This is a genomic window from Rhodoligotrophos defluvii (genome assembly GCF_005281615.1).
Classification (GTDB): domain Bacteria; phylum Pseudomonadota; class Alphaproteobacteria; order Rhizobiales; family Im1; genus Rhodoligotrophos; species Rhodoligotrophos defluvii.
The window spans coordinates 1-54,995 of the sequence record NZ_SZZM01000002.1 but is presented as its reverse complement, the minus strand read 5'-3'; the positions used below and the strand labels follow the sequence as shown (position 1 = coordinate 54,995).

55 protein-coding genes, 1 tRNA gene, 1 other RNA gene and 1 riboswitch (1 of these 58 running past the window's edge) are annotated in these 54,995 nt (G+C 64.4%); of the genes, 26 read left to right on the top strand and 31 right to left on the bottom strand.

Annotated elements, in window-relative coordinates; translation table 11 throughout:
• Positions 1-36: a transfer-messenger RNA gene (ssrA, locus tag E4P09_RS09415) on the bottom strand (it extends 325 nt beyond the left edge of the window).
• A 47-nt stretch (positions 37-83) separates the two neighbouring features.
• Complete coding sequence (locus E4P09_RS09410; RefSeq protein WP_170984331.1) at positions 84-599, bottom strand: DUF4232 domain-containing protein; 516 nt, start codon at positions 597-599, stop codon at positions 84-86.
• Between the two features lie 121 nt (positions 600-720).
• Here E4P09_RS09410 and E4P09_RS09405 point away from each other — a divergent pair, with 121 nt between their 5' ends.
• The gene (locus E4P09_RS09405; protein ID WP_137389369.1) at positions 721-1,515 is read left to right on the top strand and encodes a thymidylate synthase; all 795 of its coding nucleotides are present in this window, start codon (positions 721-723) and stop codon (positions 1,513-1,515) included.
• Positions 1,516-1,795: 280 nt separating this feature from the next.
• Here the strand turns inward: E4P09_RS09405 and E4P09_RS09400 are convergent, their stop codons facing one another.
• Together E4P09_RS09400 and serB are read right to left on the bottom strand one after the other, a co-directional pair.
• Positions 1,796-2,221, bottom strand: coding sequence for an OsmC family protein (locus E4P09_RS09400; RefSeq protein WP_137389368.1), 426 nt, complete (start codon positions 2,219-2,221; stop codon positions 1,796-1,798).
• 36 nt (positions 2,222-2,257) lie between these two features.
• On the bottom strand, positions 2,258-3,157 hold the full coding sequence (serB, locus tag E4P09_RS09395) for a phosphoserine phosphatase SerB (RefSeq protein WP_137389367.1): 900 nt from the start codon (positions 3,155-3,157) through the stop codon (positions 2,258-2,260).
• A 30-nt stretch (positions 3,158-3,187) separates the two neighbouring features.
• Between serB and miaA the strand changes: the two genes are divergently transcribed.
• Positions 3,188-4,147 carry a tRNA (adenosine(37)-N6)-dimethylallyltransferase MiaA gene (gene miaA / locus E4P09_RS09390; protein WP_137389366.1) on the top strand — a complete coding sequence of 320 codons (960 nt, stop codon included), beginning with the start codon at positions 3,188-3,190 and terminating at the stop codon, positions 4,145-4,147.
• 101 nt (positions 4,148-4,248) lie between these two features.
• On the opposite strand, the gene E4P09_RS09385 is transcribed toward miaA, so the two are convergent.
• Positions 4,249-4,563, bottom strand: coding sequence for a HigA family addiction module antitoxin (locus tag E4P09_RS09385; RefSeq protein WP_137389365.1), 315 nt, complete (start codon positions 4,561-4,563; stop codon positions 4,249-4,251).
• A gap of 486 nt (positions 4,564-5,049) precedes the next feature.
• Here E4P09_RS09385 and E4P09_RS09380 point away from each other — a divergent pair, with 486 nt between their 5' ends.
• The 3 genes from E4P09_RS09380 to ilvC all read left to right on the top strand — a co-directional run bounded on the left by E4P09_RS09380 (position 5,050) and on the right by ilvC (position 8,562).
• Positions 5,050-6,816 carry an acetolactate synthase 3 large subunit gene (locus E4P09_RS09380; protein ID WP_137389364.1) on the top strand — a complete coding sequence of 589 codons (1,767 nt, stop codon included), beginning with the start codon at positions 5,050-5,052 and terminating at the stop codon, positions 6,814-6,816.
• Between the two features lie 46 nt (positions 6,817-6,862).
• Positions 6,863-7,384 (top strand): acetolactate synthase small subunit, encoded by a 522-nt coding sequence (gene ilvN, locus E4P09_RS09375; protein WP_137389363.1) that lies wholly within the window; start codon positions 6,863-6,865, stop codon positions 7,382-7,384.
• 158 nt (positions 7,385-7,542) lie between these two features.
• Positions 7,543-8,562 carry a ketol-acid reductoisomerase gene (gene ilvC, locus E4P09_RS09370; RefSeq protein ID WP_137389362.1) on the top strand — a complete coding sequence of 340 codons (1,020 nt, stop codon included), beginning with the start codon at positions 7,543-7,545 and terminating at the stop codon, positions 8,560-8,562.
• A gap of 29 nt (positions 8,563-8,591) precedes the next feature.
• Here the strand turns inward: ilvC and E4P09_RS09365 are convergent, their stop codons facing one another.
• Positions 8,592-9,857, bottom strand: a complete 1,266-nt coding sequence (locus E4P09_RS09365) for an adenylate/guanylate cyclase domain-containing protein (protein WP_137390237.1) — start codon at positions 9,855-9,857, stop codon at positions 8,592-8,594.
• Between the two features lie 58 nt (positions 9,858-9,915).
• Positions 9,916-10,224: a hypothetical protein gene (locus E4P09_RS09360; protein WP_137389361.1), complete on the bottom strand. Its 309-nt coding sequence runs from the start codon at positions 10,222-10,224 to the stop codon at positions 9,916-9,918.
• Between the two features lie 178 nt (positions 10,225-10,402).
• Between E4P09_RS09360 and E4P09_RS09355 the strand changes: the two genes are divergently transcribed.
• Complete coding sequence (locus E4P09_RS09355) at positions 10,403-10,825, top strand: DUF6766 family protein (RefSeq protein WP_137389360.1); 423 nt, start codon at positions 10,403-10,405, stop codon at positions 10,823-10,825.
• Positions 10,826-10,852: 27 nt separating this feature from the next.
• On the opposite strand, the gene E4P09_RS09350 is transcribed toward E4P09_RS09355, so the two are convergent.
• A complete protein-coding gene (locus E4P09_RS09350) occupies positions 10,853-11,212 on the bottom strand; it encodes a hypothetical protein (protein WP_137389359.1) in 360 nt (119 codons plus the stop codon).
• A gap of 200 nt (positions 11,213-11,412) precedes the next feature.
• Between E4P09_RS09350 and E4P09_RS09345 the strand changes: the two genes are divergently transcribed.
• Positions 11,413-12,228: a methyltransferase domain-containing protein gene (locus E4P09_RS09345; protein WP_137389358.1), complete on the top strand. Its 816-nt coding sequence runs from the start codon at positions 11,413-11,415 to the stop codon at positions 12,226-12,228.
• Here E4P09_RS09345 and E4P09_RS09340 read toward each other — a convergent pair whose 3' ends face one another.
• Positions 12,229-13,161: a succinylglutamate desuccinylase/aspartoacylase family protein gene (locus E4P09_RS09340; RefSeq protein ID WP_170984330.1), complete on the bottom strand. Its 933-nt coding sequence runs from the start codon at positions 13,159-13,161 to the stop codon at positions 12,229-12,231.
• Between the two features lie 117 nt (positions 13,162-13,278).
• On the opposite strand from E4P09_RS09340, the gene ehuB reads away from it, so the two are divergent.
• Genes ehuB through ehuD form a run of 3 tightly spaced genes read left to right on the top strand, consistent with a single transcriptional unit; the run spans position 13,279 to position 15,530 of the window.
• Complete coding sequence (ehuB, locus tag E4P09_RS09335) at positions 13,279-14,154, top strand: ectoine/hydroxyectoine ABC transporter substrate-binding protein EhuB (protein ID WP_137389356.1); 876 nt, start codon at positions 13,279-13,281, stop codon at positions 14,152-14,154.
• Positions 14,155-14,160: 6 nt separating this feature from the next.
• Entirely contained in the window at positions 14,161-14,829 is a 669-nt protein-coding gene (gene ehuC / locus E4P09_RS09330; protein ID WP_170984329.1) for an ectoine/hydroxyectoine ABC transporter permease subunit EhuC, read from the top strand.
• The gene (ehuD, locus tag E4P09_RS09325; RefSeq protein WP_137389355.1) at positions 14,826-15,530 is read left to right on the top strand and encodes an ectoine/hydroxyectoine ABC transporter permease subunit EhuD; all 705 of its coding nucleotides are present in this window, start codon (positions 14,826-14,828) and stop codon (positions 15,528-15,530) included. Before ehuC ends, ehuD begins: the two co-directional genes overlap by 4 nt.
• 151 nt (positions 15,531-15,681) lie before the next feature.
• On the opposite strand, the gene E4P09_RS09320 is transcribed toward ehuD, so the two are convergent.
• The 4 genes from E4P09_RS09320 to E4P09_RS09300 form a co-directional block, all read right to left on the bottom strand.
• Complete coding sequence (locus E4P09_RS09320) at positions 15,682-17,115, bottom strand: NAD-dependent succinate-semialdehyde dehydrogenase (protein ID WP_137389354.1); 1,434 nt, start codon at positions 17,113-17,115, stop codon at positions 15,682-15,684.
• A gap of 201 nt (positions 17,116-17,316) precedes the next feature.
• Positions 17,317-18,369 carry a DUF1176 domain-containing protein gene (locus E4P09_RS09315; RefSeq protein ID WP_170984328.1) on the bottom strand — a complete coding sequence of 351 codons (1,053 nt, stop codon included), beginning with the start codon at positions 18,367-18,369 and terminating at the stop codon, positions 17,317-17,319.
• Positions 18,370-18,436: 67 nt separating this feature from the next.
• A complete protein-coding gene (gene hrpB, locus E4P09_RS09310) occupies positions 18,437-20,968 on the bottom strand; it encodes an ATP-dependent helicase HrpB (protein WP_239025106.1) in 2,532 nt (843 codons plus the stop codon).
• 526 nt (positions 20,969-21,494) lie between these two features.
• Positions 21,495-22,013: a hypothetical protein gene (locus E4P09_RS09300; protein ID WP_137389352.1), complete on the bottom strand. Its 519-nt coding sequence runs from the start codon at positions 22,011-22,013 to the stop codon at positions 21,495-21,497.
• A gap of 161 nt (positions 22,014-22,174) precedes the next feature.
• Here E4P09_RS09300 and E4P09_RS25895 point away from each other — a divergent pair, with 161 nt between their 5' ends.
• Positions 22,175-22,351, top strand: a complete 177-nt coding sequence (locus E4P09_RS25895) for a hypothetical protein (RefSeq protein WP_170984327.1) — start codon at positions 22,175-22,177, stop codon at positions 22,349-22,351.
• A 30-nt stretch (positions 22,352-22,381) separates the two neighbouring features.
• On the opposite strand, the gene E4P09_RS09295 is transcribed toward E4P09_RS25895, so the two are convergent.
• Complete coding sequence (locus E4P09_RS09295) at positions 22,382-22,789, bottom strand: heme-copper oxidase family protein (RefSeq protein ID WP_137389351.1); 408 nt, start codon at positions 22,787-22,789, stop codon at positions 22,382-22,384.
• A gap of 236 nt (positions 22,790-23,025) precedes the next feature.
• Between E4P09_RS09295 and E4P09_RS09290 the strand changes: the two genes are divergently transcribed.
• The 3 genes from E4P09_RS09290 (at position 23,026) to E4P09_RS09275 (ending at position 24,690) form a co-directional block, all read left to right on the top strand.
• Positions 23,026-23,337 carry a hypothetical protein gene (locus E4P09_RS09290; RefSeq protein ID WP_137389350.1) on the top strand — a complete coding sequence of 104 codons (312 nt, stop codon included), beginning with the start codon at positions 23,026-23,028 and terminating at the stop codon, positions 23,335-23,337.
• Positions 23,338-23,357: 20 nt separating this feature from the next.
• Positions 23,358-23,696 (top strand): hypothetical protein, encoded by a 339-nt coding sequence (locus E4P09_RS09285; RefSeq protein WP_137389349.1) that lies wholly within the window; start codon positions 23,358-23,360, stop codon positions 23,694-23,696.
• A gap of 700 nt (positions 23,697-24,396) precedes the next feature.
• Entirely contained in the window at positions 24,397-24,690 is a 294-nt protein-coding gene (locus tag E4P09_RS09275) for a hypothetical protein (protein WP_137389347.1), read from the top strand.
• An 84-nt stretch (positions 24,691-24,774) separates the two neighbouring features.
• Here the strand turns inward: E4P09_RS09275 and E4P09_RS09270 are convergent, their stop codons facing one another.
• From E4P09_RS09270 to E4P09_RS09250, 5 genes are all read right to left on the bottom strand, one after another.
• Positions 24,775-25,974, bottom strand: a complete 1,200-nt coding sequence (locus tag E4P09_RS09270) for a cytochrome P450 (protein WP_137389346.1) — start codon at positions 25,972-25,974, stop codon at positions 24,775-24,777.
• Positions 25,975-26,058: 84 nt separating this feature from the next.
• The gene (locus E4P09_RS09265; RefSeq protein ID WP_137389345.1) at positions 26,059-27,237 is read right to left on the bottom strand and encodes a glycosyltransferase; all 1,179 of its coding nucleotides are present in this window, start codon (positions 27,235-27,237) and stop codon (positions 26,059-26,061) included.
• Positions 27,234-28,160 (bottom strand): sulfotransferase domain-containing protein, encoded by a 927-nt coding sequence (locus tag E4P09_RS09260; protein WP_137389344.1) that lies wholly within the window; start codon positions 28,158-28,160, stop codon positions 27,234-27,236. The genes E4P09_RS09265 and E4P09_RS09260 overlap by 4 nt, the downstream gene beginning before the upstream one ends.
• Positions 28,161-28,269: 109 nt before the next feature.
• Positions 28,270-28,938, bottom strand: coding sequence for a LuxR C-terminal-related transcriptional regulator (locus E4P09_RS09255; protein WP_137389343.1), 669 nt, complete (start codon positions 28,936-28,938; stop codon positions 28,270-28,272).
• Positions 28,938-30,587, bottom strand: a complete 1,650-nt coding sequence (locus tag E4P09_RS09250) for a sensor histidine kinase (RefSeq protein WP_137389342.1) — start codon at positions 30,585-30,587, stop codon at positions 28,938-28,940. The genes E4P09_RS09255 and E4P09_RS09250 overlap by 1 nt, the downstream gene beginning before the upstream one ends.
• A 423-nt stretch (positions 30,588-31,010) precedes the next feature.
• Here E4P09_RS09250 and E4P09_RS09245 point away from each other — a divergent pair.
• Positions 31,011-31,088 (top strand) — tRNA-Pro (locus E4P09_RS09245).
• A gap of 115 nt (positions 31,089-31,203) precedes the next feature.
• On the opposite strand, the gene E4P09_RS09240 is transcribed toward E4P09_RS09245, so the two are convergent.
• The 7 genes from E4P09_RS09240 to thiO all read right to left on the bottom strand — a co-directional run bounded on the left by E4P09_RS09240 (position 31,204) and on the right by thiO (position 35,948).
• Entirely contained in the window at positions 31,204-31,839 is a 636-nt protein-coding gene (locus tag E4P09_RS09240; RefSeq protein WP_137389341.1) for a MerR family transcriptional regulator, read from the bottom strand.
• A gap of 60 nt (positions 31,840-31,899) precedes the next feature.
• On the bottom strand, positions 31,900-32,205 hold the full coding sequence (locus E4P09_RS09235; protein WP_137389340.1) for an integration host factor subunit alpha: 306 nt from the start codon (positions 32,203-32,205) through the stop codon (positions 31,900-31,902).
• Between the two features lie 172 nt (positions 32,206-32,377).
• Positions 32,378-33,385 carry a HesA/MoeB/ThiF family protein gene (locus tag E4P09_RS09230; protein WP_137389339.1) on the bottom strand — a complete coding sequence of 336 codons (1,008 nt, stop codon included), beginning with the start codon at positions 33,383-33,385 and terminating at the stop codon, positions 32,378-32,380.
• A complete protein-coding gene (locus E4P09_RS09225) occupies positions 33,364-33,957 on the bottom strand; it encodes a thiamine phosphate synthase (protein ID WP_137389338.1) in 594 nt (197 codons plus the stop codon). Before E4P09_RS09225 ends, E4P09_RS09230 begins: the two co-directional genes overlap by 22 nt.
• Before the next feature lie 3 nt (positions 33,958-33,960).
• Complete coding sequence (locus E4P09_RS09220; protein WP_137389337.1) at positions 33,961-34,755, bottom strand: thiazole synthase; 795 nt, start codon at positions 34,753-34,755, stop codon at positions 33,961-33,963.
• Between the two features lies 1 nt (position 34,756).
• Complete coding sequence (gene thiS / locus E4P09_RS09215) at positions 34,757-34,954, bottom strand: sulfur carrier protein ThiS (RefSeq protein WP_137389336.1); 198 nt, start codon at positions 34,952-34,954, stop codon at positions 34,757-34,759.
• Positions 34,923-35,948, bottom strand: coding sequence for a glycine oxidase ThiO (thiO, locus tag E4P09_RS09210; protein WP_338048998.1), 1,026 nt, complete (start codon positions 35,946-35,948; stop codon positions 34,923-34,925). The genes thiS and thiO overlap by 32 nt, the downstream gene beginning before the upstream one ends.
• Positions 35,949-36,012: 64 nt before the next feature.
• Positions 36,013-36,146, bottom strand: a riboswitch (TPP riboswitch).
• Positions 36,147-36,273: 127 nt separating this feature from the next.
• Between thiO and E4P09_RS09205 the strand changes: the two genes are divergently transcribed.
• The gene (locus tag E4P09_RS09205) at positions 36,274-36,474 is read left to right on the top strand and encodes a CsbD family protein (RefSeq protein WP_137389334.1); all 201 of its coding nucleotides are present in this window, start codon (positions 36,274-36,276) and stop codon (positions 36,472-36,474) included.
• Between the two features lie 77 nt (positions 36,475-36,551).
• Here the strand turns inward: E4P09_RS09205 and E4P09_RS09200 are convergent, their stop codons facing one another.
• From E4P09_RS09200 to E4P09_RS09190, 3 genes are all read right to left on the bottom strand, one after another.
• Complete coding sequence (locus E4P09_RS09200; protein WP_137389333.1) at positions 36,552-36,794, bottom strand: hypothetical protein; 243 nt, start codon at positions 36,792-36,794, stop codon at positions 36,552-36,554.
• A 30-nt stretch (positions 36,795-36,824) separates the two neighbouring features.
• Positions 36,825-38,129 carry a 30S ribosomal protein S12 methylthiotransferase RimO gene (rimO, locus tag E4P09_RS09195; RefSeq protein ID WP_205042109.1) on the bottom strand — a complete coding sequence of 435 codons (1,305 nt, stop codon included), beginning with the start codon at positions 38,127-38,129 and terminating at the stop codon, positions 36,825-36,827.
• Positions 38,130-38,212: 83 nt separating this feature from the next.
• Positions 38,213-39,481, bottom strand: coding sequence for an adenylate/guanylate cyclase domain-containing protein (locus E4P09_RS09190; protein ID WP_137389332.1), 1,269 nt, complete (start codon positions 39,479-39,481; stop codon positions 38,213-38,215).
• Positions 39,482-39,577: 96 nt separating this feature from the next.
• Between E4P09_RS09190 and E4P09_RS09185 the strand changes: the two genes are divergently transcribed.
• From E4P09_RS09185 to E4P09_RS09155, 7 genes are all read left to right on the top strand, one after another.
• Entirely contained in the window at positions 39,578-41,587 is a 2,010-nt protein-coding gene (locus E4P09_RS09185) for an acetyl-CoA carboxylase biotin carboxylase subunit (RefSeq protein ID WP_137389331.1), read from the top strand.
• Positions 41,588-41,692: 105 nt separating this feature from the next.
• The gene (locus E4P09_RS09180; protein WP_137389330.1) at positions 41,693-42,193 is read left to right on the top strand and encodes an RrF2 family transcriptional regulator; all 501 of its coding nucleotides are present in this window, start codon (positions 41,693-41,695) and stop codon (positions 42,191-42,193) included.
• 115 nt (positions 42,194-42,308) lie between these two features.
• Positions 42,309-43,334, top strand: coding sequence for a sulfate ABC transporter substrate-binding protein (locus E4P09_RS09175; RefSeq protein ID WP_275406459.1), 1,026 nt, complete (start codon positions 42,309-42,311; stop codon positions 43,332-43,334).
• 12 nt (positions 43,335-43,346) lie between these two features.
• Positions 43,347-44,195 (top strand): sulfate ABC transporter permease subunit CysT, encoded by an 849-nt coding sequence (gene cysT, locus E4P09_RS09170; RefSeq protein ID WP_137389329.1) that lies wholly within the window; start codon positions 43,347-43,349, stop codon positions 44,193-44,195.
• Positions 44,182-45,063, top strand: a complete 882-nt coding sequence (gene cysW / locus E4P09_RS09165) for a sulfate ABC transporter permease subunit CysW (RefSeq protein ID WP_137389328.1) — start codon at positions 44,182-44,184, stop codon at positions 45,061-45,063. The genes cysT and cysW overlap by 14 nt, the downstream gene beginning before the upstream one ends.
• Before the next feature lie 110 nt (positions 45,064-45,173).
• Positions 45,174-46,226: a sulfate/molybdate ABC transporter ATP-binding protein gene (locus tag E4P09_RS09160; protein WP_239025181.1), complete on the top strand. Its 1,053-nt coding sequence runs from the start codon at positions 45,174-45,176 to the stop codon at positions 46,224-46,226.
• 215 nt (positions 46,227-46,441) lie between these two features.
• Entirely contained in the window at positions 46,442-46,783 is a 342-nt protein-coding gene (locus E4P09_RS09155; RefSeq protein WP_137389326.1) for a DUF805 domain-containing protein, read from the top strand.
• Between the two features lie 172 nt (positions 46,784-46,955).
• Here E4P09_RS09155 and E4P09_RS09150 read toward each other — a convergent pair whose 3' ends face one another.
• Together E4P09_RS09150 and uvrA are read right to left on the bottom strand one after the other, a co-directional pair.
• Positions 46,956-47,537 (bottom strand): type 1 glutamine amidotransferase domain-containing protein, encoded by a 582-nt coding sequence (locus E4P09_RS09150; RefSeq protein WP_137389325.1) that lies wholly within the window; start codon positions 47,535-47,537, stop codon positions 46,956-46,958.
• A gap of 83 nt (positions 47,538-47,620) precedes the next feature.
• Positions 47,621-50,530 (bottom strand): excinuclease ABC subunit UvrA, encoded by a 2,910-nt coding sequence (gene uvrA / locus E4P09_RS09145; protein WP_137389324.1) that lies wholly within the window; start codon positions 50,528-50,530, stop codon positions 47,621-47,623.
• 471 nt (positions 50,531-51,001) lie between these two features.
• On the opposite strand from uvrA, the gene E4P09_RS09140 reads away from it, so the two are divergent.
• The 3 genes from E4P09_RS09140 (at position 51,002) to E4P09_RS09130 (ending at position 53,475) form a co-directional block, all read left to right on the top strand.
• Positions 51,002-51,478, top strand: coding sequence for a single-stranded DNA-binding protein (locus E4P09_RS09140; RefSeq protein WP_137389323.1), 477 nt, complete (start codon positions 51,002-51,004; stop codon positions 51,476-51,478).
• 300 nt (positions 51,479-51,778) lie between these two features.
• Complete coding sequence (locus E4P09_RS09135; protein ID WP_137389322.1) at positions 51,779-52,207, top strand: hypothetical protein; 429 nt, start codon at positions 51,779-51,781, stop codon at positions 52,205-52,207.
• A 95-nt stretch (positions 52,208-52,302) separates the two neighbouring features.
• Positions 52,303-53,475 (top strand): isovaleryl-CoA dehydrogenase, encoded by a 1,173-nt coding sequence (locus E4P09_RS09130; RefSeq protein ID WP_137389321.1) that lies wholly within the window; start codon positions 52,303-52,305, stop codon positions 53,473-53,475.
• Positions 53,476-54,995 lie beyond the last annotated feature (1,520 nt).

Below are 54,995 nucleotides of genomic sequence, written 5' to 3'. Positions count from 1 at the left end.
GGTAATATAGGGAGATTGGCGCGCGATGAGAAGGCCCATGCGGGCAATTCTCCATCCGTTTCGGGCGGCCCGCTTTCCGGATGCTATTCGAGTGGGCTCGCGCCCGGATTGATCTGGGTCACGCGCACCGGGCCGCCGCAGGCGGTGAAGCTGCCGGCGAAGGTGGCGGGCATGCTGGTGCCGGGCAGGGTCGCGCGCAGCTCGACCGCGTTGCGGCAATCGGCGCTGCCGCCTCCGGTGGGGAATTCCACCGCAAAGAAGGCCTCGCCACCGGGCGGCACGGTCACCGGTCCTGCGCTGTCCTCGGCCGAAACCACCGCGCTGGCGGTGGTTTCCTCTACGGGCATGTCCTGCACCGGCTGGCCTTTCGGGTCAAGCAGCTCGACCCGCGGGTGGCCGTCGAGCGTGCAGGGCTTCGCGCCGATATTGGTGATCTTGTAGGCAAAGGCGTTCTTGCCCTCGCCCGCATCCTGGCCGCCGCTGTCGATCTTCAGATTGAGACCGGAGCAGGGGCCGGCCGGCGCCTGGTCCTGGGCTCGCGCGCCGGCGGTCACGGCCGCGACGATGCCAAGAGCAAGGGCAATCGGTATGGCTCGCATGGATGCCTCCAATCCTCGGGCCAAATTCATGTACACAACCGTGGTGGGCGGCTGCGAAACGTTCCCAGAATCAATATATTCATCAGGAAATCGTTGCGGCGGGAGGCCGCCGGAGAACGGAATGAGACAGTATCACGAGCTGGTTGCCCGCATTCTGGCGCAGGGGACGCGCAAGTCCGACCGCACGGGGACCGGCACGCTTTCGGTGTTCGGCCATATGATGCGCTTCAATCTGGCCGAGGGCTTTCCACTGCTGACCACCAAGCGGCTGCACGTGAAATCCATCATCCACGAGCTTTTGTGGTTCATCCGCGGCGACACCAATATCGGCTATCTCAAGCAGCACGGGGTGCGGATCTGGGACGAATGGGCCGATGCCAATGGCGATCTCGGCCCGATCTACGGCAGGCAGTGGCGCTCATGGGGGGCGCCGGACGGGAAGGCGATCGACCAGCTCGGCCAAGTCGTTGCCGAGCTGCGCAGCAATCCGGATTCCCGCCGCCATATCGTGTGTGCGTGGAACGTGGCCGATCTCGACAAAATGGCGCTGGCGCCGTGCCACTGCCTGTTCCAGTTCTATGTCGCGCAGGGCCGACTCTCCTGCCTGCTCTACCAGCGCTCGGCGGACGTGTTCCTCGGCGTGCCGTTCAACATCGCCTCCTATGCGCTGTTGACCCACATGGTGGCGCAGGTGACCGGCCTCAAGCCTGGCGAGTTTATCCACAGCTTCGGCGATGCGCACCTTTATCTGAACCATCTGGAGCAGGCGCGCGAGCTGCTGCGGCGGGAGCCGCTGCCCCTGCCGAAGCTGGTGATCAAGCGCAACGTCACCTCGATCGACGACTTCGCTTACGACGATTTCGAGATCGTGGGCTATGAGGCCCACCCCCATATCGCCGCGCCGGTGGCGGTCTAGAGCGGGATGACGTATCATTGACTCGCCATCCCGCTCTAAGCCTTTGCTTGAGCATGATCTTTTCCGAAAACCGGTCTCCACTTTTCGGGATCATGCTCTAAGCGCAACATCAGCAATTTACGTCACCGCTGGGCCCCGACCCGGCGGTCCAGGGCGCAGGAGGAAAGCTTATCCAGCGCGCGCCCTGGATGGCCCGGTCGAGCCGGCCATGGCGGATTGAGAAGCAACATCAACTGCTTACGGACAGCAGTGCATACAGCGCGGCAATGACGTGGATACCTCACTTATTCAGCGTCCAGTCCAAGGTGATCTCGGCGTTCAGCAACTTGGAGATGGGGCAGCCTTTTTCCGCCTTTTCCGCAAGCTCCTTGAACTTGGGCTCGTCGATGCCCGGCACCTTGGCATCCAGCTTGAGCTTGGAGGAAGAAACCTTGAACCCCTCGCCCTCCGGCACGAGCTCGACAGCGGCTTCCGTCGTCAGCTCGTCGGCGGTGAAGCCGGCGCCCTGCAGCTGGAACGCCAGGGCCATGGTGAAGCAGCCGGCATGGGCGGCCGCGATCAGCTCCTCCGGGTTGGTGCCGGGGCCGTTTTCAAACCGCGAACGGAACCCGTAGGGGGTTTGCGACAGCACGCCCGATCCCGAGGAGAGGTGGCCGGTTCCATCCTTGCCGCTTCCGGACCAGACAGCTTTGGCTTTGCGGATCATGAATAACTCCTTTTGCTCGGGTTGCGCCGGGGACATTTAACTCCGAAATTCGGCGTCTGTATAACCCTGGAGATAGAGAAGCGCGGTCAGATCGCCATGATCGATGCGCACGGCGGCCGCATCGCGCGCCTTTGGCTTGGCATGGAAGGCGACGCCGAGCCCCGCGGCCTCAAGCATCGGGATGTCGTTGGCGCCATCGCCCACGGTGAGCGCGTCGGCCAAGGCAATCCCCGCGGATGCGCACAGCTCGCGCAGCGCCGCGAGCTTGGCGTCGCGGCCGAGAATCGGCGTGCCCACCTCGCCCGTGAGCACCTCGTTTTCCACAACCAGCGTGTTGCCGTGATGGTGATCGAAGCCGACGATCTCGGCCACGTGCGCGGTGAAGGCGGTAAACCCGCCGGAAACGAGGGCCGTGCGTGCGCCGTGGGCCCGCATGGTCTGCACCAGCTGGCGGCCGCCGGGGGTGAAGGTGATCCTTTCCCTGATCACACGGGTTATGGCGTCGCTGGCCAGGCCCTTGAGCATGGCGACCCGCGCCTCAAGGGCTTCCTCGAAGGCGAGCTCGCCGCGCATGGCGCGCTCGGTGATCGCGCTGATCTTGTCGCCCACGCCGGCCAGGACGGCCAGCTCGTCAATGCATTCCTGGCCGATGATGGTGGAATCCATGTCGGCCACCAGCAGCGCCTTGCGCCGGTTTGCAGCGGGAATGACAGCAACGTCGATAGGGGCGGGGCCGAGCCTCTGACGGAGCTCGTCTTCAACCCGGCGGTGGTCGGACGCGGGCAGGGGAAGCGACCATTCGCAGGCCTTGCCCGGGCTCAGCCACCGCGCCGGCTGCGCGAGGCCTAGGGGCCGGCGGACCGCCTCGATCTCACCCTGCGCGATCACCGGTGCACCAGGCAAGCCACTTGCAATCAGAAGAAGGACGGTGTCCATGCGGTCCACGACGTAAAGAGGTGGTGAGCGATGCCGCAAGCCGAGCGGCCGAATTCGGGCGAAAGCCAGCGGCGGGTGGTCCTTATCGCAGGACCGACCGCCAGCGGCAAGTCCGCGCTCGCCCTGGCGCTGGCCCAGCGGACGGATGGGGTGGTGATCAATGCGGACGCCATGCAGGTCTATCGCGACCTCGCCATCCTTACGTCGCGACCTTCGCCGGAAGATATGGCTACGGCGCCCCATCGCCTCTATGGCCACGTGCAGGCGGAGGAGACCTATTCAGCAGCACGCTGGCTGGCCGAGGCCGAAGCGGCGATTTCCACGGCCTGGGACGAGGAACGGCTTCCCGTTGTAGTCGGCGGGACGGGGCTCTATTTCCGCGCGCTGGAGCAGGGGCTGGCCGAAATCCCGCCCATTCCGGACGCGATCCGCCGCAAATGGCGCGAGGCTCTCGCAGAACAGGGCAGCGCAGCTCTCCATGTTGTTCTTGCGGCCCGCGACCCGGAGACGGCCGCCGCCCTTCGGCCCAGCGACGGCCAGCGGGTCGTGCGGGCACTCGAGGTGCTGGATGCGACCGGCACGGGCCTTTCCCGGTGGCAGGCGCGCGGGCACGGAGCCCGGCTGCTGCAAGCGGCTCGTGTCACGCGCCTGATCCTGAGCCCGGACCGTCAGCGGCTCTACGCGACGATCGACCGCCGGTTCGCGCAAATGATCGACGCCGGCGCGTTGGACGAAGTGCGGGCACTCATTACGCGCCGTCTTGATCCGTCCCTGCCGGCGATGAAGGCGATCGGCGTGGCGGAGCTTGCCGATGTGGTGGAGGGCCGACTGGCGCTCGATGAGGCGATCCGCATGGCGCAGCAACGAACCCGCCGCTACGCCAAGCGGCAGATGACCTGGTTCCGCAACCAAATGGCGGCGTGGCGGACGGGCGACCCGCAAGACCCACGGCTGCTGGACATGCTCCTGGCGGAGCTTGCAGGCCGATGAGCCTCACGGCATGAGAAGAATGGCGTAGCGCCGCTTGGAAGCGGGTAGCCGCGACCAGCGGCGCTAACGCACTGAAGATGGCCTGACCGCGTCGACCAAGGTCATGCCGCGGCGTCGGCGTTCATTTCGGCTGCCCGGTTGGCCGCCTTGAGCTTCATGGTTCGGGCTGCATGCCAGAGATCATAGTCCCGCTGCAGGTTCAGCCAGAATTCCGGCCTGTTCCTGCAAAGCCGGGCCAGCTTGAGAGCCATTTCCGGGGTCACCGAATAGCGCTCGCCGAGCAGCCCGTACAGCAGGGTCCGGGAGATCTGCAGACGACGGGCCATGGCACTCTTGGTCAGCCCGATATCGGGAAGCACCTTTTCCCTAAGAACAGCGCCGGGATGGGGCGGCGGGCAAGCCTTGTCAACTTTCATTGTGAACTCCTCGCGTGATCAACATGCTCGACAACTGGTGGGGCAGCCTTGGGAACGCATGGCAACACCCTTGGACGCATTGCACGCCAGACGAAAGTTTCTGGTGCGCGCACGCTACGATTGTGTGTTCGGCATGCCACTGCTCGATTCCGAATCGCGTCGCGGCAAGCGTTACGATTACAATTTACATTATCATGTTATCTATTCCTACACCTTGAGGTAGAAAATCCACGTAAATGAACAATGAAGCGCGCGCGAGGAATAGATGGACGGGCAGGGATCAGCGCTTGACCGGCTGCTCCGGTCCCGCTATCGTCCGCCACCAGTTTCAAAGCCGTCGGACTGAACGGATGACCGGACTCATTCTCGTAGTAGGATCGCGCACGCCCCGGCCAGCAAGCAGCTGAGCCGAAATCCGGAGCGTGCGCGACAAGGGCCCTCGAGGCCCTTTTTTATTTGGCCCGACGAAAGAACGTGGAGCTTGCCATGACCCAGGAAATGACCGGGGCTGAAATCGTCATAAGAACCCTGATCGACCAGGGTGTCGAACATATCTTCGGCTATCCCGGCGGCGCCGTGCTACCGATCTATGACGAGCTGTTTCAGCAGGACAAGCTTCGCCACATCCTGGTGCGGCACGAGCAAGGCGCGGCACACGCGGCGGAAGGCTATGCCCGCTCGACGGGCAAGGTGGGCTGCGTGCTGGTAACCTCGGGGCCCGGCGCCACCAACACCGTGACCGGCTTGACCGATGCCCTCATGGACTCGATCCCGCTGGTCGTGATCACCGGACAGGTGCCGACCCACCTGATCGGCAGCGATGCGTTCCAGGAATGCGACACGGTCGGCATCACGAGGCCTTGCACCAAGCACAACTGGCTGGTGCGCGACGTGAACGACCTTGCCCGGGTCCTGCACGAGGCCTTCTATGTGGCCCGTTCGGGCCGTCCGGGCCCCGTGGTGGTCGACATTCCGAAGGACGTGCAGTTCGCCAAAGGCCGCTACACCGGCCCGTCGAACGTGGCGCACAAGACCTACCGGCCGCGGGTCAAAGGAGATCTCGGCAAGATCCGCGAGGCCGTGGACGTCATGGCTGCCGCAAAGCGCCCGGTGTTCTACACCGGCGGCGGTGTGGTGAATTCCGGCCCCGCGGCCAGCCGGCTCTTGCGGGAATTCGCGCGGATGACCGGCTTTCCCTTGACGTCGACATTGATGGGGCTGGGCGCCTTCCCCGCCTCGAGCCCGCAATGGCTGGGCATGCTCGGCATGCATGGGACATACGAGGCGAACATGGCCATGCACGATTGCGACGTCATGATCTGCCTGGGCGCGCGTTTCGACGACCGCATCACCGGCAGGCTCGACGCGTTCTCGCCGAACAGCATCAAGATCCACGTGGATATCGATCCCTCCTCAATCAACAAGAACGTGCCGGTGCAGATCCCGATCGTCGGCGACTGCGCCCATGTGCTGGAGGACATGATCCGGATCTGGAAGTCCAAGGCGGCCATCTCCGACCGGCAGGCGCTCAAGGACTGGTGGGCGACGATCGATGGATGGCGCGCCAAGGACTGCCTGAAATATCGCTACAACGACGAATTGATCATGCCGCAATATGCGATCGAGCGGCTTTACACCCTGACCAGGGACCGCGACACCTACATCACCACCGAGGTGGGGCAGCACCAGATGTGGGCAGCGCAGTTCTACCGCTTCGAGGAGCCCAACCGCTGGATGACCAGCGGCGGGCTCGGCACCATGGGCTACGGCCTTCCCGCGGCGATCGGCGTGCAGATGGCCCATCCGAACGCGCTGGTGATCGATATCGCGGGCGATGCTTCGGTGCTGATGAACATGCAGGAGATGTCGACGGCCATCCAGTACGGACTGCCGATCAAGATCTTCATCCTGAACAACCAGTACATGGGCATGGTGCGGCAGTGGCAGGAGCTGCTGCACGGCAACCGGCTGTCACACAGCTATACGGAGTCCCTGCCGGATTTCGTGAAGCTGGCGGATGCCTTCGGCTGCCACGGGATCCGCGCCACCAAGCCGTCGGAACTCGACGATGCGATCCGCGAGATGATCGAGGTGGAACGGCCCGTGCTGTTCGACTGCCGGGTGGCGAGCCTTGCCAATTGCTTCCCGATGATCCCGTCGGGCAAGGCGCATAACGAGATGCTGCTCGGCCAGGACGTGGCCGATGATCTCGGAGAGGTCGAGGTGTCCGAGGAAGGGCGGATGATGGTGTGACGCGGGGGCCAGATTGCGCCCGGTCACGCTGAAAGAGGGTTGCGCCATGCTGAAGAAGAACGACGAGATCGAGCGCCATACCATTTCGGTGCTCGTGGACAATGAGCCGGGGGTATTGGCCCGGGTGATCGGCCTGTTTTCCGGACGGGGCTACAATATCGACAGCCTGACCGTGTCGGAAACCGAGCATGCGGCGCATCTCTCGCGCATCACCCTCGTCACCACCGGCACGCCCATGGTGATCGAGCAGATCAAGGCGCAGCTCGACCGCCTGATCCCGGTGCATTCGGTGGCGGACCTGACGGTGGTGGGCGATGCGGTCGAGCGGGAGCTCGCGCTGATCAAGGTGGCGGGCAAAGGGGAGAAGCGGGTGGAGGCGCTGCGGCTGGCGGACGCCTTCCGCGCCAAGATCGTGGACGCGTCGATCGAGTCCTTCATTTTCGAGCTCACCGGCAAGCCCGCCAAGATCGACCAGTTCGTGGCCCTCATGCAGCCCTTGGGGCTGGTGGAGGTCTGCCGGACGGGCATCGCGGCGATTGCCCGGGGACCCGAGGCGATGCGCGCCTAGCCGGTGGCCCCGGTGGGTTGCAAGGCCGTCTGCGTGCAAGCCCCTTGCAACGGGCATTTCCGCGGCTATTGTCCCCGGCGATCGGGGCGGATGCCGAGCGATTGCGCCTGGGATGGACGTCCTGTGCCGGGCCAAACACACACGAGAGAGGAAGGCTAATGCGCGTTTATTACGACAGGGATGCGGACGTTAATCTCATCAAGGGCAAGCGGGTCGCCATCATCGGCTACGGCAGCCAGGGCCATGCGCATACGCTCAATCTGCGCGACAGCGGCGTGAAAGAGGTGGCGGTAGGCTTGCGCCCCGGCTCGGCCTCGGCAGCGAAGGCGGAGCGGGAAGGCATCAAGGTGATGGACGTGGCCGATGCGGCGAAGTGGGCCGACGTGGTCATGATGCTGACCCCGGACGAGCTGCAGGCCGACATCTATCGCGACCACCTGCACGCCAATCTCAAGGAAGGCGCGGCGCTGCTGTTCGCCCATGGGCTCAACATCCACTTCAACCTGATCGAGCCGCGCCGGGATATCGACGTGCTCATGGTGGCGCCGAAGGGCCCCGGCCACACGGTGCGCTCGGAATATGCGCGCGGCGCGGGCGTGCCTTGCCTGCTCGCGATCCATCAGGATGCGTCCGGCAATGCCCACGACCTGGGCCTGTCCTATGCCTCGGCGATCGGCGGCGGTCGGGCGGGCATCATCGAGACCACCTTCAAGGAGGAATGCGAGACCGATCTGTTCGGCGAGCAGACCGTGCTGTGCGGCGGCCTCGTCGAGCTGATCCGCGCCGGCTTCGAGACGCTGGTCGAGGCGGGCTATGCGCCGGAAATGGCGTATTTCGAGTGCCTGCACGAGGTGAAGCTCATCGTCGACCTGATCTATGAGGGCGGCATCGCCAATATGAATTACTCGATCTCCAACACGGCGGAATATGGCGAGTATGTCACCGGCCCGCGCATCATCACGCCCGAAACCAAGGCCGAGATGAAGCGCGTGTTGAACGATATCCAGTCCGGCCGCTTCACCCGCGACTGGATGCTGGAGAACAAGGTGGGGCAGACCTCGTTCAAGGCGATGCGGGCCAAGGCGCAGGCGCATCCGATCGAGGATGTCGGCGCACGGCTGCGCGACATGATGCCGTGGATCAAGGAAAAGGCGCTGGTCGACAAGAGCCGGAACTGATCCGATCGATACGGGGACGGTTGGGGTGCTCAGCCTGTCTGCGCCAGCATGCGCTCGTAATGGCGCGCCGGGGCGCCCCCCAGGCGGATCGCCGGATCAAGGGTGAACAGTTCCTGAGAGCGGGTGATGCCGCGCAGAGCGAAGCGGCCGACGGAGACGAACTGGGCCTGGGCCACCGGGTCCAGCAGCGCCTGGAATTCGGTCGAGACGAGCAGATCCCGGTCGACCGAGCGGCACATGGACAGGATGCGGCTCGCCTCGTTCACGGCCGGCCCGACCACCGTGAAGTCGAGCCGCTCGTGGCTGCCGATATTGCCGAAGAACATGGTCCCGCTGTGGAGCGCCACATAGGCGGTCGTGGTGGGCCGCCCTTCGCTCGTGCGGCGGCTTGCCAAGTCAGCAATCCGGTTGCGGAATTCGCGCTCGGCGCGAAGGGCCGCGCGAGCGGCGTCGGACGCATCGGCCTCGTTGAAGATGGCAAGCACGCCATCGCCGATCAGCTTGAGCACGTCGCCGCCGGCATTGCAGATGGCGGTGATCGCGGCCTCCGCGTAGTCATTGAGCAGAGGGATGAGCTCGGCCGGATCGGCGCTGTCGCTGATGGCGGTATAGCCTCGCAGGTCGGAGAACCAGAGGATCGCATTGATGGGATCGGCCACGCCGCGGAGAATGCGGCCGCTGAGGACCCGCTGGCCGGCATCGCGCCCGAGATAGACGTGCGCCAGTGTGTCCGCGATCTTGGCAAGCGCCGCCGATTTGATCGCCAGCGCCAGCGCCGGCACGAGGTTGCGCAGCGCCTTGATGTGAATGTCTGAGAAACCTTCCGGCCGCCGCGTCGTCCAGTGGGAATAGACGCAGTCCATCTCGCCGATGGTGGTCTCGCTTTCCAGCCGGTGCACACAGGCGAAGTAGTCCACGTGGCCCTGCGCCGCGAGATCAGCCAGCATGGTCGAGGGCATCGGCAGCGCGCCGTCGAGCCTGAGCTGAACGTCCGGCTTGCCGTTCTCCAGCAGCCAGTAGAACGGCGTACGCCGCCAGTTGGCGGCAGCCTCGCCCTCATTGGTGCGGCCGTATTCGATGAGCTCCGCCTCGCTGAGGCCGTGCTCGTCCCAGCGCACGCCCCGACCCTCGAAGATGGGATGCAGAGTGTCGATGAAAATGAGACCGCGGGAGAGAGGCAGCCCGTGGGATCTGCACCTGTCGCAAAAGCCGCGCATGAGCTCCACCTCCGGTCTGCCGGAGAGGCTTGCGGTCACCAGCCAACGCTGGATCTCGTGCTGGGTCGGCTCGTCCATGCTCATGCTTTCGCCTACGCCTGCGCCTTGGGGCATGTGGGAGCGGCCCTCTTGGAGTTCAAACCGAAATAGCCAGCAGCAATGCGAAGATAGCGATCACGACCAGCACCGCCAGCAGCCAGGGCCAGACCTTGTTCAGGCCCGTGCGTTCAGGTTCCGAGGCCGCTCGCCCGGCTTCGTTCCTGAGGGCGATCTCGACTTCGGCCGGGCTGGCCGGCGCGCCGCCAGCCTCGTCGTCCGTGCCGAGCGGCGCTGCGGCAGGATCCGGCCCTGCAACCTTGTCCCGGGTCCGACCGGCATCGATCGCGGCACGGAGAATATCGGTATTGGGGCTGGCACGTTCGTCGGGACTTCTGTTCTCGCTCATCGCGACCTCCCGTCTGGCTCGCGCCCCGATGGTAAAGGGAAGCGTGGCTCGACGACAACGATTTCAGCGTCGTGCTGTTCCGGGCGCCGTGCCTGCCCCGTCGCGCGGATCCAACCTGGCCTCATCCGTGTTGATTGCAGTGGCGAAGCTTACGTGCGCTATCCTCAAGGAGAGGACCATGCGGTCTGTCTGGAGAGACTATAGCTACGGTTGGATCACGCTCGCACTATTTCTCATCACGCTGACCGGCCATTGGATCTTCGGCTGGTTTTCCTATGTGGACGAGCAGAGCGCTCATGGGCAGCCGGTCGAGGTGACGCAATATACCATTCAAATGCTGCGCGACACGCTGGAGAACTGGCAGTCGGAGTTCCTGCAGCTGCTCTGGCAGGTCGGTGGCCTGGCCTTTCTGTTCTATGTCGGCTCGCCGCAATCGAAGGAAGGCGACGATCGCATGGAGGCCAAGATCGACGCCATTCTGCGTGCCGTGGAGCGCGACGCCGACCGCATCATCGACAACATCGACAGCGGCTATGCCGGCCGGCATACGGACCACATCTATGTGCAGGAGCTGCAGGACGGCCAGCCACCAAAGGGCTAGGTGGTGCTTTGCGGCTGGGCCCGCGCGCTAATTGCAATCCGCTTCAATGATCAGCTTTTCGATTTCCGCCTTCGCTGCCTCATAGCGCTCGCCGAGGCTCTCGGCGGGCGGGCATTCGCCGCCGGCGGCCTTGGCCTGGTCCCACGAGGACTTGATCTCTGCCATCTGCGAGGGATCGCCGGGGCAGGAATAATTGATCGCGTCGAAGAAGCGCTTCTCGAGATCGGCCGGCATTCCGGCTGCCTCCAGGCAGCGGTCGAGCACGGCGAATTCGGGCGCGGCAAACTGCATGTCGCCCATTTGGATGGTGCTCATATAGGCCTGTGCGGACGCGGACGCGGCAGCCAGCCCCAAGCAGACGAACAACGCATGCTTAAGCCGAAACATGTTTGACACTCCCTGGGTCCTCTGATCATTCGACAGATGCGCAAACATCCGCAGGCCCGCCGCGGAAGGCCGCCCTTGCGGGCAAGGCGTCGGACTCTACGAGGCCTCTCGGTTTCGGCCAACGGCTTCTCGAAATTTTCGCTAATTTTTCTTGCACATTCCGGCAGCCTGGCTCTTGCTGGACTCGCGGGCGATCGGGAATGACGGAAATGGATAAGCAGGACGTCGCGCTGCAGACATTCACCGATGTGGATGATGCTCATGCGCTTGCAACCTACATAGCGGCTCTGGAAAGCTTCGATGCCATTCCGCAGCTGCAGGCGCTGAAAGCGCTCGCCCGGGCGCGGATAAACAAGGGCACATCGGTGCTGGACGTGGGCTGCGGCTTCGGCCTGGAGACGGAGCGCCTGGTGCAGGCGGTCGGCTCCGCCGGACGGGTATGCGGCATCGACAAGAGCGAGGGCTTCATCGCCGAAGCAAGGCGCCGGGCCGAGCGCCAGGGGCTGTCCATTGCCTATGAGGCCGGGGATGCCACGGCCTTGCCGTATGGCGACGGTCAGTTCGATGTGGTGCGCGCCGAGCGGCTGCTGATCTATATCGATGATCCGGCAGCGGTCCTCAGGGAGATGAAGCGGGTGGCGCGGCCAGGCGCCGAGATCGCGGTGATCGAGCCCGACCTGACGCTCACGTCCGTCAACCTGCCGAACCGCGATCTGGTTCGGCGGGTGCTGGCCCACGAATGCGACGTGGCGGTGCGGCATAGCTGGCTGCCGGGTCGGCTCACCGAGATGCTCGCCCAGGCGGGCTTTGCGGATATTTCCCTCGAAACGCGCGTGCTGGTCATCCCGCAGGACCTGGCGGCGAACTACTTCACTCAGGCCGGCGAGACGGCGCAGCGGGACGGCAAGATCACGGCGGACGAGCTTGCGGAATGGCGCGCAGGACTGGCCGGCCTTCACGCGCAGCAAAACCTGTTCTGCACGATCGGCTATTTCCTGTTCATGGCGCGGGCGTGATCAAGCCGCGGGCTTGCCCAGCCCCATGACGAAGCTGTCCTTCATGACGAAGGCGTGGGTGAGGCTCCAGAGGATATAGCCGGAAACGGGCGCGCGCACGTCACCGAGCCGGTCGCCATAGGTGTTCTCGGCCACCGCCAACACCTGGCCCTGCTCGACTTTCTGGCCCGGATTTACGTGATAGCGGTAGAAGCCGTCGTGGGGCGCGGGGATCCATAGATATTCGTCGACGAAGACCGGCGCGCGGGACTTGGGCGGGGCCGAGGTGATCATGCCGAGGAGCTGCGCGACGCGCAGCACGCCATTCAGGTGAAACTCGACATTGCGCTCTTCGATGATGCCGATGCGGCCGGCCTCGGCGAAGGCCGCGTGCTGCCGGCGCGTCGCACGCCCGGTGCAGCTGCGGCCGGGCTTTTCCAGGTGCGAGGGGGCGAGCCGCACGATCAGCTCCGCATCGAAGCAAGCCGCGATCTCCACGTTGCGTCTGTCGAAGGCCTCGTCGCCGATCTGCTGGGCCACCGTGAAATGCGCGACGTTCTCGCAGAGGTCGCCGCCATGCAGGTCGATGAAGCAATCGGCGTCCCTGGCCCAGTCGTCGAGGAGGGCCCAGGCGAGCTGCTCGGAAAAGGTGCCGTCCGGGCGTCCGGGAAAGCTGAAATTGATGTTCTTCCCGTCGATCGGACAGATATATTGCGAGCGATGCGGCACGGCGGGCAGGTTCACGACCGGAATGATGCGGATCTCGCCGCTGAGATCCTCGGGCCTGATCAGCCGCTGCAGGCGGATGACCGCCTCGATGCTGGACGTCTCGTTCACGTGGATGCCGGCGATCACCGCCAGTTTCGGGCCGGGCCTCCGGCCGGTGAAGACGACGGCAGGCCACCGCCAGCCGGCCAGGGCGGGGTAGGGGAAGGAAATCTCGGATCTTTGCATTCCGGCATTCATGGCGGCGCTCATTTGCTCTATGCTGCAGTGCGTTGGCGGCGATCAGGACACGTCATTCCTGCCGGCGTCAAGGAGCCTTAAAGCTTATAATGGGGAGCAATCATCATGTCGGTCACTCGTCGGCACCTGCTGGGTGCGAGCCTTTCCTTGGCATCGGCGCTGGTTCTGCCGTCTTTGGCCCGCGCGGAGACGACGCTCGAACGCATAAAGCGCACTGGCAAGGTTTCGGTGGGCATCGCCAATGAGCGGCCGTATGGCTTCGTCGACACGAACGGCAAGCTCGTCGGCGCAGTGCCCGATCTGATCCAGGCGGCACTGGAGCCGCACGGGGTGAAGGAGATGCAGGCCGAGATCGTGGAATTCAGCGCCATGATCCCGGGCCTCAACGCCAACCGGTTCGATATCATCGGCGCGGGCATGTACATCACGCCGCCGCGCTGCCAGGCCATCATCTTCACCAATCCGGTGACGCGTGCGGGCTATGGCTTCGTTGCGCTCAAGGGCAACCCGAAGGGCGTGCACAGCGTCGCGGACGTGGTCAAGAACCCGGACGTGATCGTGGGCACGCAGAATGGCTCGGCCCAGGTCGGCGAGCTGGAGCAGGCCGGCGTGCCGAAGGACCGGGTCGTGCTCTATGCCAATGCCACCGAGGCGCTGGCCGGCCTCAAGGCGAACCGATCCGACGTGATCTACTTCCCCGGCCTCGAGCTGGGCGATCTGCTCAAGACCGCCAATGATCCGGCGGTGGAGCGGGTCGAGCCCTTCCATCAAATGGTCGGGCCGGACGGCAAGCCGCAATATGGCTATTCCGCCATGGGGCTGCGCAAGGCCGACACCGATCTCAAGCAGGTGCTGGATGCCGAGATTGCCAAGATGCTGGCCTCGGGCAAGCTCTTGGAGATCATCGCCAAATACGGTTACGGCAAGGACGAGCTGCCGACGGCCGAGGACACTGCCGAGCGTCTCTGCAAAGCGGCCTGAGCCCGCGTGCTCGACATCGGTGAAAGCGTTGCCGTGGTGCTGCCGCAGCTCCTGAAGGGGGCTGCGGTCACGCTCAAGATCACCGCCTTGGCGGCGGTGCTGGCGCTGGTGCTCTCGTTCCTGGTGGCCGCGGCGCGTGCGGCCCCATGGACGCCGCTGCGGCTGCTGACGGTTGCCTATGTGGAGGTGTTTCGCGGCACCTCGGCCATCGTGCAGCTGTTCTATCTGTTCTTCATTTTGCCGAGCTTCGGGGTGAGCCTTTCTCCCACCACCACGGCAGTGGTGGGCCTTGCCATGAACTTCTCGGCCTTCGGCTCCGAGGTGGTGCGCAGCGGCCTCGAAGCCGTGGCGCGAGGCCAGCACGAGGCGGCCGCCGCCCTGGGCATGAGCAAGCTGCAGGCCTATTTCCTGGTGGTGCTGCCGCAGGCCTTCGTGATCATGCTGCCCTCCTTCGGCAACATGCTCATCGACCTGATCAAGGCATCATCCCTGGTGTCGCTGATCACCATAACCGAGCTCACCTTCGCCGGGCGGCAGATGGTGGTCACCACCGGCATGCCCTTCACGGTGTGGGGCCTGGTGCTGCTCATCTACTTCGCCATGGCCTATCCGCTCACCTGGGTGGTGCGGATGCTGGAGAAGCGTGCCGCGCGGTTCCGCGGGAGCCCGGCATGATCGATTGGCGGTTCATGGGCGAGATCCTGCCGGAGCTGCTGCGGGGCCTGGTCGTCACCATCCAGGCGACCCTCGGCGGATTTGCGATCGCGCTGGTGGTGGGGCTGCTGCTGGCGCTCGGCCGCCGCTCGGGGCTGCCGCTGCTGCGCCGGTTCTGCGACGGCTATATCGCTGTCATGCGCTGCACGCCGCTCCTGGTGCAGCTCTATTTCGTGTTCTACGTGCTGCCGGCCTATGGGGTGCGCTTCGGCGCGCTCACCACCGGCATTTTGGTGCTGGGCCTGCATATCGGCGCTTATCTGGCCGAGGTCTACCGCGCCGGGATCGAAGCCATTCCCCGCGGCCAGTGGGAGGCGGCCAAGGCGCTTGGCCTTGCCTGGCCGGTGACCTGGGCCAAGGTGATCCTGCCGCAAGCGCTGCCGCCCATGCTGCCGCCGCTCGGCAATTTCCTCATCGGGCTGTTCAAGGAGACGCCGCTGCTCGCCGCGATCACCGTCATCGACGTGTTCGGCGCGGCCAACAACATCGCGGGTCAGACCTATCGCTACAACGAACCTTACACGGCGGCCGCCATCATCCTGCTGGTGGTGAGCCTGATCGCGGCCTATGGGGTGAACCGCCTGGAGCGCTTCGTCAACCGCTCGCGGCGGGCCAAGGGCGAGGTGGCGGTTCGCACGGCCGAGCGACCGCCGGTGCTCTGAAGCAGTCGATAGGCCGTCAAGGGCACAAGCTTTTTATCTTGGCCCCTGGACCGCCGGGTCGGTACCCGGCGGTGACGCAAGTATTTGAAACATAAGCATTTCGTCATGCCCTGGCTTGACCAGGGCATCCAGGAGCACACGGCGCGAGCCATTAGAGGATGTTGAGCGTGACGACCTTGTTCACGAGGTAGTCGTCCATGGCCTCGCTGCCGCCTTCCGAGCCATAGCCAGAATCCTTCACCCCGCCGAAGGGGACCTCGATCATGCCCAAGCCCTGGTGGTTGATCGACACCATGCCGCTTTCGATGTCGCGGGCGATATCGGCCGCGATGCGCGCGGAGCGGGTATAGGCATAAGCCGTCAGGCCATAGGCCAGGCGGTTGGCTTCCGCCATGGCTTCCTCATAGGTGGAGAAGCGCAGGATCGGCAGCACCGGTCCGAACGGCTCCTCGTTCATGATGCGCGCGCTCACGGGCACCTCGGTGAGCACGGTGGGCGCAAAGAAATAGCCCCGGTTGCCGATGCGGTGGCCGCCCGTGCGCAGGCGGCCTCCTTGCGCGATCGCGTCCGCCACCAGGGCTTCCATGGCCTCGAGGCGGCGGACATGGGCCAGAGGCCCCATCTCGACCCCCGGCTCGAGGCCGTCGCCCACCTTGACCTTCTCGGCGGCCGTGATGAACGCGTCGACGAAACGGTCATAGAGGCCATCCTGGACCAGAAGGCGCGAGGGCGAGGTGCAGGTCTGGCCCGCGTTGCGGAACTTGCGGCTGACCAGGATGTCGATGGCGGAAGGCAGGTCCGCATCGTCGAAGACCAGCACGGGCGAGTGGCCGCCCAGCTCCATGGTGACCCGCTTCATGTGGCGGCCGGCGAGCGAGGCGAGGTGCTTGCCTACCGCCGTGGAGCCGGTGAAGGAAATCTTGCGGATCACCGGATGCGGGATGAGATATTCCGAGATCATTGCCGGCACGCCGAACACCAGATTGACCACGCCGGCCGGCGTGCCTGCGTCGATGAAGGCCTGCACGAGCGCCGCGCAGCTCGCCGGCGTCTCTTCCGGCCCTTTCAGGATAACGGAGCAGCCGCAGGCCAGCGCCGCTGCAACCTTGCGCACCGCCTGGTTGATGGGAAAGTTCCACGGGGTGAAGGCGGCGACGGGACCGACCGGCTCCTTCACCACATATTGCTGCACGTGCTCGGCGCGCGAAGGCACGATCTTGCCATAAGCGCGGCGCCCTTCCTCGGCAAACCAGTCGATGGTATCGGCGCCGCGCAGCGTCTCGGCATGGGAATCGGCCAGGGGCTTGCCCTGCTCGAGCGTCATGATGCGGGCAATCTCGTCGGCCCGTTCGCGCAGGAGGTCGGCCGCCTTGCGCATGATCCTGTAGCGGTCGTAAGCCGACATGCGCCGCCAGGTGCGGAAACCTTTCTCCACGGCGCCGAGCGCGCGGTCGAGATCGGCAATGTCGGCATGCTCGACATGGCCAAGGGGCGTGCCGGTGGCAGGATTGAGCACCGTTCCGCGCTTGCCGGCGGCGCCGCGGCACCAGACGCCGTCTATGTGGAGCAAACTGTCGGGATACATGGGTCACGTCCGTTCTGGCCGCCAGGGGAAGCGGCCGGAGCATAGGGCTTGCGAGCGCGGATTATAGGGAGTGGCATCCGGTTTGGAAGGGATGCGTCATGCGAAAGCTGCCGATACACTGATGCGCGCGACGCATGGCTCGGATGGCCGGGCTGCCAAGGCGCACAAGGGAAGGCCAGACGTTCTGGTGATGCGCGGCTCTTATTTCATTTTCGCGGTGAACAGGACCGGCCAGTCGTCCGGCGCAACGCCGCTGCAGGTGTCCATGGCGGAATAGGACAGAAGCTTGAATCCGATGCCGTCCCATACCCAGTCGCTGATTGTCCCGCAATCGCCGAGACCCCGGCCCTTGTAGAAGGCGGAAAGCACTCTTCCGCTTTCAGACAGTCCGGGATTGGTCAAGACGGAGGTGGCACTCTCCCGGCTCCCTGGCATCGAGAATGCAAGCTCCTGCGGCCCGGCCGCACCGTCGATCCAAAACCGGTAGTCGAAATTGTAGGCCGCAGCGTTGCTGCAGATACCCCAGACGGTGCTGATCGCATTCACCTTCAGGGCAAGCGGATCATAGGCCTGGCAATTCTCGTCGTCGGCGGCGGGAATGCCGGCCGGCGGCGGTGGCGGGTTCGCGATCTCCACCATGGGCAGCGCGTCGTGCACCGGCGACGCCGGTGGCTGGGGCACTGCCTGTGCGGCCTCCGGGCCCTTCTTCACCAGGGCGGTCGTGGTGTCCACCCGCTGCTGCTGATCGTCCATATAAAGCAGTGCCGCCGCCGAACCGGCGAGAGAAACCGGCGCACTGTCGATTGCTTTTCTTCCTCTTTCGCTCAGGCGCAAGGTAAGCGTCTTCGCCTGGCGGAAGGCATCGATGAGCTTCATCGCATCGGCCCCGGTCACCACAACCCGAGCATAGGGCTGGGCAATGCGCGCACGCCAGCTGGATTTCCCGTCCGGAGCCTTGCCGTCGAGCTGAACGGAGAGGGTGGGCCTTCTGAAGCGCGACTGCATCAGCACCACGAGGGTGAGCGTCGGGGCCGATTCGGCAACACCGTCGCGCTTGATGGCGATGTAGCCGTCGCTGCCGTTCTCCGGCGTGAGCCCAAGCGCCGTGCAGCGCCTCGTGTTGTCACAGCCTATCACCCAGTCCTTGAACGATTTGAGCTGGCCGACCGCGGGAACGGTCTCCGCGGAACCCGGTTGCGCATTCAGGACAGCTGCAGTGATCGCGCCCGCCAGAAGCAGACGATGCGACGCCATGAGCATCTCTCCATGCTTGTCTTCAGGCCCTCTTACAACCGACCGGACGAGGTCACAAGCGCAAAGGTCACCCGCCCTTCGGCTTGGCCCGGGCCGTTGCCTGGGCTGTCACGGGATCATCCGGCCAGAAGTGACGGGGGTAGCGGCCCTTGAGCTCTTTGGCCACATCGCGCCAGCTGCCGCGCCAGAAGCCGGGCAGGTCACGCGTGGTCTGAATGGGGCGATGGGCGGGCGACAGCAGCACCACGCGCAGGGGAACGCGACCATCGGCGACGGCGGGGTGCCGGTCGAGCCCGAACAGCTCCTGCACCCTCGCCGCAAGGACCGGGCCATTCTCCGTCTCATAGTCGATGGGGATGTGCGAGCCCGACGGCGCCGAAAAGTGCGACGGCAGCAATCTGTCGAGTTCGGCGCGCTGCGGGTAGGGCAACATGGCGTCGAGCGCGGCGGCCAGATCGGCCGCGGTGATCTCGGCGAGGGACGTGCGTCCGGCAATGTAAGGCGCGAGCCAGGCAGCACCGTTGGCAGCAAGCGCTTGGTCGGACAGGTCGGGCCATGGCGCGCCCAGCGTGGTGGCGAGGTAGTGCGCCCGGGCACGCAGCGCCCGCTGTTCCTTGCTCCAGGGCAAAATGCCGACGCCCCTCTCCGCAATGGCCGCAGCGAGCAGCTCGGCGGCCGCGGCGGGATCGGCGATCGGCGCCGGCGCTTCATCGAGCCTGAGCGCGCCGAACGTTCGGCGACGCCGGGCACGAACCGACTGTGAGGCCGAATCGAAGGACAAGGTGACCTCTTCCCTGATGTCGGCGGCGAACAGCTCTTCGAGATCGGCGCGCGCGAGGGCGACACATCCCCGGATCCGGCCGCTTGCGGCGGTGCCGGTCACGTCGGTGACCACCAGGAAGGCCGAGCGGCTCACCGGCTCAACCGAATCGAGAAAGGCGGAGCGTCCGTTGGCCATGCGGAAGCGGATGGCATCGCCCCCACTGCGCTGTCCGGCAGCGGCCCCCGCGTTCTGGGCGATCCGGTCGGGATAGGCTCGCGCCAGGTGCCGTCCAATGCCGACTGTCTCCGCCGGCACGCGGTTCTCACCGCCTGCGGCTTGCGCCCATCGCCGCGCCATAAGCCGCGCGTCCTCCGCGCGCGGCGCGCGATCGTGCCGGAACCGCCGCCAGCGCTCGGCGAGGTCCACGTCATCGCCGCCGAGCCCCCGCTCGGTCACCAGGACGGCGAGCTCCGCCGCCGTCAGGAGATCGCCGTCCTGCGCGGCCGCGTGCACCATATGGGCGAGCCGCGGGTGCAGAGGCAGCTTGGCAAGGGCCTTGCCTTCCGCCGTGATGCGGCCGTTCTCATCCAGGGCATGCAGGCTGTGCAGCAGCGTCACGGCCTCCCGCCAGGCCGCCTTGGGCGGCTGATCGAGCAGGGCGAGCTGAGCGGGGTCGGTGACGCCCCAGTTGGCGAGGTCGAGGGCGAAACCGGCGAGATCCGTCTGCAGGATTTCGGGCATGTCGAAGGGCGCGAGCGCCGCGGTCTGTCCTTCATTCCACAGGCGGTAGCAGACGCCGGGCTCGGTGCGGCCGGCGCGGCCGCGGCGCTGGTCGGCGGCAGCACGGGACACCCGCGTCGTCACGAGCGTGGTCAGGCCGGTGGCGGGATCATAGGCGGGCTTGCGCGCATAGCCACTGTCGACGACGATACGCACGCCTTCGATGGTGAGGGAGGTCTCGGCAATCGCGGTGGCAAGCACGACCTTGCGCCGGCCAGGCGGCGCGGGCTTGAGCGCGCGATCCTGCTCCGCGGCCGTGAGCTGGCCGTAGAGTGGAATGACCTCGACCTCCATCGGCAGCCTGCCCTCAAGGTGCTCGGCCGTGCGGCGGATCTCTGCCTGTCCGGGAAGGAAGACCAAGGCCGAACCCCGCTCCGCCTTTACCGCCGCGGCCGCCACATCCGCCGCCTGCAGCTCGAGGCGCGCCATTGGATCGCGGTCCACATAGCGGGTCTCGACGGGAAAGGCGCGGCCTTCGGAGACCAGAACCGGCGCGTCATCCAGCAGTTTGGCTATTCGCGCTGCATCGATGGTGGCGGACATCACCAGGATCCGCAGATCTTCCCGCAGGATGCGCGCCTCGATGGCCAAGGCGAGGCCGAGATCCGCATCCAGGCTGCGCTCGTGGAACTCGTCGAAGATGACGACGCTCACCCCGGCCAGTGCGGGATCTTCCTGCAGCATCCGGGTGAAGATACCTTCCGTGAGCACCTCGATGCGGGTTGCGCTGGAGACCCTGGATTCGAAGCGCACCCTGTAGCCGATGCTGTGCCCCACCTCTTCCCCGAGCAGGGAGGCCATGCGGCGGGCCGTCGCCCGGGCCGCGAGCCGGCGCGGCTCCAGCATGAGGATGCGCCCTTGGCGGGCCCAAGAGGCCTCGCGCAGCGCGAGGGGCACCCGAGTGCTCTTGCCGGCCCCCGGCGGCGCGACGAGGACCGCCGCATGGGCGCGGCTGAGCGCCGACAGCAGTTCGGGAAGCACGTCGTCGATGGGCAGGGGGTCCGCGTTCAACACCATGCTGGCTTGATGGCGAAAAGCCGTTGCGCGCGCAAGCATGGCCGTGATTCCACGATTGTGGACAATTTATACGAGAATTGCTGGCGAAAAACCGCAACCTTTATGCGAATCCGTAACGTTTACTGTAGCAAATTGGATCGCTAACCCGGTCGAAACCGTTGCGCGGGGAGCATGGACAGACGCTGCTGCGTTGAAGGTCGCAAGTGGCGACGGGCGGACCTCACTTGCCTTCATCGCACGTCTCGGAAAAGGCAGCCGAGCTGTGGAGAAGAGAATGGTTCGCACGTGTCTCATTGCATTACTGATGTTGTCTTCGCCAGCGTTAGCCCACGACTGGTATGACGTCGACTGCTGCCACGATCGAGATTGCTATGCTCTCGCGGACGGGTCGGTGACAGCAACGTCGAGAGGGTGGCTCATCCGCGCCACTGGCGAAATCATTCCCTTTGGCGATGCCCGCGAGCGCCGGAGCCGTGACAGTCGCTTTCACATGTGCCAGCCAAAACCGGGTCACACCCGTTGTCTCTACGTGCCGCCGTTCGGGACGTGAGCCGGCGCCACGGGGTCAGAAGCCGTAGATCATGACGCCTAGGGCAAAGGCGGCGAAGCCGGCCATGCCGGCGAGCGTCGGGATGCTGACCAGCAGGACAGGCAGGATTTGCCTTGGCGAATGGCGCCAGACCAGCGCGGCCGCTGCAAGCGCCAGCGCCGGGAGCGCCAGGAAATAGATCGTGGAGAACACGGCGCCCGGGCCTTGGAAATCCAAGCCGTGGTGCACGGCTGAGGGCAGAATGCTCAGCCATTCGATAACAAGCACCGCCGCCAGGGCGAGGATGGCTTGGGATATCCAGCCGATGCTGACGAAGACCAGCGCGGCCACCGCAAAGAGCGGATGAAGGGCCAAGCTGATCTTGATGAGCAACCCGCCAAGCCCGGGCCCGGGCACCTCGGACATATCGCCGAAGAGGATGACCGAATTGGAGAGGCCGCTCATGCTCTCGATCGCCGCGACCGCCAACAGCAATGTGCGAGGCCATAATGGCTGCGCGGCTCGTGGCGCCGCGACCGGGGACTCAGTGCTCACGGGTATTCTCCGCCTTCTGCAGGGTTCCCCTGCCGGGTGCTTCTGGTGAGGGCTGGCCGATTGTGCTGCCAGGCATCACCGGATGCGGCCTCCATTTGGCCTAGAGTTGGACAGGTTCTCACGCCAGCATTGCGCATTTCCGGCACCAAGGAGGGACAAGCGTGTCGATCAGGGTGGTGGATTCTCAAAAGACGTATGTCGATGAAGATGACGGTGCTGTTTTCATCGAGATAGAGAACCTTCTGTCGGAGGGTGGCTCGCGATGCGCGTATTACCGGCACCATCAAGACCAGGGCGAAGACAACGTCAGCCCGGCAAGCGACGATCTGTGGGTGTGATCCCGCACCGGCGGCACGCGGCACGGCCGCTCAACGGGCGACCGTTCCCATGGGCAGAGCAGCTTCCGGCTTTTCGCTGGTGAACATGACCGCAGCAAACAGCAGCACGCCGACCAGCACGATCAGCGACCCGGCGGCGACGAGCGGCTCCAGTGCCGTGTTGCCCATCAGCATGAAATAAAGAGCGGGAATCATCACGACGACGCCCAAGGTGAAGACGTAGAAATGGGCGACCGCGAGCTTTCGCTGGGCCTTGACGGGGTTCAATGCATAGTACCCGCCAAACAAGGCGCTGCTGACCCAGCCGAGAAGGTTGAGGTGCGCGTGAGCACCCATCGGGCTGTGGTCGCCGGTCATCGCCATGACGATGCCCATGCAGACGCCGAGAATCAGGAACAGGACGGCGCTCTTGAAGAACATGTGCGAGATCTTGGGCATTTCCCTTCCCCGTTTCTTGCTTTCGCTTGCCCCAATTCTGGCAATCTAATCCTGATCTTCGGCCAAGTCATGCAAAACGAAGCATTGGGGGCCGGCCCCCCATTCATCGCCCATTGCGCGAGGGTCCAGGCTCGCACTATCATCCGACGCCGATCCCTGCCGACATCCCCATCTCATGGGGCGGCGCTGCGGGAAGCGGGCACTGTCCATCGACAAGCGAGGGAAGTGTTATGCCCGTGAACAACATGCATACGAGGTCCTGGTCCCAGTGGGCAGGCGATGACTTTCTGACCCGGACCTCCGATTTCAACATGGTGCCAGGCAATATCTTCGTCACAGCGAGCTTGAACATGGTGGTCGGAGAATCGGTTCAAGCCGCCGGGATCGCCCGCGCCGCCTCCGTTCAAGCGGGGGAAGAGAACTTCGGCAATTATTACTGGCAGTGGCGGTCAGCAATTTACCGGCAGGGGCTGAGAACACTGACGGTCGCTGTTTCCACCAGTCCGAGGTGTGCTGCCAGGGCACTGTTCACGTTGCATATCTTCTGAGCAGGTGAGGGGAGGCTGCAATGCATTTCGATCATTCGCCCGGCTTGCGGGTCATCGACCACCAGGCCTGCGTGGTTTTCGACAGGGACACGGGCAACGTCGCGCACATTCACGACAGCATCACGTTTGAAGGCGGCGAGATGCCTTCAAGGGAAGCTATCGAGGCTCGGGCGATGGAGCTCGCCCGCCAATTCGCAGCAGAGCGGCCGGGCATCGATCTCGACCGATTGGACATTTTGCACGTCAGCCCGGAAGAGGTCGAGGAAGTCATGGTGCCGAGGGTCGATGTGCAAGCACGCAAGCTTGTTCAGCAGCCAAGGCCCGGACCGATGCAGGAGCCCAATAGAGAGGCTCCCTAACAGCCGCTAAAGGGTTTCCGCTTTCTTCGAACCGCTGAACTGGTCAGCCGCCCGTCACGGGGTAGAGCGTTTCCTCGGTTTCGCTGGACGCGGCTTTGACGGAGGCTGGGCTCGCTCCGCGGCATCCGCAGCTTCCTTGGCCAGTCGGGCAGCGCGTAGCCTATGTGTCTTGGCATCGCGAGCCGCCGTCTCGCTTTCAATGATCGCTCGTGCGGCTTTGGTGGTCTCGTCATCCCGCGTCTGCCGCGTAGCTCTCGGTCTCACCACGTCCGCTTTCGAAGCATTGGTCATTTCAGCTCGTCCAATTCAGAGGGCTTGAGATCGGCTTAGGTTCTATCCCTGCAGCCGCGGATTGCGGCTCAAGGCCGGCGGCGCCAACTCCAGTTCATAAACCCGCAGCGGCCCGTTTGGTTCCAAATTCCAGCGAAACAGCCCGTCTGCTCTACCGCGGCCCGTCCGTGATGGGCGGGCGAAGTTTCCCGTCTTTGGCTCGTTCAGGCTTTCACAGAGGCGTCTGTGATTTCAAGTGTTTTACTTATTCGGGCGTGGTTTATTCAAAAGTGTAAAATTGCTGAATTGCTCAAATGTATAATGCACGACCGGATAAATACTTCTTTATCACAAAAAAGATGCAAATTTGCCAAACATAGTCCATAGGAGAGTAAGAGAGGCTCGATGCTCATTTCATTAGGAGATTCTTATGTCGGAAATGATGGTCGATCCTTCTGACAAGGCTGCTCAATCGTCAGTCATCACTCTTTCATTCAATTTGCCGGGCTGGATGGTCAGCGCGTATAACGCTACGACGGATTTCGGAAAGACGGTTGTCGATCGTATCGTGGATACAGCGGGTGCGACAAAGGATTTCATCGTAAATTCTGTCCACAACGTCGTCTGTTTTACATCCAGCACGGTCGATCATATGAAGAACTACGAATATCACGAGCACGACAACGCCCAGCATCATCATAATGACATCACCACGATGCATTGACAGGGTGCAATCTTCTGGGCCTCGTACCAGGCAGGAGGCCGCTCGTTCCCGTCTCGCAGCTGGCATGCCTTATAGCGGGATGACCTAGCTCGATGCGACCGGCAGGTGCGCGAGGGCCCTGAGCCCGGGCCGCTCGCGCCACCGAATCCGGGCCTCGGGCTCGGCCAGCACGAGGTTCGGCCAGCGGGTGAAAAGGGCTTGCAAGGCGCACTTGCCCTCGATGCGCGCAAGCTGATGGCCCAAGCAGAAGTGGATGCCCGTCCCGAATGCAAGATGCCGGTTGGGGCGCCGGGTCAGATCCAGCTGTTCGGGATTTTCGATCACCTGCGGATCCAAGTTGGCAGCCGCCAGCATGGCCATGATTTTCTCGCCTCGCCTGAGCTGAACTCCATCCAGATCCAGATCCTGGCGAACAAAGCGCGGCTTGGAGAACTGCACGGGCGAGATGAACCGCAGGAACTCCTCAATGGCCAGATTGAGACGGCTCCAGTCGGCGACAAGCCAATCCCGCAGACCCGGGTTCCGCACCAGCTCGTAGACGGAGCCGCTGATGAGGTGAGTGGTGGTTTCGGTTCCGGCGCCAAGCAGGAGAAAGACCATCGCGACCATTTCCCGCTTGCTGATCCGGCCGCCTTCCTTTTCCACACGGACAAGCTCCGCGATGAGGCCTTCCCCTCCCTCGGGCGTGGATTCGAGATAGGCTTCCAGGTAGCGCTTCATCGACCTTATGGCCGGGATGAAGCCGAGCACGCCGAACCTGCCGGTCAGCCGGGTGAGGCTTTCGGTCCAGGCGATGAACTGCGGCTGATCGCGCTCGGGAAGGCCCAGCAATTCGCACATGACCGACAGGGGAAGCTTGCGGGCATATCTTTCCACCAAATCAGCCGGGCTTCCCTCGGCAAACAGTGTGTCAGCGAAACCCTGGGCAAGGGCCAGAATGCGCGGCTCCATATCCAGGATGGCGCGCCTGCGGAACGCCTCGTCCACGATGCTCCGCAGCCGGGTGTGATCCGGCTCGTCCATGGTGAGCATGTTGTCGGCGACCGCGGCAACCGTCGCAGGCATCCACCAGCGGAGGCCGGCAATCAGTCCTCCCTCGTTGCGCAGCGAGAAAGCCGCGCCGTCCTTCAGGACCCGGGCCGCCAGCTCCTGCGTGGTCGTCACCCAAACCTTGCCGACGATCGGAAACTTCACCCGGACGACGGGCCCAATCTCCCTCAACCTCTCGATGGCAGGTCCGGGATCCCGGAAGTATTGCTGGCTCGTGAAGTCGATAGGCTTCATTCAGGGTCCCGTCTTCCTCGGCCGTTCGACACTGGCCAGGATATAGGCATTCCCTCCCGAACGGAAAGCCGACACGAAGTGCGCTCAAGCGGTGACACATTCATAGAGCTCGGCGTACTTGTTCAAGAATTGCGCAATCGAAAAGCGTTCGATGACCCTCTGGCGCGCGCGCAAGCCCAATGCCCGCCGCTCGTGCTTGCTCATCTTGATCAGGGGCGCCAAGGCGGCAGCAAGCGAGCCTGGTTGCCCTGGGATAGCGACTTGCCCGGTTTCACCCACCAGGAAGGCGCAGTCGCCGAGATCCGTAACCACGGCCGGGACGCCGCAGGCCATCGCCTCCGCGGTCGCAAGGGAGAATGATTCACCCCAGGTTGAGCTGATGACGTGCACATCCAACCCCGGCATGATCTCGCGGACCGAGCGTTCGGCTTCCCATACGGTGATCCGATCATGGATGCCGAGTTCCCGGGCCACTTGCGAAACAGGCCCTTCACTATGGCCTGGGCCGATAAAAACACCGTGCACGTCGTGGCCGTCGGCCAGCAACTCGGCGAGGGCAAGCACCAAATCCTGCGGGCTTTTCATCGGATGGTAGCGGCTGACGCTGCCAACGATGACCCGCTCAGCCGAAATGCCGAGCCTTCGCGCCAGACGCGCCTTGGCAAAGCCGTCCGGCCGGAACAGGTCGCAATCAATGCCGTTGTGAATGACGATGCTGCGCTTGTTCTCGAAGCCAATGCGCTGATGCTGCGTGGCGGCCAGGCGGGAGCAGTAGACGATCGCGGCCGCACGCCTGGAGAGGGCGGCAGAGAGGCGGATCACGCGTTGGGTCAGGGGCTTTTCGTATTTGGGATCATAAAGGGTGTGATGGATGCTCCAGATCACCGGCATCGCCGGCGCGGCGAGCATGGCGCCAATGCTCGCGGCGACATTGGCGTGATACATCCAGCCGTGAATCAGATTCGGTCTTGTCGATCTGATGATGCGAACCAGTTCGGGCACCCTGTGCACCTGAACGCGGCCCCTTGGAATGCGGAGGGAGTGGATGGCGATTCCGAGCCGGCCGATCGTTTCGCTCAACGGGCCCGGCAGCATCAGGGACAGGACCGGCATTTGCGCGGATGCGGGCGTATTCAGCGCGAGGAACTGCGCCAGCATCTGCTCTGCCCCGCCGATGTCCAGATCGGTTATGCAGTGCAGCACTTTCGCGAGTTCGGCGCGAGGGGTCTCATCAAGCTGGCCATCGGTGCGGCCGGCGCTCATCGTGTTCGCCAGCCCGTCGCATCCAGCAGGTGTCGTGCCGGCGCGGAAAGGGCCGAGTTACACCATCGCTCAATGAGATCGACTTCCTCCTGCGAAAGGTACTCACCATAGCCGCCGACCTGTCCCTTTCGCATGCGCAAGGCCTCCGGGTCGCCGCGGTCGTACTCGTGACCGGGGATGCCCTGGCGTCTTTCGATCTCCGCCATTCGGCTGAAGCGGGAAAGGTGGATTGCCCGGCGCAGGAGGTCTGTTTCGCCGGCACATCTCACGAAGCCAAGCACTTCGGCTACGGATTGCTCCGTCTTTGATGCGAGGCGTTCATAGCTGACCACGAGGTGCGGATGGCGCGCCAGGGATTTGGCCCATCCGTCCAGGTAACGGACGAATGCCGGCATTCCGAGCTCGGGGTGTTGCAGGAAGTCGGATATGGAGCCGCGGAAGCGGCGCTTCTGCCGCGTCGCGTGAAAATAGGCCGAAACCATCAGGTCCCTGGGATCCCTGACCATGAAGATGATGGGCCGGCGCCAGCACACCGTGTTCCCATGGTGGGTGTGGGTTGCGAGGATGAGCGGCACTCGCCCTCTGCCGACTTCGCTGTTGAGCGCTGGTATGCCTCGCGCGGGGTCGAAATCGAAGTTCGGCACGAAGGAAAACATCGTGTGCAGGTCTATGCGGGTGGCCGTGCCGCTCATCAACGCGAAATAGTTGGCCAGGATGAACCGAAGCCACGTTCGGCCGGACTTTGGATAGGACACCAGGAGCGCGTCGGCCCTGCTCGCAAGCACAGCGCGGCGTATCATGCCGGCCGCGCGTTGAGCGCCGAGCAGGCGGCTCCTCAGAAGCATGGCGGGCGGAGCCAGTCCCGCCTGGCGGTTGCTGCGCACATTCTCGCCCAAGCCGGGCCACGAACGCCATTTCTGCACGATTGAAACCTCGACGTAATCACGCTTCCACGCTGGCGGCGTTGACAGGGTCGAGCTTAGTCGAGGCGAGCACGCCGGACCATATATCGGACGATATAGCTGGACGAGATCAGGTTTCTGGCGTGTGTTCGGCAGAATGATATTTATGGGCTATGGAGACGAGCGCCGTTCTGCTGTCGACATTCAGCTTTCTGTAGACATTGTGCAGGTGGATTTTGACCGTTCCTTCCGAAAGCTCCAGCTTTCGGGCGATGTTCTTGTTGGAAAGCCCTTGGGACAGGAGGCGGACCACTTCGGCTTCCCGAGCCGTCAGCGCATCGAACCGGTCCAGGTTGCGGCGGCGGTTCGTTTCCCGCGCGAGGGCCGGCTGGATGAGGCCGGCTGGAAGCCATTTCCGACCTTCGCCCACCTCGCGCAAGCATTCCACCAGTTGTTCCGGCGCGCTTTCCTTCCGGAGAATGCCGTAGACGCCGCCAGCAACCGCCTCGATGATCTGGCCGTCCGTTATTGTCGCGGTGAGGAACACGACCCGCACCGGCAAGCTGGACAGGTTCATGGTCCGCAGGATCTCCAGGCCGCTCTTGCCAGGCATGGTGAGGTCCAGAACGGCGATGTCGGGCCGGGTATCGCATATGAGCGCCAGGGCCTGATCACCGGAGGATGCGCACCCGGCCAGGGCAAACCCAGGTTCCTGAGAAAGGATATCCTGCAAAGCCCGCAGGACCAGCGGATGATCATCGGCGATCACGACCGAGATGGGCGACTGAGGGCTTGCCATCACAAAGGCACCGCGATGCTGAGTTCCGCGCCCGGGCTGCATGTCCGGAATGCCAGCTGGCCTCCAAGCCGGGCGACCCGGGATTTCAGGGACTGCGGCTCCAGGCCATGCCCGTTCACCTCTTTGCCGCCCAACCCACGACCATTGTCTCGAAGGCTGATCCGTAGAGAGCTGCTTCCCCTCGTTACCGTCAGGCTTATCTTCGTCGCGTTGCCGTGTCTGACGGCGTTTGCCGTCGCCTCCGAGATGAGGAGGCAGATTTCCGAAAGCATGGTGTTGCTCATCTGGATATCGATGGGCTCAATCCTGACGTCTATCTGGCATCTCCATTGCTCGCCGAGGGCTTGTGCGAAGTTCCTTATCTGTTCGGACGCGCCCACCGGATGGTCCGAAAGCTCGCGGCTCCTGGTTGCCTCTTCGACATAGTGCCGAATTGTTCTCTGCTGGCCGAGAATGAGTTGCGAGATCATTTGAACGCGGTGGCGGCCTTCGCCTTCGAGCTGCGCAGCAAGCCCCTTGAGCTGGAGGCTCGCGGCGGTGAGGTTCTGCAAGACACTGTCATGCATGTCACGCGCGAGCCGTATGCGTTCCTGGGCCGACGCTGCCGTGGCGATCTGTGTGCTCAATGCGGCGTGCTCGAGCTCTGATGCGATACGCGCCGCAACGATTTCCGTCAGCGAGACGACGTCCTCGGTATCGACGCGCGCGCCGGACACAGCAACCAAGCCAACGAAATTGGCACTGGCGAACTGAGCCGAGCAGGTATCCGCCTGGCGCAATCGGTTGAGATTGGGGGGATTGGGCAGATGGCTGAACTGAAAGCCAGCACTGCTCCATTGCGCTGAGCGTCCCGCCGGCTCACCGCGCTTCTGCCAAACCACAGCAACCCGTGCGCCGCCGAGAACCTGTGCAGCATGGCGCAAGGCGCGGGCGAGGGGCGCGCCATCCAGCTGGGCGTCACAGTCCAGCGGCCAGGCGGCCAGTTTGGCCAGCCGATAGCGTGTCCGCTCGCGATAGGCGCAGAAATAGCCGAGCATGGCGGCCGTCACGAACAGGCTCGCGCTGCGCATTATGACGATGTTCAGCTGAGGATCTGCCTGCTGGGAGGGTGGCCCGTTCAACCAGCTGATCCCCACGAGCGAGATCTCGAGAATGAATGCCGTTGCGAGGGCTCCGCGCCATCCCCAGCGCATGGTTGCGGTGAGCAGCGCGAATCCGAAAAAGGCGAAGAACGGGCTCATCAGCCCGTCGGTGAAGTGGACGAGCACGCATATGGTTCCGATGTCGACGGCGTGGATCAGGGCTTCCCACCGAAAGCCGAACTTTCCCGAAATGGAGATGACCGACAGGACGGCCGAATAGACGAAATAGGCCGCCAGGATGAGGTATGTCTCTTCGATATTGCGCGTAGGCTGGGTGGGGTCGAGATAAATGGCGATGGCAGCAAAGGCTGCGAAAGACAGCCGGCCGAAGCCGATCAGCCGTTCGTAATGGGAGGCGAACAACAGGTCGATGACGGAGGCGCGCCATGCGCCGCCGAGCCACGCCAGGCCCTTGTGCCAGCCGGAGCTTTTCCGCTTTTCTTCGAATCGCGGAACCGCTCCAGGTTCTTGCTTTCTCGCGTTTCCCTCGCGCGAAGCGGTATCCACTTCGCTCGAAAATGCTGCAAGTTTTTGCTTGGTCGCATTTTCTTCACGCGAACCGGCACCCACTTCGCTCGAAAATGCTGCAAGTTTTTGCTTGGTCGCATTTTCTTCACGCGAACCGGTACCCACTTCGCTCGAAAATGCTGCAAGTTTTTGCCTGGTCGCATTTTCTTCACGCGAACCGGTACCCACTTCGCTCGAAAATGCTCCAAGGGAGGCCATCCGCTGTCTCCACGCGCGGCACCGCGACAGGTTATGCCTCGGGGATTGGCCTGTCTTGTCAGGTTCAGCCGCGCCGGCTGGCGGATCGCGGTGAGAGGCTGGCGGCAGCCTCGATCAAGCCCCATATTGGCGAATGGGCCGCGAGCCAGAAACACGAGGCTTGATTGGGCACCGCAGACGCGGTAGGGACTTGGCTTCCGGTATCGGAGCGTAGCGCAGCCCGGTTAGCGCACTAGTCTGGGGGACTAGGGGTCGTGGGTTCAAATCCCGCCGCTCCGACCATCTATCCCATTGAACCGGATGGGACATCAGCAGCGCCAAGGGGGAGCGCGCAAGTTCCGGGTAGCGGCAATCTTGCTTGCGCCGAGGACGGCGCGCCATCACCGCACCGGCCCGGTTATTTTGTCCTTGCATCCGTCAGGATCGTTCTTGCCTCTTCGAGATCGGCGAGCGCGGCCCGCAACAGCTCCCGGTCAGACTCGGCCAAGTTGGCCGCCTCGCTCGATGCCGGCGCGATAGGCTCCGCATAGAACTGGGCGGTGAGCTGCGGTTCCGTCCGGCCATGGCGGGCGAACTCATGAGCGCCGGCTGCAGCGAAGTCGTGCTCGGCCATAAGGACAGGCTCGTTGCGGGCGAAGTCCGCCGCAGCGGCCATGGCGGGCCCGGGCGTGCTCGTCTGCCCGTGCAGAGGGGGGGCCGGGACCGGATCGGCGCCGTCGCCCGGCCAGGCGGCGCCGTCAGCAGCAGCGCTTTCCTCTCGGCCGCGCTTCGCCATGGCTGCAACCGAGGCCACCCCACGCTCCTTGAGCAGCTTCTGCACCCCGCGAATGGTGTAGCCTTCGCCATAAAGCAAGTGGCGAATGCCGCGCAGCAGCTCAACGTCGTTCGGGCGGTAATAACGCCGGCCACCGCCCCGCTTCATGGGGCGGACCTGGGCGAACTTACTTTCCCAAAACCTCAGAACGTGCTGCGGCACGTCCAGGTCTTGCGCCACTTCACTGATCGTCCGGAAGGCATCCGGCGACTTGTCCATCGAACACTCTCCGGAGTGGTCGCATGGCATTCACAAACGCATGCGCAGTCTTCTACTCGGTTACTCGCTCCTGCTCGCCGCGTTGATCGAGTCTTTCAGAACGTGACTGGGCCTGAAGACCAGAACCCGCCGCGGCGAAATGGGCACTTCCTCGCGGGTCTTGGGATTGCGTCCGACCCGACGCGCCTTGTTGCGGACCATGAAGGTGCCGAAGGAGGACAGCATCACCGTGTCGCCCTTCACCAGCACGTCCGAAATGTGATCCAGGATCGATTTGACGAGCGCTGCTGATTCCGTCCGCGACAATCCGACCTGCCGGTGCACGGCCTCGCTCAGATCGGCGCGGGTCAGAGTTTTGCCGGACATTTCGAGTTCCCCAAACTGTTCAATTCAAACTAGTCCCAGCGCGTGAGCCGGGTCAATAGCGGTGCGCAAGTTTCGTGACAGGCAATTGGGGCGATTTTTCGCGATGGGGAATCGCGTTACAAAAGGATGCTGAGAGTGTGATTCAGCTTGTGGCCGCACGACAGGGTTGTAATCACTCGCCGGCCGCCAGCACGGCCAATCGATCAAAGCCACGCCGGCGAAGCACGTTTGCGGCCCGGAAAGCCCTAATGCCGCTGCGGCAGCACAAGACGACGCGCCGGTCGTGAGGCAGCTCGGCGCTGCCGATGTCGGCCGGCAGGATGCGCAGGGCTTCAGCCGTGACCGGCTGCGGCGCCTCGCTCTCGTCGCGCAGCTCGACAACCAGATCGGCCCGCTCGACATTTGCAAGGCTGATGAAGGGAATGGGCGTGCCCGTCGGCTCTTCGGCCGCGGAGAAGTCGAAGCCGCCGAAGGACAATGACTTCAGATCGACCGTGACCAGCCGGCCGAGCGGGGAGGGGTGATGCCCCAGGATCAGCTGCAATACGATATGCGCCTGCAAGGAGCCGAGCACGCCGACGGCCGAGCCGAAGACGCCATTCTGGGCACAGGAGCCGATCACCGTCGGCATGTCGGGGAATACCGCGCGATAGCTCGGGGCGCCGCCGCAGAAAGCGCCCACATAGCCGCGCTGCTCCAGCACCGAAGCGGAAACCAGCGGCTTGGCCTGCATCATGCAGGCATCGCTCAGGATGTAGGTGACCGCGAGGCTATCGGCGGCATCCACCACCAGGTCGGCCTGTTCCACGAACCGGTCGGCATTGTCCGATTGCAGACGCTCGACAGACGTGCGGCTCTCGACCTCGGGATTGAGGGCGCGCACCGCTTCGGCTGCCGCTTCCGCCTTGGGGCGTCCGATGTCGTTCATGCGGAACAGCGGCTGCCGGTGCAGGTTAGACAGGTCTACCCGGTCATGGTCGATAATGGCGAGATGGCCCACACCCGCGCCGGCGAGCGCCTGCAGCACATAGGAGCCGAGGCCGCCGGCGCCAACCACCAGCACGCGTGCCTCCGCGAGCCGCTGCTGGCCGGCGGGACCGATCTCGGCCAGCACCGCCTGCCGGGCATAACGGGGGTTATGCCGGGCATAACGGGGGTTCACCTGGTCGCTGCGATCCATTCGCGCGTACGCTCCTCGGGATTGGGGTTGAGCAGGATGTCGGTGACGACTGCGGCACTGTCCGCTCCGGCCTCGAGCACGGCCCGGGCCCGTTCGGGGGTGAGGCCGCCGATGGCGACCAGCGGCAACGGCGCGATGCGGCGCTTCCATTCCGCGACTTTATCCAGGCCTTGAGGCGCCCAAGGCATCTTCTTGAGAATAGTTGGAAATACTGGACCGAGGGCCACGTAATCGGGCTTCACGGCGAGGGCGCGGTCGAGCTCGGCGTCGTCGTGGGTGCTCACCCCCAGGCGGATGCCGGCACGGGCAATGGCCGGAAGATCGGCATCGTCCAGGTCGCCCTGGCCGAGATGGATGAAGTCACAGTCCTCATCGATGGCGATTTGCCAATAGTCATTGACGATCAGCTGGGCGCCGGCTGCCTTGCAAAGCAGCCGGGCTCGGCGCACCTGCTGCCTGACCTCATCCTCGCTGCGGTCCTTGACCCGCAGCTGCACGAGCTTCACGCCCCAGGGCAGCAGCCGCTCCAGCCAGTGCACGTCATCAACGATGAGATAGAAGCGGTCGAGCACCGGTCAGCTCCGAAAGGCCATGCCGAGCACCGGGGTCGAGGCGGCGGCCATGTCGCGCGCTTCCATGGGGTCGGCAAGGAAGGCGCACCGGCCGGCGTCGATGGCCTGGGCGAAGGCACGCGCCATGGCGGCGGGATCACCGGCCTTGGCCACCGCCGTGTTCAGCAGAATGGCATCGAACCCGAGCTCCATGGCGTGCGCGGCATGGGAGGGGAGGCCGATTCCCGCATCGATCACCAGGGGCGTCTCGGGGAAATGGGCCCGGAGGCTGCGCAGGGCATAGACATTGTTGAGCCCGCGGCCCGACCCGATCGGCGCGCCCCAGGGCATGAGCACCTCGCAGCCGGCGTTCAATAACTTATCGGCGACGGCGAGATCCTCGATGGTGTAGGGGAACACCTTGAAGCCCTCGGCGCTCAAGATGCGCGCGGCTTCAACCAGGCCGAACACCTCGGGCTGCAGGGTGTCGTCATCACGGATCACCTCGAGCTTGATCCAGGGCGTGCCGAACACCTCGCGCGCCATCTGCGCGGTGGTGACCGCCTCCTTCACGGTGTGGCAGCCTGCCGTGTTCGGCAGCACCCGCACGCCGAGGTCCCTGATCAGCTGCCAGAAGGCGTGGCCTGCGCGCTCGGAACCGGACTCCCGACGCAGCGACACGGTGACCACCTCGCAGGCGGCGCTGCGTACCGCATCGGCCAGGACCGCAGGCGAGGGATATTGCGCCGTGCCCAGAAACAGGCGCGAGCCCAGCTCGGTGCCGTAGACTGTGAGCGGCCGGTCTCGAGCTTCCGTCACCTCAGCCCCCCTGCATCGGCGCCAGCACCTCGACGCTATCGCCGGGCGCAAGCGTCACGTTGTGGCGCGCGGTCGCTGGCACGAAAGCCTGGTTGACGGCCGTTGCGACCACGATATCTCCGTAGCCGAGTTCCAGGAGCAGCTCGGAAAGGGTGTTGCTGGCGACCTCATGCATATCGCCGTTGATCTTCAGTTTCATCCATGACCTCGGGGTAATAGGCATCGTCCAGAACGACCGCCGCTGCCATGCGCGAGAGCGACGGGCTGAGCAGGAAGCCGTGGCGGTAGAGGCCGTTCACAAAAACCGTTCTGCCGTTCCGCCTTATGCGCGGCAGGTTGTCGGGGAAGGCGGGGCGGGCATCGGTGCCGATCTCGATGATTTCCGCCTCGGCAAAGGCCGGGTGCAGGGCGTGCGCGCTGTTCAGCAGCTCGACCATGGAGCGGGCGGTGATGCGGCGGCGGTCGTCGCTCTCGATCATGGTGGCGCCGACCATGTAAATGCCATCGCCGCGCGGCACGACATAAAAGGGGATGCGCGGATGCAGCAGGCGGACCGGCCGCTCGAGCTCGACATCCGGGCAGCGCAGCAGCAGCATCTCGCCTTTTACGCCGCGCAGGTCTGGCAGCTGATCCCTGGCGGCGAGGCCGCGGCAGTCGACCGTCAGGTCGCCCTCGGTTCCGTGGACGAGGCCGTCGGTTCTAAGGACGATCTGCACGCCCATTTCGCGCAGCCGCGCGGCCAGCGCCTGCAAAGCGCGGCGAGGGTCGGTATGGCCTTCGCCGGGGAAGAACAGGCCGCGGTGGAAGCGATCGGCGAGCGCCGGCTCCAGCGCGGCAATTGCGCTGCTGTCGAGAACGTCGTAGGCGCGGGTGCGGCGGGCGAACCGGTCGAGCTCGGCCGCATCGCGCCGCTGGGCCAGCACCAGCGTGCCGTTCGCCACGGTGTCGGTGCAGATCTCCTGCCAGAAGGGAAGCGCTTCCTGGCCCAATGTTGCGACCAGCTCGTCGGTGCTCTCGCGCTCGCACCAGGGCGCGAGCATGCCGCCGGCATAGCGGGAGCAGGAGGCTGCGCCGAGCTCGGCAGCTTGCTCGAAGACCGTGACCTCGGCGCCACGCCGCGCCAAGGCCCATGCGGTCGTCAGGCCGGCTACTCCCGCACCAATGACAGCGATCCGCTTCATCTCAAACTCCACCCTCCGGACGCGCTGGCCCGGACCGGTTTGCCGGGAGGTCGATGGTGCCGGATGGGGGATGAAGATGTTGCGAACGATCCATCCCTTCGCCAGCGTGACCTGGATCAGGTTCGAAGGGTCGCCATGTCGCGCAAGCAGACTATGGTCCGATGCGCCCGTGGCCTCTCAGCCCCGTGCGGGGCTCCCCTTGGATACACCCAGTGATATGACAGACCGGGCTACTCCGTCAAATGGTGGCGCAAAAGGGGCTGCGCAAGGCGCTTCGGAAATTGGAACCCCCAAACGCCGACCGCATTACCCTCATATGCACCAACGGAGGCTGCACATGAACTGGGATCAGATTGCAGGTCAGTGGAAGCAGTTCCAGGGCGCCGCCCGGCAGCAATGGGGCAAGCTCACGGATGATGATCTGCAGGTTGCTGCTGGCGGCCGCGACAAGCTGGTCGGCCGTATTCAGGAGCGCTATGGAATGGCTCGGGAAGAGGCAGAGCGCGAAGTGGATCGCTGGAGCATGAACCTCCAGTAACCCTTTAAGCCGCTCGCCGAAGGGAGCGCCCGCAATCTTCTGGATTGCGGGCGTTCTCGTTTGGTGCTGGAAATGCCTTAGCGGATCTGCAGGGCCTGGAGGGTCGCCTTGCAGTAGGGGCTGATCTGCATGAAATGCGGCGACAGACATGTCCAGAGCTGATTGATGCTGGTCATATCCACCCTCGGGCAATATCTCTGCACGGCTTCGCCGCAGGCTGTCTTGATCTCGAACTGGTCATCCAGCATCATCTGGGCCGATGCGTGCGTGCCTGCGCCCGCAAGCGTCAGAACCGCCACAACAAGCAACATCTTCCTCATGGCACGCCATCCAAACTGACAAATCCCGGTTCACGCGTCTTCCGGTACCTCGGCGATGAGATCATACTCCTCGCTGTCGATGATCCGCGCGCGATAAATCTCGCCAGGCTTAAGATTTGGATGGTTCGGCAGGAAGACGTTGCCATCGATCTCCGGCGCGTCCCAGATGCTGCGCCCCACGGCTTCTTCCATCTCGTCATCCACCTCGTCGATGATGACATCCACCTCGCGTCCGACCTTCTTGGCCAGGACTTCACGGCTGACCTCGGCCTGCACTTCCATGAAGCGGGCCCAGCGCTCGGCCTTGACCTCTTCCGGCACCGGGTCGGCCAGGGCATTGGCGGCGGCGCCCTCGACCGCCTCGTATTTGAAGCAGCCGACGCGCTCGAGCCGGGCTTCCTTTAGCCAATCGAGCAGGAAGGCGAAGTCCGCCTCGGTCTCGCCGGGAAAGCCGACGATGAAGGTGGAACGGACGCACAGGTCGGGGCAGATGGCGCGCCATTGCGCGAGGCGCTCGAGCACCTTGGCCTGATTGGCCGGACGGCGCATGGCCTTCAGCACCTGAGGGCTTGCGTGCTGGAACGGAATGTCGAGATAGGGCAGGATCTTGCCTTCCGCCATGAGCGGGATCAGCCCGTCCACATGGGGGTAGGGGTAGACATAGTGCAGCCGCACCCAGGCGCCGAGCTCGCCCAGGGCTGCGGCCAGGGGCACGATGCGCGCCTCGATCTCGCGGCCGCGATACTTGCTCGGCGCATATTTGAGGTCGAGCCCGTAGGCGCTGGTGTCCTGCGAAATGACCAGCAGCTCCTTCACGCCGGCACGCACCAGGCGCTCCGCCTCGTGCATGACGTTGGCTGCGGGCCGCGAACGCAGGTCGCCGCGCAGGCCCGGGATGATGCAGAAGGTGCAGCGGTTGTTGCAGCCCTCCGAGATCTTCAGATAGGCGTAATGGCGCGGGGTCAGGCGCAGGCCCTCGGGCGGGACCAGATCGCGGAAGGGATCATGCACCGGGGGGACCGCTTGGTGCACGGCCGCCACCACCGCCTCGTACTGATGCGGGCCGGTGATGGCCAGCACGTCGGGGTGGACGGCGCGGATGCGTTCGGCCTCGACACCCATGCAGCCGGTGACGATGACCCGGCCGTTCTCGGCCATGGCCTCGCCAATCGCCGCCAAGGACTCCTCCTTGGCAGTGTCGAGAAAGCCGCATGTGTTGACGATGACGACGTCGGCGCCGTCGTAATCGGGCGAGATCGCGTAGCCGCCTGCGCGCAGCTGGGTGAGAATGCGCTCGCTGTCGACGAGGGCCTTGGGGCAGCCGAGGCTCACCATGCCCACGGTCGGAATGTGCGTATCAGGTTTCAACTGTCTATCGCTTGTGGTCGGGAACGCGCCTGTTTAGCTCAATTCTGCCGCTAGGCAAGGGGCCGTTGCGGCAGGCCGAGATCGGCGGCGCAGACATGGGGATCGGGTGCGAAGACGCCAATGGCGTTGGTGAAGCCATGCAGCATGTGCTCGCCGACATCGCGCCAGTAACCTTCAAGGCAGCAGCGGAACTCCTCGCTGGCCAGGATGGGCTCGCCCAGCGCCTTGCACAGCTGCTCCAGCCGCGCGACCTCGTTGACTGCCGCGCCGAACACGGAAAAGGTCAGCCGGTCGGGAACTCCGACATTACCGAACATGACGTCGCCGAGATGCAGGCCTATCACGCAATCGAGCGGGGCGCGGCCGAGAGACGTGCGCTTCTCGTTGTTCTGCATGAGCCGTGACCGGGCGGCGAGGGCGGCGCGCAATGCCGCCTTGCACCCGGTTGCCGGATCCTCGTGGTCGGGGAAGATCGCCAGCACCGCGTCACCGATGAAGCTGAGCACCTCGCCGCCGGCAGCGATGACCTCGCCCGCCACCAGGTCGAAATATTCGTTCAGGGTCTCGATGTAGTCCTGACGCGAGAGCAGGTCGGCCAGCCGTGTCGAACCGCGCATGTCGGCATACCAGATGGCGGCGCGGATGGTCTCGCCATCGCCCCGCTTGATCTGGCCGGACAGCACCCGGTCCCCGGCCTGGCTGCCGAGATAGGTCTTCACCACGATGGTGGCGAGATTGGTGCGCACGGCCATCTTGCAGGCCACCGCAAGCCGCCGCTGCACCTTCTTCAACGCCCGGATCTCATCGTCGAGGAAGCCGCCCGGCCGGTCAGTGGACCAGGAGCCGGCCATGCCGCGCATGTCTTCTTCCGCCGCATCCTGGAACGGGATCATGAAGGCGAAATAGTCGACGGCGCCAAGGTCGTGGAGATCGCGGAACACCGGGAACTCGCCGACGGTCTCGTCACTGATCGCCCGGCGCATCCAGGTCACCTGGTCGCGCACCATCCGGCCGAACGGGCTCATCTTCCAGCCCGCCGGCTGTGCGCCGTCCGGCTGGTGGAGATACTTGTCCACCGTGATGCCGGAGCTGCGGATCCAGGTATAGCCGACAGCACGGTAGAGGGGATGGATCATCGAGAAGCCGAAATAGCAGCGCAACAGCGGGATGCCGGCCGCGACCAGCCGCTCGCAGCAGCCGGAGATGATGGTCTGGATGTCGTGGTCCTTGAGCGCCTGATCCATCAGCCATTCGGAGGTTTCCTGGATCAGCTCCTCATCCAGCAGCTTCTGATGTGCGTCGACGTCGAGCAATGTCATGCCTCACCCTCGCAGTGACAGATCGGGAGTTTACGGTAGCAGCCGAGCCCGCTAAAAGCCCCGTGAGACACGTATTGGCGGGATGGGCAGATCACCATGTTCGATAAGATTCTCATCGCAAATCGCGGCGAAATAGCGTGCCGGGTTATCCGCACAGCCAAGAAGATGGGGATTGCCACGGTCGCCGTCTACTCCGATGCCGACGCGCGGGCCCTGCACGTGCGCGAGGCCGACGAAGCGGTACGCATCGGCCCGGCACCGGCCAACCAGTCCTATCTGGTCATCGACGCCATCATCCAAGCCTGCAAGACGACGGGCGCCCAGGCTGTTCACCCCGGCTACGGCTTCCTGTCCGAGAATGCAGCCTTCGCCAAGGCGCTCGCCGAGAACGGCATCGTGTTCATCGGTCCCAACGTCCGGGCCATCGAGGCCATGGGCGACAAGATCGAATCGAAGCGCTTCGCCGATGCGGCAGGCGTGAACACCGTACCTGGCTTTCTTGGCGAGATCGAGACGCCGGCCGAGGCGATCCGCATTGCCGACGAGATCGGCTATCCCGTCATGATCAAGGCCTCGGCCGGCGGCGGCGGCAAGGGCATGCGCATCGCCAAATCGCGGGACGAGGTGAAGGAGGGCTTCGAGCTTGCCCGCGCGGAAGCCAAGTCGAGCTTCGGCGACGAGCGGGTGTTCATCGAGAAATTCGTGGTCAATCCCCGCCATATCGAGATCCAGGTGCTGGGCGACAAGCACGGCAACGCCATTTATCTCGGCGAGCGCGAGTGCTCGATCCAGCGCCGTAACCAGAAGGTGATCGAGGAGGCGCCCAGCCCTTTTCTCGATGAGGCAACCCGCGCGGCCATGGGCCAGCAGGCGGTCGCCTTGGCCAAGGCGGTGGACTACGAGAGCGCCGGCACGGTCGAGTTCATCGTCGACCAGGACAGGAACTTCTATTTTCTCGAGATGAACACCCGTCTGCAGGTGGAGCACCCGGTGACGGAGCTGGTCACCGGCATCGATCTCGTGGAACAGATGATCCGGGTGGCGGCCGGCGAGCGGCTGAGCCTCACGCAGGACGACATCACGCTGAACGGATGGGCGATCGAGAGCCGCATCTATGCGGAGGATCCTTACCGGAACTTCCTGCCCTCGACCGGGCGGCTCGTGCGCTATCGCCCGCCAGTCCAGGGCACGGACGACCAGGGCTTGATCATCCGCAACGACACGGGCGTGTACGAGGGCGGCGAGATTTCCATCTACTATGATCCGATGATCGCCAAGCTGTGCACCTGGGCGCCGACGCGAGATGAGGCTACCCGGCACATGTCCACCGCGCTCGATGCGTTCTATATCGACGGAATCCAGCACAACATCCCGTTCCTGTCGACGATCATGCGACACCCGCGCTGGAACGCGGGCGCGCTCACCACGGGGTTCATCGCCGAGGAATTCCCCGACGGGTTCAACGGCGCCGAGCTCGACGAGGACACGCGCGTGCGTCTGGCGGCGGTCGCCGCGTTCCTCGACCATGTGGAGAACGAGCGCAAGCGCCTGATCACGGGGCAGCTGCGCGGCAAGCCCATCACCTTCACGCGTCAGCGCGTGGTGAAGCTGGACAATGAGTGGCACGCGTTCCTCGTGGATGACGAGGAGGGCGACACGATTTTCCTGCGGTCGCGGGATGGGGCGGCGGATCTCGAGCTCACCGGCGACTGGCGGCCTGGTGCGCTCGTCTGGCACGGCAGCGTGGACGCCATGCCGATGACGGTGCAGGTTCGCCGGGTGCTGAACGGGTACCGCCTCGCGCATGCGGGCGCGGAGGTGGTGGCGCATGTCTATACGGGCCGCGAAGCCGAGCTTGCCAAACTGATGCCGGAGAAGCTGCCGCCGGATACCTCGCGCATGCTGCTGTGCCCAATGCCCGGCCTGATGATCTCGGTCGACGTATCGGTCGGCGACAAGGTCAAGGCGGGGCAGGCGGTCTGCGTGGTCGAAGCCATGAAGATGCAGAACGTGCTGCGCGCCGAGCGCGACGCGGTGGTGGCCGCGATCAATGCCGCGCCCGGTGCGACGTTGGCAGTGGGTGACGTCATCATGGAATTCGAATAAGGAGTATTGGATACAGCGACGGACATGCGAGGCATTGCATGCATCCGTCGGCGAGATAAGGTCAGGCCGAGGCGTCCGTGAGCCCATCGGGTTCAACCTGAAGTGATGATTTCGCAGAAAACCAAATACGCCTTGCAGGCGATGATCGTTCTGGCCCGCGCGGGCCGGGGCGTGGTGGTGAATATTGGCGAGCTTGCCGAGGCTCGCGGCATTCCTCAGCGCTTCCTCGAGCAGATCCTGCTGATCCTGAAGCACAATGGGCTGGTGGCCAGCCGCCGTGGCCCGCGCGGCGGCTATGCCCTGATCCGCTCGCCGTCCGAAATCACCATCGGCTCCATCCTGAGGATGGTCGAGGGGCCGCTGGCGCCCTTACCCTGCCTGTCCAAGCGCGCCTATCGCCGGTGCCTGGACTGTCCCGATGAGGGGGCGTGCGAGATCCGCCGCATCTTCTTCGAGGTGTATCAGGCGACGACCAATATTCTCGATCGGCTCACCCTGCAGGATGCGGTCTCTGATTCCCGCGCCTGGCAGGCCCTCGGTGTGCTGGGGGAGGGCGTGCCGGCCCGTTCAGACGAGAAGGCCGCCGACGCCGCCCTGTCCAGCTGACCGGCCGCTGATTGTGGATGACGGCGCCCATCCGGCCGCTACCCGCTCGCACAGTATTGACAAAGTCTAGCGGATAAGTCGAGATTAACCCGGCATTTACGAAGAGGGTCACCCCATGACCTACCGTTCGCTCGCTTCGCGCCTGTTTGTGGGGGCAGTGGCAATTCTGCTGATGGCGCTCGGCTCGCATGCCGGCGCCAAAGACATCAGTCTTTTGAATATTTCCTATGATCCCACCCGGGAGCTTTATCGCGATTTCAACGAAGCCTTCGCCAGGCACTGGCAGGAGCAGTCCGGCGACAGGCTGCGGGTGCGGGTATCGCATGGCGGATCGGGCAAGCAGGCCCGCGCGGTGATCGACGGGATCGATGCGGACGTGGTGACATTGGCACTGGCGGCCGACATCGACGCGATCGCCAAGGCAACAGGCAAGATCCCGCAGGACTGGCAATCGAAATTCCCGGCGAACAGCGCGCCCTATACCTCGACCATCGTGTTCCTGGTGCGCAAGGGCAATCCGAAAAACATCGGGGACTGGGATGACCTCGTCCGGGAAGGGGTCCAGGTGATCACGCCGAACCCGAAGACGTCGGGCGGCGCGCGCTGGAACTATCTTGCGGCATGGGCCTTCGCCCAAGACAAGTATGGCAGCGAGCAAGAGGCGCGCGCGTTCATCGCGGCGCTGTTCAAGAATGTGCCGGTGCTCGACACCGGTGCCCGCGGGGCGACCACCACCTTCGTGCAGCGCGGGATCGGCGACGTGCTGCTGGCCTGGGAAAACGAGGCATTCCTGGCGTTGAAGCAGTTCGGATCGGGCGAGCTCGAAATCGTCACCCCGCCCACGTCCATTCTGGCGGAGCCGCCGGTGGCGGTCGTCACCGGCAATACGGAGAGGAAGGGCACCACCGAGGTGGCGACGGCCTATCTCGGCTATCTCTATTCACCGGAAGGCCAAACCATCGCCGCACGGCACTATTACCGTCCGGTTAACAGGGAGGGGGTCGATCCGGCCTTGCTGCAGCCGTTCCCGGATGTGAAGCTGTTCACCATCGGCGAGCGCTTCGGCGGCTGGGACAAGATGCAAGATGAGCATTTCGGCGACGGCGGCATTTTCGATCAGCTCTACCGACCGGGCAAGTAGGGGATCTTGCCGATGACGCCTGCGCGACGACTGGGTCTGGTGAAACCAAGCGTGCTTCCGGGCTTCGGCGTCGCCCTCGGCTTCACCTTGACCTATCTGAGCCTCATCGTCCTGCTGCCGCTGGCGGCGCTCGTGCTGCGCACGGCCTCCATGGGCTGGGCGCAGTTCTGGAGCCTGGTGACGGACGAGCGGACCCTCGCCGCCCTCAAGGTGAGCTTCGGCACCTCGCTGCTTGCGGCTTGCGTCAATGCGGTTTTCGGCCTGCTGGTCGCCTGGGTGCTGACGCGCTACCGGTTTCCGGGCCAGCGGCTGTTCGATGCCTTCGTCGACCTTCCGTTCGCGCTGCCGACCGCCGTGGCCGGCATCGCGCTGACCGCGCTTTATTCGCCCAAGGGCTGGATGGGGCAGTTCTTGGAGCCATTGGGCGTCAAGGTCGCCTACACGCCGCTGGGCATCATCATCGCCTTGACTTTTGTCGGGCTGCCGTTCGTGGTGCGCACGCTGCAGCCGGTGCTCGCCGAGTTCGACCGCGAGCAGGAGGAGGTTTCAGCAACCCTGGGCGCCCGCCGCCACCAGACCCTCGCGCGCGTGGTGCTTCCGGCTCTGCTGCCGGCGCTGCTCACCGGCTTCGCCTTGGCCTTTGCCCGCGCGGTGGGCGAATATGGGTCGGTGATCTTCATTGCCGGCAACATCCCCTATGTCTCGGAAATCGCGCCGCTGCTGATCGCGATCAAGCTCGAGGAATTCGACTATGCCGGGGCCACGGCCATCGCCACGGCCATGCTGGCGATCGCCTTCGGGACGCTGCTGTTGCTCAATCTGGTTCAGGCTTATGGGCGGAGGCGCTATGGCCACGGTTGATGCGGCGCTGCCCGCGCCGCCTGCGCGGCGCACCGGGGTCACCAACGAACCGCGCTGGGTGAGGTTGCTGGCCATCGCCATCGCCGTGGCCTTCCTCGTGCTGTTTCTGCTGGCGCCGCTGGTGCTGGTGTTCGCGGAGGCGCTGCGCCAGGGCCTTGCGGCCTATATGGAGGCGATCACCGAGCCGGACACGCTGGCCGCCATCCGACTGACGCTGCTGGTGGCCGCCATCGCGGTGCCGGCCAATCTCGTCTTCGGCCTTGCCGCCTCATGGGCCATCGCCAAGTTCGAGTTCAAGGGCAAGAGCCTGCTCACCACCCTGATCGACCTGCCGTTCTCGGTCTCTCCCGTGATTTCGGGCATGATCTACGTGTTGCTGTTCGGGGCCCATGGCTATCTCGGGCCCTGGCTGCAGGAGCACGGGATCACCATCATCTTCGCGGTGCCGGGCATCGTGCTGGCGACGATCTTCGTCACTTTCCCGTTCGTTGCCCGCGAGCTGATCCCGCTGATGCAGGACCAGGGCAAGCAGGACGAGGAAGCCGCGCTATCCCTGGGCGCGCGGGGCTGGCAGACCTTTCTGTTCATCACCATTCCCAACGCAAAATGGGCCCTGCTCTACGGCGTGCTGCTCTGCAATGCGCGGGCGATGGGAGAGTTCGGCGCGGTTTCGGTGGTGTCGGGCCATATCCGGGGCGAGACGAACACCATGCCGCTGCATGTGGAAATCCTTTACAACGAGTATGCTTTTGTGGCGGCCTTTGCGGTGGCCTCGCTGCTGGCTTTGCTTGCGCTGGTGACGCTGGTGGTGAAAACATTCCTGGAATGGCGCTTTGCTGCCGAGCTGGCGGGCACGGTGCGGCACTGAGGATGGGCATTATGGCTGCTGATGCGATTGCGAACCCGTTCATTGCCGCCTTCGAGGCAGAAGCCACCGCGCAGCCGAAGCCGAAGGCTGCCGGCGCGTGGGGCCAGCCGATTGCCGTGACCGTGGAGGGGGTGCGCAAGTCGTTCGGCGACACGCCCGCCCTGCACGACGTTTCCCTGGCGATCAGGCCGGGCGAGCTCATCGCCCTGCTAGGGCCGTCCGGTTCCGGCAAGACCACGCTGCTGCGCATTCTGGGCGGGCTCGACGAGCCGAGTGGCGGCCGCGTTCTCTTCGGGGACGAGGATGCGCTGCGCTTGTCGGTGCAGGAACGCAATGTGGGCTTCGTCTTCCAGCATTACGCGCTGTTCCGCCATATGACCGTGCTGGACAACGTCGCCTTCGGCCTCAAGGTGAGGCCCGGGGGAACGCGTCCGTCACGGCGGGACATTCGCGAGCGCGCGCTCAATCTCATCCGCCTTGTTCAGCTCGAGGGGTTTGAGAAGCGCTATCCGGCGCAGCTCTCGGGCGGTCAGCGGCAGCGGGTGGCGCTGGCCCGCGCGCTGGCCATCGAGCCGCGCATCCTGCTGCTGGACGAGCCGTTCGGGGCGCTGGATGCCAAGGTGCGCAAGGACCTCAGGCGGTGGCTGCGCGAGCTGCATGACCAGACCGGCCATACCACGGTGTTCGTGACCCACGATCAGGACGAGGCTCTGGAACTCGCCGATCGGGTGGTGGTCATGAGCAATGGCCGCATCGAGCAGGTGGGCACGCCGGACGAAATCTATGACGAGCCCGCAACCGCCTTCGTCGCCGGGTTCATCGGCGAGGCGAGCCGATTCGTGGTCCAGGTGGAAAAGGGCGACGCCCTGCTGTATGAGCGGCCGATCAAGCTGCCGGTCGAGGTGCCCCGGGACGGGCGCTATACGGTTTTCGTGCGCCCGCAAGACATCCTGCTGGGGCCGAGATCGCCGGGCGACCTGCCGGGGGTGGTGCGCGCCATTCGCCGGCACGGGGCACTCCGGCGCGCGGAAATCGCGCTGGCCGACGGCTCGTCGGTGGTGGAAGCGGACTCTGCGGCCTTGATCAATCTGCGGGTCGGCCAGCAGGTCGGGCTGACCTTCAGCCGGGTCGCGCTGTTCCCTGCCGCCGAGGGGCAGAGGTGAGCAGGCGAAAAGCTCTTGAGCATTTCCGCTTTTCTTCGAATCGCGGAACCGCAGATCAAGGTCTTGCTTGGTCGCATTTTCTTCACGCGAACCGGTATCCACTTCGCTCGAAAAATGCTTAGGCTTCCAGGCAAAGGCCGAGCTGCTTCTCGCTGCGTTCTATAGAAGGTGAGCGCCAATGGATCGCATTCCAAGGTGGCGCTGGCGGAGGGGATATGACGTCGATCGATTGGAAGTTTCTGCTGCTCGATTACCAGGGACGGATCGGGCGGGCCTTGTGGTGGCTCGGCATGCTGGCCGTGCTCGTGCTGTCGTTCATCGGCTATCTGCTGTTTGGCTCCGATGGTCTGCTGGCCTATCTCACCAATCTCGTTCTCCTGTTCTTGACCCTCTGCATCCATATCAAGCGCTGCCACGACCGCGACCAGAGCGGCTGGTGGGTGCTGCTGCTGTTCATTCCCGTGGTCGGTTTCCTTTGGGCACTGATCAATCTCGGGCTGCTCGAAGGCACCCCCGGGCCGAACCGATTCGGCCCGGATCCGCTCGGGCGCGTGTAAGCGTCATCTCTGCGAACCGAAAGCCGGTCAAGGGAACAGGTGCTTTCCACCTCATCCCGCCAGCCTTCGGCTCGGGATCATGCGCTGCTCATGCGGCGGCCACGCGCGCGCCTCAGCCTTACCGGCTTGCCGGTCCCCGGCTGGCCGGGGGCCGACTGGCCGGAGCGAGGCCTCACTCTGCTGCCTGCGAGGAGGCGCTCTGCCGCTGCATGTGGCGCCCCTCGAGGATCTCCTCGGCGATCTTGTTGGAGAAGGCCTCCAGATCTCCCGGGTTGCGGCTGGTGATAATGCCCTGGTCCGTAACCACAGGCTGGTCGACCCATTGGGCACCGGCATTCAGCATGTCGGTCTTGATCGACTTGTAGGAGGTGGCCTTGCGATTCTTGATGATGCCGGTCTCGATCAAGAGCCAGGGGCCATGGCACACGGCCGCGATCACCTTCTTCTGGCGGTCGAAATCACGGATCAGCGCCAGGACTCGTTCGTTGATCCGCAGCAGATCCGGATTGATCTGGCCGCCGGGTATGACGATGGCGTCGTAGTCGTCGGCCTTGACCTGGTCAACGGTGAGATCGACCGGAACCTCCCGGCCCCAGTCCTTCATATCCCAGCCCTTGATCTTCTCGGCCTCGGGCGAGGCCACATGCACCGTGGCGCCGGCCGACCGCAGGCGGTCGCGCGGCACTTCGAGCTCCGACTGCTCGAAGCCATGGGTGGCGACGATGACGATCTTCTTGCCTGAAAGGTCATGCATGGCTTGCTCCTGAGTTTGCGAGATTGCTCTGGGAAACAAGCCTTCGCGGGCAGGGTTCCGACATCGCGGCGAGCCTGCCCTCGTCATTCGGCCGCAGCCCTGCGGCTTGCCCGATGCCGCTGCAGAACCTCCTTCAGGAACCTGCCCGTGTGCGAGCGCGGGCTGGCGGCCACCTGCTCGGGCGTGCCGACCGCCACGACCTCGCCGCCGCCGTCGCCGCCCTCGGGACCTAAATCGATGATCCAGTCGGCGGTCTTGATCACCTCGAGATTATGCTCGATGACCACCACGCTGTTGCCCTGCTCCACCAGCTCGTGCAGCACCTCCAGGAGCTTTGCCACGTCATGGAAATGCAGCCCGGTGGTCGGTTCATCCAGAATGTACAAGGTGCGGCCTGTGGCACGCCGCGACAGCTCCTTGGCGAGCTTGACGCGCTGCGCCTCGCCGCCGGAGAGGGTGGTGGCCTGCTGTCCCACCTTGATATAGCCAAGACCGACGCGGTCGAGCGTTTCCATCTTCTCGCGCACGGCCGGCACGGCCTTGAAGAACTCCTTCGCCTCGGCCACCGTCATGTCGAGCACATCGGAGATGGACTTGCCCTTGAACTTCACCTCCAGGGTCTCGCGGTTGTAGCGGTGCCCGTGGCAGACGTCGCAGGTGACATAGACGTCCGGCAGGAAATGCATCTCGATCTTGATCAGACCGTCGCCCTGGCAGGCCTCGCAGCGCCCGCCCTTGACATTGAAGGAGAAGCGCCCCGGCTGGTAACCGCGGGCCTTTGCCTCGGGCAGGCCGGCAAACCATTCGCGGATCGGCGTGAAGGCGCCGGTATAGGTGGCCGGATTTGACCGGGGCGTGCGGCCGATCGGCGACTGGTCGATATCGATGATCTTGTCCAACAGTTCGAGCCCGTCGATCCGGTCGTGGGCGCCCGGCTGCTCGCGGCTGCTCATCAGCTTGCGCGCGGCTGCGCGGTACAGCGTGTCGATGGTGAAGGTCGACTTGCCGGAGCCCGAGACGCCGGTGACGCAGGTGAAGAGGCCGAGCGGGATTTCAGCGCTCACATTCTTCAGGTTGTTCGAGCGTGCGCCCACCACCTTGAGCATTCTGTTCTTGCTCGGCTTGCGCCGCTGGCGCGGCACGGGAACCTGCATCATGCCGGTGAGATATTGGCCGGTGAGGCTATGGGGCGAGGCCATGACCTGCTCGGGCGTGCCCTGGGCCACGATCTCGCCGCCATGCACGCCCGCGCCCGGGCCGATATCCACGACATGGTCGGCCAGGCGGATCGCATCCTCGTCATGCTCGACCACGATTACCGTGTTGCCCAGGTCGCGCAGGCGCTTGAGCGTGTCGAGCAGCCGCGCATTATCGCGCTGATGCAGGCCGATCGAGGGCTCGTCGAGCACATAGAGCACCCCGGTGAGCCCGGAACCGATCTGGCTCGCCAGCCTGATGCGCTGGCTCTCGCCGCCGGAAAGGGTGCCGGAATTGCGCGAGAGCGTGAGGTAATCCAGACCCACGTCCACCAGGAACCGCAGCCGCTCCCGGATCTCCTTGAGGATGCGTCCGGCGATCTCCTGCTGCTTGGGCGTGAACGAGACCTCGATCGAATCGAACCAGGCCTGCGCCTCGCGAATGGATTTTTCCGTGGCTTGGCCGATATGCAGGCCTGCGATCTTGACCGCGAGCGCCTGTGGCTTCAGGCGATAGCCCCCGCACGCTTCGCAGGGGTGATCCGATTGGAAGCGCGAGAGCTCCTCACGCACCCAGGATGATTCCGTTTCGTGCCAGCGGCGCTCGATATTGGTGACGACCCCTTCGAAGACCTTATGGGTCTTGTAGCTGCGCACGCCGTCATTATAGACGAAGGTGATTTCTTCCGGCGCCGAACCGTAGAGGATCACATTGCGCACGCTCTCCGGCAGCTCTTGCCAGGGCGTGTCCATGCTAACGCCGTAATGCTTGGCGAGGGCCTCGAGGGTCTGCACGTAATAAGGGGAGGTATTGCCGGTTCTCGCCCATGGCAGCACGGCGCCGCGGCGCAGGGAAAGGCTGGGGTCCGGCACGACGAGCTCGCCCTCGAACTTGAGTTCCGTTCCCAGTCCGTCGCAGCGCGGGCAGGCGCCATACGGGTTGTTGAAGGAGAAGAGCCGCGGCTCGATCTCATCGATGGTGAAGCCCGACACCGGGCAGGCGAAGCGCTCGGAGAACGTCACCCGGCGCGGATTGCCCCGTTCGTCCCTTTCATCCGCATGTTCGGCGATGGCGATGCCGTCGGCGAGGCCGAGCGCGGTCTGCAGGCTGTCCGCCAGCCGGCCGGCAATGTCCGGGCGCACGACGATTCGGTCGACCACCACGTCGATATCGTGCTTGAACTTCTTGTCCAAGGCGGGCGCATCTTCGATCTCATGGAACTCGCCATCGATCTTGACCCGCTGGAAACCCTGCTTCTGCAGCTCCGCCAACTCTTTCCTGTACTCGCCCTTGCGGCCGCGCACAACGGGGGCGAGCAGATACAGCCGTGTGCCTTCCGGCATCTCCAGGATGCGGTCGACCATCTGAGAAATGGTCTGGCTCTCGATGGGAAGCCCGGTCGCGGGGGAATAGGCAATGCCAACCCGCGCGAACAGCAGCCGCATATAGTCATAAATCTCGGTCACCGTGCCGACGGTGGAGCGTGGATTGCGCGAGGTGGTCTTCTGCTCGATGGAGATGGCGGGCGAGAGCCCGTCGATCTGATCGACATCGGGCTTCTGCATCATCTCGAGGAACTGTCGCGCATAGGCCGACAGCGATTCCACATAGCGACGCTGGCCCTCCGCATAGATCGTGTCGAAAGCGAGGGACGACTTGCCGGAACCCGACAGCCCGGTGAACACGATCAGCTTGTCGCGCGGAAGCTCGAGCGAGATGTTCTTGAGGTTGTGCTCCCGCGCGCCCTGGATGGACAGGACCTTACGCGAAGAGGAGGGGCCAAGATCGTTGCTCATGGGTGTGACATTTCCACAAGGCGACGACAGGCCGTGCTTGTCGCCCTGACAGCGCTCCGCCCGCCGGATTGCGGTTGGAACAATACAAGAACAAAATTCCCGATGGACGTCAATGGTGCATGTTGCGACCGTTGCGCCGCTGGAACGTAGTGGCCCGGCCTGGCTTTGGCAATGCGGCCTTTCGGAGACGGCGCCGCGTCGCGAGAGTTCAGGCTGCAGGGACAATGCAAGTCATTCAAAAGAAACGCCGACCTGTTTCTTCCGACGACGGCGGATTGTGTGAGTTTTCCCCAGACGCAAAATGCCGTTCAGGAAAAGCATTGCGTGAGGAAGCAGGATGTCATAGAACAAAAAGGAAACAAATGCGCGGATGGGGGCCTTCCTGTGGGAACAGGGGACCGGGGGTGGTGAATGCCCGGCAAGCGCGCTAGGGTGGCGGCAAACAGGACGTGTGCCGAAAGGAGAAGTCTCATGGCAGGTTCGGTGAACAAGGTGATCCTCATCGGCAATCTCGGAAAGGATCCCGAAATCCGGCACACCAAGGATGGTCGCCCGGTCGCGTCGTTCAGCCTGGCGACGACGGAGAATTGGCGCGACCGCCAGAGCGGCGAACGCAAGGAGCGGACGGAGTGGCACAACATCGTGATCTTCAGCGAGGGCTTGTGCAAGGTTGCCGAGCAATACCTGAAGAAGGGGTCCAAGGTTTATGTGGAAGGGCAGCTGCAGACCCGGAAATGGCAGGATCAGAACGGCAATGACCGCTACACCACCGAGGTGGTGCTCCAAGGTTTCAACGCGACTTTGACGATGCTGGATGGTCGACCGGGAGCGGGAGGGGATGTGCAGGACATTGCCGGCGACTTCGGCCGTTCCGGCCCGATGGATCGCGGCCAGCGCCGTCCTGCGCAGAGCTTCTCCGAAGAGCTTGACGACGAGGTGCCGTTCTAATCCTTTGCTTGAGCGTTGATCTTTGCCGAAAACCGGTTCCCAACGTTTTGCTACCCGCGGACCTTCGGTTCGGGGATCACGCTAACGGCGCGCATCTGCCGAGGGCTTTGATCTTCGGTCGCGACGGGGCGACCCAGACGCGTTGCCCAAGCCTCATATTGGTTTCTGCTAACCTTTTCATTGGACGATCAGGCGCATAGTCGGTTTGGGTTGGGTGCTCAGGCTGGCATGCGATTGTCGAGACGATGGGAGTTGGGCATGCGCTGTGCCGTTCTCTTGGTCATGTTGATGCTTGGTCCAATGAACGCTGCGGTGGCTCAGCAGGCAGCCGGCGGACAGCCGGAAGCAGAGCTGTCGTCAGGGCAGGCCGCTGCGCAGGCGCCCGACCGGCGGGCAGGGGCGAGCTCGCAGCCGACACCTGCTGCACTGCCCGCTCAGCCCATGACCGGCCGGATGCTGAGGGCGCTGTTCCCTGGCAAGTTCGAGGCCGTGTGGAAGAACCGGCGCACGCTTATCATCGGTGCGGACGCGGACGGACGGCTGAAGGGTTACTCGGACGGCAAGTATGATGCCGGACGATGGGAAATCAGCGGCAACAAGCTCTGCATCTCCTTCGCGGTGTGGACGGGCGGAGATCGCAAATGTGGCGAGGTCTATCGCGGCGATGGCTGGTTCATGGGGCTGTTGAACAAGAAGGGCGAGGCTCATCTGCGGTTCAGGAAGCGCTAAGCCCCGCGGCCTGGGGATGATCTTCATTTCGCTTGATACGGCTGGCGAGGGTCGCTAGGCGGGATTAGACTTGCTTTCCGCGTCTGGAGGTCACGATGCGTCCCAACGATTTCCGATCGCTCGATTTCGGGCTGGGCGACACAGCCGACATGCTGCGCGATACGGTTCGCGCCTTCGCGGCGGACGAGATCGCGCCCATAGCCGCTGCCATCGATCAGACCAACGAGTTCCCGCGGCATCTCTGGCCCAAGCTCGGCGCGCTCGGGTTGCACGGCATCACAGTCGAGGAGGAGCATGGCGGTGCGGGCCTCGGCTATCTCGAGCATTGCGTCGCCATGGAGGAGATTTCCCGGGGATCGGCAGCGGTCGGGCTTTCCTACGGCGCCCACTCCAATCTTTGCATCAACCAGATCCGCCGGAACGGCACGGACGAGCAGAAGCGCCGGTTCCTGCCGAAGCTGATCTCGGGCGAGCATCTCGGTGGGCTCGCCATGTCCGAGCCCGGCGCGGGATCCGACGTGGTCTCGATGCGGCTGCGTGCCGAAAAGCGGGGTGACCGCTATATCCTGAACGGCACCAAGTTCTGGATCACCAACGGCCCCGGCGGCGATGTGATCGTGGTCTATGCCAAGACCGATCCCGCGGCTGGGCCCCGCGGCATCACCGCCTTCATCGTGGACACCTCGAGCAAGGGCTTTCGGGTGGCGCAGAAACTCGACAAGCTGGGAATGCGGGGTTCGGACACGGGCGAGCTGGTCTTCGAAGATTGCGAGGTGCCCGAGGAAAATGTGCTCGGGGCGGTCGGCAAGGGGGTCAACGTGCTCATGTCGGGCCTCGATTACGAGCGGGCGGTGCTGGCGGCGGGGCCGCTCGGCATCATGCAGGCGTGCCTGGATACGGTGCTGCCCTATGTGCACGATCGCAAACAGTTCGGGCAGCCGATCGGGACATTTCAGTTCATCCAGGGCAAGATCGCCGACATGTACACCACCCTGAATGCCGCGCGTGCCTATGTCTACGCCGTGGCTCGGGCCTGCGATCGGGGGCAGACCACCCGGAAGGATGCAGCGGGAGCGATCCTGTTCGCGGCGGAAAAGGCAACCTGGGTGGCGCTCGAGGCGATCCAGTGCCTCGGCGGCAACGGCTATATCAACGACTATCCGACGGGCCGCCTGCTGCGCGACGCCAAGCTCTACGAGATCGGCGCCGGGACGTCGGAGATCCGCCGTATGCTGATCGGCCGCGAGCTCTTCGAGGAATCGGCTTGATGGGAGGAGACCGGCAGGACCTGTCTGTTTCTGCACCGCGTGTTTCTGCATCTCTGCATCGCGCGCGCCTGCAGGCGTTGAAACAGGCTGTTGCTTGGCGCGTTTGGCACGCCTGAGACCGTACGCACGCATCGCGTCGGCGCGGGACGGGAGCGCTGCCTGAGATGTCGGTGAGGTTCCGGGGGCGTGATGCGCGTTTTGGGTGTGCCTGACGGGAAGGCGGAGCAGGAGGCCTGACCGGGGCGGAGCGGAGGGATGCCGGTGCCCGTGCCTGTCGGCGTCCTGTCGTGTCTTCGCATTCTATAGCGTGGTGCGCTATTGGCGTGGTGCATCGGTATCGAGAGGGAGGCGGAACAGGGCGCCGCGGTGCGTCCAGCTTTCTCACCTCGCCGTGGAGGCACTGCGGTTCGGTGTGACATGGTTGGGGTGTTCCGTGCGGCAAGTGCGGCGGGCTCTCTTGATGGCGGGCCTTTTAAATGATGGCGGGTCCGCTTAATGGGCGGGGCATCTTGTTGGCGGGCCCGCTCAGCGGTGGCCGTTCTTAACGGCGGGCCCTTTTAACGGTGTACGGCGTGCCTGTTTAACGGGGTGCCACGTGGCGGCCTCGATGCGCGTCTGGGGGTACGTTCCCGTCTGTTGTGTCGCGTAACGCATGCTGTTCGGTTGTGTCGCGTAACGTCGTGTCGGGTAACGCGTGCCGGCCGCTGAGACGCTGCCTGCTGTTGCGTTGGATGGGTTGACGCAGTCGCTGCGGCTGCCGTGTCGCCCGGGGGTTGGTGGCTGATACTGACGGCTCGGCGCGATGTGCTTGGGCTCTTTCGTTTCTGCCCTGCGCCTGTGCGATCCTGCCGCGCACGGCCTGCAGGGCCTGTTGAGACTGCGATCGTGGCCTCGCTGGCATGCGAGGTCCTTCACGTTGGACCGGATCATGCGCTAGATTCCTTCGTCTTGTCGCATTTTCTACGGTCGCCTGTGGCCAGTTGACGAAAATGCTCCGGTCGCGCGCGGCTTTAGGGGAAGCTGGGGCCAGCGGGATCGGGGGAGGTGACCGGCAGACCGTTCCCGCATGTGCGGCAGACTGGCGGCCGGACCGCGGGCGGGGCTCCATCCGCGCTGGGATAGCTGGGGAGGGTGCAGGGTGGTGTTGGGTCGGACAGCCAGATGTGCGGCGACGGCACCAAGGGCTTTCGCCGGCCGATGGCACGCGGGCCGAGAGCTTGGTCTCTCGCGGGCTGGTTCAGAACTTGCTCTCTCGTGGGCCGCGCCAGAACTTGCTCTCTCGCGGCCGCGCCAGCATTTCCTCTCCCGCGCGCCGCGCGGGAACTTCCTCTCTCGCGGCTCGGCCAGAATTTCCTCTCTGGCGGGCTGGATCAGAACTTGCTCTCTTGCGGGCCGCGAGGACTTGCTCTCTCGCGGGCTGCGCAGCACGTCGGCGCGGGATCCGGAGCGCGACCGCCCGCCTCGCGGCATCCGCGCCTGCCGGGGACCGGCCGGTGCCGCCGGAGCCCGGCCGAGCGGCG

What these genes read in the sequence shown, in the direction of transcription:
- E4P09_RS09410 (WP_170984331.1), bottom strand. Translation starts at nt 599, where the DNA reads ATGCGAGCCATACCGATTGCCCTTGCTCTTGGCATCGTCGCGGCCGTG.
- E4P09_RS09405 (WP_137389369.1), top strand. Translation starts at nt 721, where the DNA reads ATGAGACAGTATCACGAGCTGGTTGCCCGCATTCTGGCGCAGGGGACG.
- E4P09_RS09400 (WP_137389368.1), bottom strand. Translation starts at nt 2,221, where the DNA reads ATGATCCGCAAAGCCAAAGCTGTCTGGTCCGGAAGCGGCAAGGATGGA.
- serB (WP_137389367.1), bottom strand. Translation starts at nt 3,157, where the DNA reads ATGGACACCGTCCTTCTTCTGATTGCAAGTGGCTTGCCTGGTGCACCG.
- miaA (WP_137389366.1), top strand. Translation starts at nt 3,188, where the DNA reads ATGCCGCAAGCCGAGCGGCCGAATTCGGGCGAAAGCCAGCGGCGGGTG.
- E4P09_RS09385 (WP_137389365.1), bottom strand. Translation starts at nt 4,563, where the DNA reads ATGAAAGTTGACAAGGCTTGCCCGCCGCCCCATCCCGGCGCTGTTCTT.
- E4P09_RS09380 (WP_137389364.1), top strand. Translation starts at nt 5,050, where the DNA reads ATGACCCAGGAAATGACCGGGGCTGAAATCGTCATAAGAACCCTGATC.
- ilvN (WP_137389363.1), top strand. Translation starts at nt 6,863, where the DNA reads ATGCTGAAGAAGAACGACGAGATCGAGCGCCATACCATTTCGGTGCTC.
- ilvC (WP_137389362.1), top strand. Translation starts at nt 7,543, where the DNA reads ATGCGCGTTTATTACGACAGGGATGCGGACGTTAATCTCATCAAGGGC.
- E4P09_RS09365 (WP_137390237.1), bottom strand. Translation starts at nt 9,857, where the DNA reads ATGGACGAGCCGACCCAGCACGAGATCCAGCGTTGGCTGGTGACCGCA.
- E4P09_RS09360 (WP_137389361.1), bottom strand. Translation starts at nt 10,224, where the DNA reads ATGAGCGAGAACAGAAGTCCCGACGAACGTGCCAGCCCCAATACCGAT.
- E4P09_RS09355 (WP_137389360.1), top strand. Translation starts at nt 10,403, where the DNA reads ATGCGGTCTGTCTGGAGAGACTATAGCTACGGTTGGATCACGCTCGCA.
- E4P09_RS09350 (WP_137389359.1), bottom strand. Translation starts at nt 11,212, where the DNA reads ATGTTTCGGCTTAAGCATGCGTTGTTCGTCTGCTTGGGGCTGGCTGCC.
- E4P09_RS09345 (WP_137389358.1), top strand. Translation starts at nt 11,413, where the DNA reads ATGACGGAAATGGATAAGCAGGACGTCGCGCTGCAGACATTCACCGAT.
- E4P09_RS09340 (WP_170984330.1), bottom strand. Translation starts at nt 13,161, where the DNA reads ATGCAAAGATCCGAGATTTCCTTCCCCTACCCCGCCCTGGCCGGCTGG.
- ehuB (WP_137389356.1), top strand. Translation starts at nt 13,279, where the DNA reads ATGTCGGTCACTCGTCGGCACCTGCTGGGTGCGAGCCTTTCCTTGGCA.
- ehuD (WP_137389355.1), top strand. Translation starts at nt 14,826, where the DNA reads ATGATCGATTGGCGGTTCATGGGCGAGATCCTGCCGGAGCTGCTGCGG.
- E4P09_RS09320 (WP_137389354.1), bottom strand. Translation starts at nt 17,115, where the DNA reads ATGTATCCCGACAGTTTGCTCCACATAGACGGCGTCTGGTGCCGCGGC.
- E4P09_RS09315 (WP_170984328.1), bottom strand. Translation starts at nt 18,369, where the DNA reads ATGGCGTCGCATCGTCTGCTTCTGGCGGGCGCGATCACTGCAGCTGTC.
- hrpB (WP_239025106.1), bottom strand. Translation starts at nt 20,968, where the DNA reads ATGCTTGCGCGCGCAACGGCTTTTCGCCATCAAGCCAGCATGGTGTTG.
- E4P09_RS09295 (WP_137389351.1), bottom strand. Translation starts at nt 22,789, where the DNA reads ATGCCCAAGATCTCGCACATGTTCTTCAAGAGCGCCGTCCTGTTCCTG.
- E4P09_RS09285 (WP_137389349.1), top strand. Translation starts at nt 23,358, where the DNA reads ATGCATTTCGATCATTCGCCCGGCTTGCGGGTCATCGACCACCAGGCC.
- E4P09_RS09275 (WP_137389347.1), top strand. Translation starts at nt 24,397, where the DNA reads ATGTCGGAAATGATGGTCGATCCTTCTGACAAGGCTGCTCAATCGTCA.
- E4P09_RS09270 (WP_137389346.1), bottom strand. Translation starts at nt 25,974, where the DNA reads ATGAAGCCTATCGACTTCACGAGCCAGCAATACTTCCGGGATCCCGGA.
- E4P09_RS09265 (WP_137389345.1), bottom strand. Translation starts at nt 27,237, where the DNA reads ATGAGCGCCGGCCGCACCGATGGCCAGCTTGATGAGACCCCTCGCGCC.
- E4P09_RS09255 (WP_137389343.1), bottom strand. Translation starts at nt 28,938, where the DNA reads ATGGCAAGCCCTCAGTCGCCCATCTCGGTCGTGATCGCCGATGATCAT.
- E4P09_RS09240 (WP_137389341.1), bottom strand. Translation starts at nt 31,839, where the DNA reads ATGGACAAGTCGCCGGATGCCTTCCGGACGATCAGTGAAGTGGCGCAA.
- E4P09_RS09235 (WP_137389340.1), bottom strand. Translation starts at nt 32,205, where the DNA reads ATGTCCGGCAAAACTCTGACCCGCGCCGATCTGAGCGAGGCCGTGCAC.
- E4P09_RS09230 (WP_137389339.1), bottom strand. Translation starts at nt 33,385, where the DNA reads ATGGATCGCAGCGACCAGGTGAACCCCCGTTATGCCCGGCATAACCCC.
- thiS (WP_137389336.1), bottom strand. Translation starts at nt 34,954, where the DNA reads ATGAAACTGAAGATCAACGGCGATATGCATGAGGTCGCCAGCAACACC.
- E4P09_RS09205 (WP_137389334.1), top strand. Translation starts at nt 36,274, where the DNA reads ATGAACTGGGATCAGATTGCAGGTCAGTGGAAGCAGTTCCAGGGCGCC.
- E4P09_RS09200 (WP_137389333.1), bottom strand. Translation starts at nt 36,794, where the DNA reads ATGAGGAAGATGTTGCTTGTTGTGGCGGTTCTGACGCTTGCGGGCGCA.
- rimO (WP_205042109.1), bottom strand. Translation starts at nt 38,129, where the DNA reads ATGGTGAGCCTCGGCTGCCCCAAGGCCCTCGTCGACAGCGAGCGCATT.
- E4P09_RS09190 (WP_137389332.1), bottom strand. Translation starts at nt 39,481, where the DNA reads ATGACATTGCTCGACGTCGACGCACATCAGAAGCTGCTGGATGAGGAG.
- E4P09_RS09185 (WP_137389331.1), top strand. Translation starts at nt 39,578, where the DNA reads ATGTTCGATAAGATTCTCATCGCAAATCGCGGCGAAATAGCGTGCCGG.
- E4P09_RS09180 (WP_137389330.1), top strand. Translation starts at nt 41,693, where the DNA reads ATGATTTCGCAGAAAACCAAATACGCCTTGCAGGCGATGATCGTTCTG.
- E4P09_RS09175 (WP_275406459.1), top strand. Translation starts at nt 42,309, where the DNA reads ATGACCTACCGTTCGCTCGCTTCGCGCCTGTTTGTGGGGGCAGTGGCA.
- cysT (WP_137389329.1), top strand. Translation starts at nt 43,347, where the DNA reads ATGACGCCTGCGCGACGACTGGGTCTGGTGAAACCAAGCGTGCTTCCG.
- cysW (WP_137389328.1), top strand. Translation starts at nt 44,182, where the DNA reads ATGGCCACGGTTGATGCGGCGCTGCCCGCGCCGCCTGCGCGGCGCACC.
- E4P09_RS09155 (WP_137389326.1), top strand. Translation starts at nt 46,442, where the DNA reads ATGACGTCGATCGATTGGAAGTTTCTGCTGCTCGATTACCAGGGACGG.
- E4P09_RS09150 (WP_137389325.1), bottom strand. Translation starts at nt 47,537, where the DNA reads ATGCATGACCTTTCAGGCAAGAAGATCGTCATCGTCGCCACCCATGGC.
- uvrA (WP_137389324.1), bottom strand. Translation starts at nt 50,530, where the DNA reads ATGAGCAACGATCTTGGCCCCTCCTCTTCGCGTAAGGTCCTGTCCATC.
- E4P09_RS09140 (WP_137389323.1), top strand. Translation starts at nt 51,002, where the DNA reads ATGGCAGGTTCGGTGAACAAGGTGATCCTCATCGGCAATCTCGGAAAG.
- E4P09_RS09135 (WP_137389322.1), top strand. Translation starts at nt 51,779, where the DNA reads ATGAACGCTGCGGTGGCTCAGCAGGCAGCCGGCGGACAGCCGGAAGCA.
- E4P09_RS09130 (WP_137389321.1), top strand. Translation starts at nt 52,303, where the DNA reads ATGCGTCCCAACGATTTCCGATCGCTCGATTTCGGGCTGGGCGACACA.